This is a genomic window from Marinobacter sp. THAF197a (genome assembly GCF_009363275.1).
Classification (GTDB): Bacteria; Pseudomonadota; Gammaproteobacteria; order Pseudomonadales; family Oleiphilaceae; genus Marinobacter.
Window position 1 is genome coordinate 3,157,688 of sequence record NZ_CP045324.1, and the last position, 57,671, is coordinate 3,215,358.

At 58.8% G+C, this 57,671-nt stretch carries 51 protein-coding genes (1 of these 51 cut by a window edge); 26 read left to right on the plus strand and 25 right to left on the minus strand.

Features of this window, described 5'->3' with window-relative positions; translation table 11 throughout:
• Positions 1-274: 274 nt before the first annotated feature.
• Complete coding sequence (locus FIV08_RS14680) at positions 275-547, plus strand: ComEA family DNA-binding protein (RefSeq protein WP_061332622.1); 273 nt, start codon at positions 275-277, stop codon at positions 545-547.
• 109 nt (positions 548-656) lie between these two features.
• The gene (locus FIV08_RS14685; RefSeq protein ID WP_152438874.1) at positions 657-1,601 is read left to right on the plus strand and encodes a DMT family transporter; all 945 of its coding nucleotides are present in this window, start codon (positions 657-659) and stop codon (positions 1,599-1,601) included.
• Between the two features lie 24 nt (positions 1,602-1,625).
• Here FIV08_RS14685 and gloA read toward each other — a convergent pair whose 3' ends face one another.
• Both gloA and FIV08_RS14695 read right to left on the minus strand, forming a co-directional pair.
• Positions 1,626-2,168 (minus strand): lactoylglutathione lyase, encoded by a 543-nt coding sequence (gene gloA / locus FIV08_RS14690; RefSeq protein ID WP_152438875.1) that lies wholly within the window; start codon positions 2,166-2,168, stop codon positions 1,626-1,628.
• Positions 2,169-2,370: 202 nt separating this feature from the next.
• Positions 2,371-3,510, minus strand: a complete 1,140-nt coding sequence (locus FIV08_RS14695; RefSeq protein ID WP_152438876.1) for an alkane 1-monooxygenase — start codon at positions 3,508-3,510, stop codon at positions 2,371-2,373.
• Positions 3,511-3,767: 257 nt separating this feature from the next.
• On the opposite strand from FIV08_RS14695, the gene FIV08_RS14700 reads away from it, so the two are divergent.
• The 3 genes from FIV08_RS14700 to FIV08_RS14710 all read left to right on the plus strand — a co-directional run bounded on the left by FIV08_RS14700 (position 3,768) and on the right by FIV08_RS14710 (position 6,692).
• Positions 3,768-4,424, plus strand: coding sequence for a GntR family transcriptional regulator (locus FIV08_RS14700; RefSeq protein WP_152439668.1), 657 nt, complete (start codon positions 3,768-3,770; stop codon positions 4,422-4,424).
• Between the two features lie 193 nt (positions 4,425-4,617).
• Positions 4,618-5,637, plus strand: coding sequence for a DUF6160 family protein (locus FIV08_RS14705; RefSeq protein WP_228715429.1), 1,020 nt, complete (start codon positions 4,618-4,620; stop codon positions 5,635-5,637).
• A gap of 107 nt (positions 5,638-5,744) precedes the next feature.
• Positions 5,745-6,692 carry a YbgA family protein gene (locus FIV08_RS14710; RefSeq protein WP_152438877.1) on the plus strand — a complete coding sequence of 316 codons (948 nt, stop codon included), beginning with the start codon at positions 5,745-5,747 and terminating at the stop codon, positions 6,690-6,692.
• A gap of 69 nt (positions 6,693-6,761) precedes the next feature.
• Here FIV08_RS14710 and FIV08_RS14715 read toward each other — a convergent pair whose 3' ends face one another.
• From FIV08_RS14715 to FIV08_RS14725, 3 genes are all read right to left on the minus strand, one after another.
• Positions 6,762-7,493: a DUF481 domain-containing protein gene (locus FIV08_RS14715; RefSeq protein WP_152438878.1), complete on the minus strand. Its 732-nt coding sequence runs from the start codon at positions 7,491-7,493 to the stop codon at positions 6,762-6,764.
• A 25-nt stretch (positions 7,494-7,518) separates the two neighbouring features.
• Positions 7,519-8,538, minus strand: a complete 1,020-nt coding sequence (locus tag FIV08_RS14720; protein ID WP_152438879.1) for a rhodanese-related sulfurtransferase — start codon at positions 8,536-8,538, stop codon at positions 7,519-7,521.
• A gap of 294 nt (positions 8,539-8,832) precedes the next feature.
• On the minus strand, positions 8,833-9,564 hold the full coding sequence (locus FIV08_RS14725; protein ID WP_152438880.1) for a DsbA family protein: 732 nt from the start codon (positions 9,562-9,564) through the stop codon (positions 8,833-8,835).
• Between the two features lie 115 nt (positions 9,565-9,679).
• Here FIV08_RS14725 and FIV08_RS14730 point away from each other — a divergent pair, with 115 nt between their 5' ends.
• Entirely contained in the window at positions 9,680-10,642 is a 963-nt protein-coding gene (locus tag FIV08_RS14730) for an NAD(P)H-dependent flavin oxidoreductase (RefSeq protein WP_152438881.1), read from the plus strand.
• Here FIV08_RS14730 and FIV08_RS14735 read toward each other — a convergent pair.
• The 5 genes from FIV08_RS14735 to FIV08_RS14755 all read right to left on the minus strand — a co-directional run bounded on the left by FIV08_RS14735 (position 10,628) and on the right by FIV08_RS14755 (position 15,538).
• Complete coding sequence (locus FIV08_RS14735) at positions 10,628-11,224, minus strand: ACP phosphodiesterase (RefSeq protein ID WP_106694799.1); 597 nt, start codon at positions 11,222-11,224, stop codon at positions 10,628-10,630. The genes FIV08_RS14730 and FIV08_RS14735 overlap by 15 nt on opposite strands.
• A gap of 9 nt (positions 11,225-11,233) precedes the next feature.
• Positions 11,234-12,742: a DUF5666 domain-containing protein gene (locus tag FIV08_RS14740; protein ID WP_152438882.1), complete on the minus strand. Its 1,509-nt coding sequence runs from the start codon at positions 12,740-12,742 to the stop codon at positions 11,234-11,236.
• 38 nt (positions 12,743-12,780) lie between these two features.
• Complete coding sequence (locus FIV08_RS14745) at positions 12,781-13,176, minus strand: DUF6502 family protein (protein ID WP_152438883.1); 396 nt, start codon at positions 13,174-13,176, stop codon at positions 12,781-12,783.
• Positions 13,173-14,036: a DUF6502 family protein gene (locus FIV08_RS14750; protein WP_152438884.1), complete on the minus strand. Its 864-nt coding sequence runs from the start codon at positions 14,034-14,036 to the stop codon at positions 13,173-13,175. The genes FIV08_RS14745 and FIV08_RS14750 overlap by 4 nt, the downstream gene beginning before the upstream one ends.
• A gap of 77 nt (positions 14,037-14,113) precedes the next feature.
• Positions 14,114-15,538, minus strand: a complete 1,425-nt coding sequence (locus tag FIV08_RS14755) for a DUF5666 domain-containing protein (RefSeq protein ID WP_152438885.1) — start codon at positions 15,536-15,538, stop codon at positions 14,114-14,116.
• A 195-nt stretch (positions 15,539-15,733) separates the two neighbouring features.
• On the opposite strand from FIV08_RS14755, the gene FIV08_RS14760 reads away from it, so the two are divergent.
• Positions 15,734-15,910, plus strand: coding sequence for a DUF6435 family protein (locus FIV08_RS14760; RefSeq protein WP_152438886.1), 177 nt, complete (start codon positions 15,734-15,736; stop codon positions 15,908-15,910).
• Positions 15,911-15,945: 35 nt separating this feature from the next.
• Here FIV08_RS14760 and FIV08_RS14765 read toward each other — a convergent pair whose 3' ends face one another.
• The gene (locus FIV08_RS14765) at positions 15,946-16,290 is read right to left on the minus strand and encodes a chaperone modulator CbpM (RefSeq protein WP_152438887.1); all 345 of its coding nucleotides are present in this window, start codon (positions 16,288-16,290) and stop codon (positions 15,946-15,948) included.
• Positions 16,291-16,301: 11 nt separating this feature from the next.
• Positions 16,302-17,273 (minus strand): DnaJ C-terminal domain-containing protein, encoded by a 972-nt coding sequence (locus tag FIV08_RS14770; RefSeq protein WP_152438888.1) that lies wholly within the window; start codon positions 17,271-17,273, stop codon positions 16,302-16,304.
• A 280-nt stretch (positions 17,274-17,553) separates the two neighbouring features.
• Between FIV08_RS14770 and FIV08_RS14775 the strand changes: the two genes are divergently transcribed.
• From FIV08_RS14775 to FIV08_RS14800, 6 genes are all read left to right on the plus strand, one after another.
• The gene (locus FIV08_RS14775) at positions 17,554-18,333 is read left to right on the plus strand and encodes an SGNH/GDSL hydrolase family protein (RefSeq protein WP_228715430.1); all 780 of its coding nucleotides are present in this window, start codon (positions 17,554-17,556) and stop codon (positions 18,331-18,333) included.
• A 56-nt stretch (positions 18,334-18,389) separates the two neighbouring features.
• Entirely contained in the window at positions 18,390-19,415 is a 1,026-nt protein-coding gene (locus tag FIV08_RS14780; RefSeq protein WP_152438889.1) for a lipase secretion chaperone, read from the plus strand.
• A gap of 102 nt (positions 19,416-19,517) precedes the next feature.
• Positions 19,518-20,207 carry a DUF3348 family protein gene (locus tag FIV08_RS14785; RefSeq protein ID WP_152438890.1) on the plus strand — a complete coding sequence of 230 codons (690 nt, stop codon included), beginning with the start codon at positions 19,518-19,520 and terminating at the stop codon, positions 20,205-20,207.
• Entirely contained in the window at positions 20,204-22,003 is a 1,800-nt protein-coding gene (locus FIV08_RS14790; protein WP_152438891.1) for a DUF802 domain-containing protein, read from the plus strand. The genes FIV08_RS14785 and FIV08_RS14790 overlap by 4 nt, the downstream gene beginning before the upstream one ends.
• A complete protein-coding gene (locus tag FIV08_RS14795) occupies positions 22,003-22,659 on the plus strand; it encodes an OmpA family protein (RefSeq protein ID WP_152438892.1) in 657 nt (218 codons plus the stop codon). The genes FIV08_RS14790 and FIV08_RS14795 overlap by 1 nt, the downstream gene beginning before the upstream one ends.
• Positions 22,656-23,279, plus strand: coding sequence for a DUF2894 domain-containing protein (locus tag FIV08_RS14800; protein ID WP_228715431.1), 624 nt, complete (start codon positions 22,656-22,658; stop codon positions 23,277-23,279). The genes FIV08_RS14795 and FIV08_RS14800 overlap by 4 nt, the downstream gene beginning before the upstream one ends.
• 38 nt (positions 23,280-23,317) lie before the next feature.
• Here FIV08_RS14800 and FIV08_RS14805 read toward each other — a convergent pair whose 3' ends face one another.
• From FIV08_RS14805 to FIV08_RS14830, 6 genes are all read right to left on the minus strand, one after another.
• Positions 23,318-24,271, minus strand: a complete 954-nt coding sequence (locus tag FIV08_RS14805; protein ID WP_152438893.1) for a transglutaminase family protein — start codon at positions 24,269-24,271, stop codon at positions 23,318-23,320.
• A gap of 10 nt (positions 24,272-24,281) precedes the next feature.
• The gene (locus FIV08_RS14810) at positions 24,282-26,786 is read right to left on the minus strand and encodes a circularly permuted type 2 ATP-grasp protein (RefSeq protein ID WP_152438894.1); all 2,505 of its coding nucleotides are present in this window, start codon (positions 26,784-26,786) and stop codon (positions 24,282-24,284) included.
• An 89-nt stretch (positions 26,787-26,875) separates the two neighbouring features.
• Complete coding sequence (locus FIV08_RS14815) at positions 26,876-30,193, minus strand: DUF2126 domain-containing protein (protein ID WP_152438895.1); 3,318 nt, start codon at positions 30,191-30,193, stop codon at positions 26,876-26,878.
• Between the two features lie 35 nt (positions 30,194-30,228).
• Entirely contained in the window at positions 30,229-31,167 is a 939-nt protein-coding gene (locus FIV08_RS14820) for an alpha-E domain-containing protein (protein ID WP_152438896.1), read from the minus strand.
• A 1-nt stretch (position 31,168) separates the two neighbouring features.
• Positions 31,169-32,629 (minus strand): circularly permuted type 2 ATP-grasp protein, encoded by a 1,461-nt coding sequence (locus FIV08_RS14825; RefSeq protein ID WP_152438897.1) that lies wholly within the window; start codon positions 32,627-32,629, stop codon positions 31,169-31,171.
• A gap of 14 nt (positions 32,630-32,643) precedes the next feature.
• Positions 32,644-33,705: a zinc-binding metallopeptidase family protein gene (locus tag FIV08_RS14830; RefSeq protein WP_152438898.1), complete on the minus strand. Its 1,062-nt coding sequence runs from the start codon at positions 33,703-33,705 to the stop codon at positions 32,644-32,646.
• Positions 33,706-33,928: 223 nt separating this feature from the next.
• On the opposite strand from FIV08_RS14830, the gene FIV08_RS14835 reads away from it, so the two are divergent.
• Together FIV08_RS14835 and pntB are read left to right on the plus strand one after the other, a co-directional pair.
• The gene (locus FIV08_RS14835; RefSeq protein WP_152438899.1) at positions 33,929-35,506 is read left to right on the plus strand and encodes a Re/Si-specific NAD(P)(+) transhydrogenase subunit alpha; all 1,578 of its coding nucleotides are present in this window, start codon (positions 33,929-33,931) and stop codon (positions 35,504-35,506) included.
• A 12-nt stretch (positions 35,507-35,518) separates the two neighbouring features.
• Complete coding sequence (gene pntB, locus FIV08_RS14840) at positions 35,519-36,910, plus strand: Re/Si-specific NAD(P)(+) transhydrogenase subunit beta (RefSeq protein WP_152438900.1); 1,392 nt, start codon at positions 35,519-35,521, stop codon at positions 36,908-36,910.
• Between the two features lie 84 nt (positions 36,911-36,994).
• Here the strand turns inward: pntB and fba are convergent, their stop codons facing one another.
• The 4 genes from fba to tkt form a co-directional block, all read right to left on the minus strand.
• A complete protein-coding gene (gene fba / locus FIV08_RS14845; protein ID WP_138435297.1) occupies positions 36,995-38,059 on the minus strand; it encodes a class II fructose-bisphosphate aldolase in 1,065 nt (354 codons plus the stop codon).
• Between the two features lie 302 nt (positions 38,060-38,361).
• Positions 38,362-39,522, minus strand: a complete 1,161-nt coding sequence (locus FIV08_RS14850) for a phosphoglycerate kinase (RefSeq protein ID WP_152438901.1) — start codon at positions 39,520-39,522, stop codon at positions 38,362-38,364.
• Between the two features lie 120 nt (positions 39,523-39,642).
• Complete coding sequence (gap, locus tag FIV08_RS14855; RefSeq protein WP_152438902.1) at positions 39,643-40,674, minus strand: type I glyceraldehyde-3-phosphate dehydrogenase; 1,032 nt, start codon at positions 40,672-40,674, stop codon at positions 39,643-39,645.
• Entirely contained in the window at positions 40,674-42,674 is a 2,001-nt protein-coding gene (gene tkt, locus FIV08_RS14860; protein ID WP_152438903.1) for a transketolase, read from the minus strand. The genes gap and tkt overlap by 1 nt, the downstream gene beginning before the upstream one ends.
• Before the next feature lie 235 nt (positions 42,675-42,909).
• On the opposite strand from tkt, the gene FIV08_RS14865 reads away from it, so the two are divergent.
• The 7 genes from FIV08_RS14865 to FIV08_RS14895 all read left to right on the plus strand — a co-directional run bounded on the left by FIV08_RS14865 (position 42,910) and on the right by FIV08_RS14895 (position 50,423).
• Entirely contained in the window at positions 42,910-43,911 is a 1,002-nt protein-coding gene (locus FIV08_RS14865; RefSeq protein ID WP_152438904.1) for a metalloregulator ArsR/SmtB family transcription factor, read from the plus strand.
• A 96-nt stretch (positions 43,912-44,007) separates the two neighbouring features.
• Positions 44,008-45,198 (plus strand): methionine adenosyltransferase, encoded by a 1,191-nt coding sequence (gene metK, locus FIV08_RS14870; protein WP_152438905.1) that lies wholly within the window; start codon positions 44,008-44,010, stop codon positions 45,196-45,198.
• Positions 45,199-45,667: 469 nt separating this feature from the next.
• Positions 45,668-47,062 carry an adenosylhomocysteinase gene (ahcY, locus tag FIV08_RS14875; protein WP_152438906.1) on the plus strand — a complete coding sequence of 465 codons (1,395 nt, stop codon included), beginning with the start codon at positions 45,668-45,670 and terminating at the stop codon, positions 47,060-47,062.
• A gap of 12 nt (positions 47,063-47,074) precedes the next feature.
• Positions 47,075-47,944, plus strand: coding sequence for a methylenetetrahydrofolate reductase [NAD(P)H] (gene metF, locus FIV08_RS14880; protein ID WP_152438907.1), 870 nt, complete (start codon positions 47,075-47,077; stop codon positions 47,942-47,944).
• A 217-nt stretch (positions 47,945-48,161) separates the two neighbouring features.
• Positions 48,162-48,920 (plus strand): transporter substrate-binding domain-containing protein, encoded by a 759-nt coding sequence (locus tag FIV08_RS14885; RefSeq protein WP_152438908.1) that lies wholly within the window; start codon positions 48,162-48,164, stop codon positions 48,918-48,920.
• A 71-nt stretch (positions 48,921-48,991) separates the two neighbouring features.
• Positions 48,992-49,663, plus strand: coding sequence for an amino acid ABC transporter permease (locus tag FIV08_RS14890; protein ID WP_072676474.1), 672 nt, complete (start codon positions 48,992-48,994; stop codon positions 49,661-49,663).
• A gap of 13 nt (positions 49,664-49,676) precedes the next feature.
• On the plus strand, positions 49,677-50,423 hold the full coding sequence (locus FIV08_RS14895) for an amino acid ABC transporter ATP-binding protein (RefSeq protein WP_152438909.1): 747 nt from the start codon (positions 49,677-49,679) through the stop codon (positions 50,421-50,423).
• 58 nt (positions 50,424-50,481) lie between these two features.
• Here FIV08_RS14895 and FIV08_RS14900 read toward each other — a convergent pair whose 3' ends face one another.
• Together FIV08_RS14900 and FIV08_RS14905 are read right to left on the minus strand one after the other, a co-directional pair.
• Positions 50,482-51,270, minus strand: a complete 789-nt coding sequence (locus FIV08_RS14900; protein ID WP_152438910.1) for an SDR family oxidoreductase — start codon at positions 51,268-51,270, stop codon at positions 50,482-50,484.
• Between the two features lie 113 nt (positions 51,271-51,383).
• Positions 51,384-51,872 (minus strand): DUF2505 domain-containing protein, encoded by a 489-nt coding sequence (locus tag FIV08_RS14905; protein WP_106694771.1) that lies wholly within the window; start codon positions 51,870-51,872, stop codon positions 51,384-51,386.
• A 213-nt stretch (positions 51,873-52,085) separates the two neighbouring features.
• Between FIV08_RS14905 and FIV08_RS14910 the strand changes: the two genes are divergently transcribed.
• The 4 genes from FIV08_RS14910 (at position 52,086) to FIV08_RS14925 (ending at position 56,802) form a co-directional block, all read left to right on the plus strand.
• On the plus strand, positions 52,086-53,435 hold the full coding sequence (locus FIV08_RS14910; RefSeq protein WP_152438911.1) for an adenosylmethionine--8-amino-7-oxononanoate transaminase: 1,350 nt from the start codon (positions 52,086-52,088) through the stop codon (positions 53,433-53,435).
• A gap of 9 nt (positions 53,436-53,444) precedes the next feature.
• Positions 53,445-54,179, plus strand: a complete 735-nt coding sequence (locus tag FIV08_RS14915; RefSeq protein ID WP_152438912.1) for a 16S rRNA (uracil(1498)-N(3))-methyltransferase — start codon at positions 53,445-53,447, stop codon at positions 54,177-54,179.
• A gap of 255 nt (positions 54,180-54,434) precedes the next feature.
• Complete coding sequence (locus FIV08_RS14920) at positions 54,435-55,664, plus strand: DUF445 domain-containing protein (protein WP_152438913.1); 1,230 nt, start codon at positions 54,435-54,437, stop codon at positions 55,662-55,664.
• Between the two features lie 91 nt (positions 55,665-55,755).
• Positions 55,756-56,802, plus strand: coding sequence for an HDOD domain-containing protein (locus tag FIV08_RS14925; protein WP_152438914.1), 1,047 nt, complete (start codon positions 55,756-55,758; stop codon positions 56,800-56,802).
• On the opposite strand, the gene FIV08_RS14930 is transcribed toward FIV08_RS14925, so the two are convergent.
• Positions 56,785-57,671 carry the 3' portion of a YihY/virulence factor BrkB family protein gene (locus tag FIV08_RS14930; RefSeq protein WP_152438915.1) on the minus strand. 472 nt of this gene lie beyond the right edge of the window, so only the last 887 of its 1,359 coding nucleotides appear in the window; its start codon lies beyond the right edge, outside the window — the gene reads right to left on this strand; the stop codon is at positions 56,785-56,787. The genes FIV08_RS14925 and FIV08_RS14930 overlap by 18 nt on opposite strands.

The window sequence follows — 57,671 nt, forward strand, 5'->3', positions numbered from 1 at the left end:
GATGGAAACTCCACGGAACCGGAGTTGCCCGATGGAACAGGGCTTACAGGGACGAACGCAAGGACGAAGTGCTCAGGATGATGCGCGCCTGATGGATCAGGCAGGGGTCAGCCACGGAATTTGGGGACTACACGGACTGTGGTCCCGTTCCGTGCACTTACACAGCCTACCGTTTTACCGTTTCTCTCATCGCTCCAACCCATTACCCACACCCCACACTGCGGTTTGTTACTCCTGACGTCTCATAACAACGTCTTTAAAAAGGAGTTCTCCGATGAAACACACAGGCATTCTGGCTACCCTCGTTCTGCTGTTCTCCCTGGCCACAGGCTTCGCCCACGCTGAACAGCCAGCCACCATCAATATCAATCAGGCGGACGTTGCCACGCTGGCCACCCTGAATGGCATTGGCGAGAGCAAGGCCGAGGCCATTGTGGCTTACCGCAGTGAAAATGGCCCCTTCCAGTCTGTGGAAGACCTGGCCAATGTGAAAGGCATCGGCGCACGGACCGTTGAGCGCAATGCTGATCGGCTGTCTGCCGAGTAAGCGTTAAAGCCTTCCGGGCAGCCCTGGCTGCCCGTTCTTTCCCCTATAGCGCCAACTGCCAGCCACTGTTACCCTTTTTGGCTTTACATTCATTGCGTTGGCCACTTTCATGATTCATGGCGCTTTACTCATCGCGTTTGCGGCCCTGCTGTGGGGCACCACTGGCATAGTTGCCAAATTCCTGTTTACCGGCACCGAGTTGACCGGCATTACGCTTGCGCTATTGCGCCTGGTGGTTGCGTTGCCGTTTTTCTACCTGCTGATGCGGCGGGAACAGCAACAGCTGGAATTACAGCATCCCGGCCAGAAGGTCGCCGGTAGCTCATTGCGCGGGCTCAGCGCCAAGGCCCTATTGCCATTAGCGGCAATGGGGTTGTTCCAGGCGTTTTATCAGGGCAGTTATCTGGTGGCAGTGGATTTGACCGGAGCCGGTATTGCTACGCTCATCTCACTGTGCCTGCCGCCGGTTCTGGTGGCCATTCTGGCGGCACCCATGTTAGGCGAGAAGCCCGGCCCGCTGACACTGGCGGCGGCGTTTGCGGCCATCCTCGGCACTGGCATGCTGGTGGCCAGTGATATGGACACGGCCGGTACCTTGCGGCTTGCGGGTATTCTGATGGCGTTGCTTGCCGCCGCCGTATACACCGGCTTTACCCTCACCAGCCGCTACAATTCCGCCGGCACCCCGGTGTTCACCACCGCCTTTATCTGTTTTCTGACCGCTGCCCTCCTGCTAGTGCCGATAGTGGCGCTTACCGGTGGCTTTGCCGGGCTGGCCAGCCTGGGGCTGTCGCACTGGTTGATGGTGCTGTACATCGGCGTGGTGCCAACCTGTATTGGCTACCTGTGTTTCTTCGCGGGTATGAAGACCACTCCGGCCACGCTTTCCAGCATTATTGTCACGCTGGAACCGTTGTTTGTGGCACTTCTGGCCTGGTTGATTCTGGGGGAGGTGCTGGGGCCCATCGGCATCACCGGGGCGCTGATACTGACCATTGCGGTTATTGTGGCTTCCCGCTATGGCAATGCTCCCGGCAACAGTCGTTCAGACTGACGCCGGGGCTGTGTCAGGTCAGCCTTACTTGCGCTGTTTCTCCAGCATGTTGGGCTGCAGGATTTCAATCCAGTAGCCATCCGGGTCTTTGATAAAGGCCAGGCCTTTCATCTTGCCGTCGTCCGGCTTCTTCACAAACTCCACGCCCAGTTTCTCAAAGCGCTCGCAGGCAGCGTACACATCTGGCACGGCCACACCAATGTGACCAAAGCCCTGGGGCTGGGCGTTGCCGTTGTGGTAGGCAAAATCCGCGTCGTCTTCCGTACCCCAGTTGTGGGTCAGTTCCAGCATCGCTTCCCGGCCAAAGGTGAAGGTGGTGCGGTGCGCGTCGTCGTTGGGCACGAACTGGGCCTGTTTGTCGTCCAGGTAGCCCAGGAAATACAGGGTGAACTTCATTTCCGGGAAGTCCAGCTTGCGCACCAGGCGCATGCCCATCACGCGGGTGTAGAAGTCCATGGAGCGCTCGGGCTCTTTGATACGCATCATGGTCTGGTTGAAAACGTAACCTTCGGTCTCGGGAATCGGGGCGTCGTAAAGCCCTGGCGCCTGTTCGAAATGCTTGGGCATGTCGAGTGTCCTTATCGGATTGAGGGTTCAGCCTGTATACCTGTGTGCCCTCGCCCCGGATTTCAAGGGCACAAAAAAAGACCCCGTGAACCAGAGACGCATTCACGGGGCTTCAAGGCCGGGTTTTACCCCGGCATTCTCCAGAGACACTCTGAAGGCGGTAACGCCCCGGCCGTGCAGACCGGGGCCAATGGCTGGGCTGTCAGGAAGTCAGCTGGTGCTCTTCACCCTGGTAGTAGGCTTCTACCCGTGGGTTCATGACCTTGCGCCAGAGGGGCGGGATGCAGGCCAGCACCACCATGGTGGCGTATCCGGCGGGCAACTGCGGCGCGATGTCGTGGTGGCGCAGCACCTGGTAACGGCGCTTGGCAAAGGCATGGTGATCACTGTGGCGCTGCAGTTGGAACAGGAATACGTTGGTCAGGAAGTAATTGCTGTTCCAGCTGTGTTCCGGAGTGGTTCGCTCGTAGCGGCCGTTGTCCAGCTTGCGACGGTGCAGGCCGTAGTGTTCCAGGTAGTTGACGATTTCCAGCAGGGTAAAGGCGATGAAGCTCTGGCCCAGGAAGAAGGCCGCGCCCAACCAGCCGAACGCAACCGTGAAAGCCACCAGAGCCAGCAGGCTGATGCCGTACCACCAGATCAACTCGTTACGCCAGCTTAAAGGCGCCTGACCCTTGCGCTTCAGGCGCTCGGCTTCCAGCTTCCAGGCGTTGGAGAAGTTACGCACGTAGGCCTGGGGCAGGAAGTTGTACAGGGACTGGTTGTAGCGAGAGGAAGAGGCATCCTCTGGCGTGGACACATGCACGTGATGGCCCCGCAGGTGCTCCACCTTGAAGCCGGCATAGCACACCAGCGACAACAGAAAGCCGCCCGCCCAGGGTTCCAACTTGCCATCTTTGTGAATCAACTCGTGGGCTACGTTGATGCCCAAACCGCCCACAATACCGATGGACACCACCCAGCCAATGGCGCCGGCCACACTGAACACGCCGGATGCCAGGGTGATCATGCTCCAGATCAGCAAGGCGGCGTAGGCAGCCACCCAGCCCAGCGTAATCACCTTATAGAACTTTTCCTGATTCAGTCGGGGCACGTCGTCCTGCTCATCCGGGTTCAGGGCGTCTTTGCCGAGCATCATGTCCAGCAACGGAATGATGCCAAACACCACCACCGGCACACCCCAGGCAAACAGATTGATCAGGCCGGTGCTTTCCCCGGCCGCCAGCAGCAACGGCGGCAGCACCAGGGGAATCATGGCAATCAGGTAGCTGTATTTTTTCAGGGTAATCAGAACCCGACGGCGGCCAGCCTCGGTATTCCAGGTAATCAGACGTGAGCTCATGGTAGCCCCCTTTTGTTGTCGAACCTTGTATCGGGATGGAAATAATGGCCTTACTTTTTCTGCATTATTGTCCTACAATATATCAGTCGTCAAGCATTGTTCTGGTTATTTTTTGACAATTGTCACGAAACACACGCCCAGCGCGGGCCTGAATCCATCCATCAAGAGGCTGTGATAAACTCATGCGCGTTCAACCATCTGCCGGCGTACTGCCCTCTTTGGCCAGCCGGATTGTTCAACCTGTTCAGAGAGCCCTTATGGATTTTCAGGTGCCCAACACCCTGGCGGAGCAGATAGCCAACTACCTGGCGGAACGCATCATGACCGGGCAGATCCGCCCCGGTGAACGTATTCAGGAAGCCACCCTGGCGAACGAACTCAAGGTCAGCCGGGCGTCAGTGAAAGAGGCGTTGTATACACTCGAACGCTGGCACTTGGTGGAAATCACCCCGCGCAAAGGCGCCTCTGCCACCAAACTGAACGCCGATTACGCTTCAGAGCTGTATGACGTGTACATGCACCTGCTGATGATGCTGGCCGCCCGCCTGTGTGAGCGTTGGCAGGAATCCGACAAGCCGATGATGCTGGACGCGGTGGCCCAGGTGGTGGACCAGGTAAAGCAACCGGCCACCGACATTACCGCGGTGGTGGAGGCCAGTTTCGGGGTGATGGAGGCCTGCTGTAAGGTGGTGGACAATCCCTACCTGACGGAAGCCCTTTCCAACTTCAAACCCGCGGTCAGCCGCGCGTACTATCTCAGCGCGGAGCGGTATCGCCAGGGGCTGGCGCAGACCAGTCAGTTTTTCTCGGAACTTCCCCAGGCGGTCCTGGCCAGGGACGCCGACAAGGCCCAGGCGCTGATTCGCGGCTTTGCCGAGCACCAGAAGCAACTGATTCGACAGGCCCTGAGCTGAGGCACTACTTGTCTGCTGTTCAGGGTGTGATCAGTCTCACAGATCCTTCCAGGGCACCGGCATAAAGTAACAGTGTGTAACTATTAACCACCGCAGCCTTGGTCCTGCTGTCCCTGCGGCCCGTCAGAGTGCCCGTAGCCAAGCCTTCAGGCCTCTGAATAACAACAAGAATGTCTGAACGGAATCCGGGGCCATGATGTCTTTTCACAGGGTTTTTCGTCATCCATCACGCCTGGCAGGTGCCTGCCTGTCTGCTACTTTCCTGTCGCTTCCGGCACTGGCGGATTTCCGCCCGCTGGATGATGCCTCCATGGCCGCCGTTACCGGCCAGGCTGGCGTGTCCATCGAGCTGGAAACCAAACTGAGCATCGACCGGCTGACCTGGACCGATGAAGGCTCGCTCGGTGTTAACGGCCTGCGGCTGTCCGGCCACAACGACACGGTACTCGACAACCTGAAGCTGACCATCGACATCGCCGGTGAGGGCGAGGTGCTGGAACACGGCTTTTCGGAGATTGCCCGCCGGGCCAATGCGGGCCTGCTGGACACCAGTAATCCGGATGTAGCAGATGCCCTGGCGAAGTATTCCGTAGCCGGCAGTTTTGGTAAGCAGTTCAATAGTGGCGATTTGGTGATTCACCTGGGCGCCACCGATTACGGCGACCCGACCAGCCTGGACGACTACCTGAAAGCGGTGGATTTTGAGCTGGCCATCGACAGCATTACCACCTCCGGCACGGATGGCAGCACCAACCTGTTCTCCGACATCAATCTTCAGGGCTACATCGGCCCCACCGATCTGGTTATCCGTAACGGCGGCAGCTCCACCCGCACCCTGGCCAATGGCAATACCGTCTCCGGCTCGGAACTGCAGCTCGACACCCATTTTGAGGTGACCGACGGCAGCCTGAACTGGGATGCAGCAGACGTCATCCTTATTTTCAACTTCGCCGCTGTGGGCATTGAGGGCCTGCAGATTCATAACCGAAGGGGTAACGATACCCTCGGCCATTTCGGCATGGCCCACGCCACCGCCAAATTGTCTCGCGGCACCGGGGCCACTTCTGGCAAGGAAGGCCTGTCGATCCATGAGGTGGAATTCCGGGCCGATATCGATATGCCGGTGTTCAAGGTGGGGGGCACCAGCATTGGCTCGGTTCAGTTCACGGATTTTGTCATCAGTGATACCACCATGATGGTGTACGGCCACTGACGGCTCCGCAATTACCCGGATGAACACTCTGCCTTGGCTTGATCGGGCTATACTCACAGCACGTATAGTGGTGTAGTACCCGATCATCCAACGGCTGGAGAGTTTTAGTGACCGGTATTCCTGTTGGTATTAGCACTTGCCTGCTTGGTAAGGAAGTCCGCCACGACGGTGGCCACAAGCATTCCCGATACTGCACCCAGGTGTTGGCGAAGCATTTTGAGTTCCGCTCTATCTGCCCGGAGCTGGAAGCCGGCCTGGGTGTTCCCCGCCCGGCCATTCACCTGCGCGAGCACGAAGACGGCCTGCACCTGGTGGAAAGCAAAGGCACGAAAGATCACACCGAAGGCATGCAGAACTTCATTGCCGAGGTGATGCCCTCCCTGGCGAACCTGCGTGGTTACATCCTGATGGCCAAATCCCCCAGTTGCGGCATGGAGCGCATCAAGATTCACAACGCGGAAGGTAATTTCATGCACCGGGATGGCCGTGGCATGTTTGCCGAGGCGCTGATGAAGGCCTACCCGTTAATGCCGGTGGAGGAAGAAGGCCGCCTGCACGATGACATGTTGCGGGAGAACTTCATTGAGCGCGTGTTCTCCTACGACGACTGGATGCAAAACGTGGCCGGCGACAAGCTCACCAAGCAATCCTTGCTGGAGTTTCATCAGCGCCACAAGTTCACGTTGCTGGCCCACTCTGAAAAAATCTACCGGCAGCTTGGCCCGATGCTCGCCGACCTAAAAGCCGAGCCGCTGGCGCAGATTGCGGAGCGCTATATTCATGGGTTTATGGAAGCCATGACCCAGCGCGTAAGCCGGGGTTCTCACGTGAATGCCATGCAGCATCTGCTGGGCTACCTGAAAGACGGGATGTCAGCGGAAGAAAAAGCGGTGCTGCTGGAGCAGATTGAAGCCTACCGGCGCGGCGAGATTCCGCTGGTGGTGCCGATGACGCTGCTGCGACTGGCCCAGCGCAAGGAGCCGGTGGATTATCTGCACACCCAGAAGTACCTGACTCCCTACCCGGATGAGCTCGGGCTTCGGAACAACGTCTGAGGTTCACGATATGAAAAAGGGGCAGATGACCAACCATCTACCCCTTTTTTTGGCTCCGGGAATCCGGAATCAGAAACCGTACAGCAGCGAGAGCGAAGTCTCGGTGTCGGTTTTGTCTGAACCGGCGGGCGCATCAGACACGTGCTTTACCCGAAACGCCGCTTTCATGGAGAGGCTGCCGACGATGTTGCTTTGCAACGCGGTCTCTGACTGGCTGATGGTGTTGTTATCATCCAGGCCAATCTCGGTGCTCAGTTTCTGGCGGAACAGGGCGGTTTCAGACAACGCGTAATCAAACTGGCCAGCCAGCCGGGCGATGGCCTCTTCTTCCACATCCCGGCCATCGGGGTTTTCCTGCCGCAGCTTGTTGTAGCGATAACCGCCTCCCACTGAGAGGTCCAGGAAGGAGCGGTCCCCAGCCTGCCAAACGCGGTTTCCATAACCGGTAGTGAGAGTGGATTCGAAGTCATACCCGGAGAACCGGTCGTCTTCATAGGAGCCGCGTACAAACCAGTACTGTTTGTCGTCGAATTTGTAATCAGCTTCCAGGGCCGCATTGTACTCTTCGGCGGTAGTCTGATCTTCTGTCTCTGTGTAACGGGAGCTGAACTCACCGGTGTTGCGCCAGGTTTGGGTCTCATGCTGCAATCCCAGGCGACCGTTTACCTTGGTTTCTTCGGTGTTGCCTGAGGTCACCAGCACACCGAGTTCTGCCTCCCCTGTCAAGTTGCCACTGTCCTGGGCCTGGGCCAGCGGGGCCAGTGCCATGCATGCGACTGCCAGTGGTTTTCTGATACTCATGTTATCTCCTTGGTTGGGTTAGTCTTCATTTGTTAACAACCTTACGAACTTTCTCCCCCTCCAGACTTTTACGGGCCTGTTCTTCCCTCTCGGCCTTCTTGCGGGCCTTCCGCTCAGCAATAACACGGGCGGCTTCACCACCCACGTGCGCTTCCCCGCGTTCCCGGGCCAGTTGCATCTGGCGCTCACGCTCCTTGAACCGGGCTTTTTGTTCTTCTGTCAGTGACTCAATGCACTGATGGCAGCTCACGCCCTGTTCGTATTCCGGGCGCTGTTTGTCTTCTTCGGTGATTGGCCGGCGGCAGGCGTGGCACTGGTCGTAATCGCCGCGCTCGAGGCTGTGGTTGACGGTTACCCGGTCGTCAAACACAAAGCACTCGCCCTGCCACAGGCTCTGTTCCTGGGGCACCTCTTCCAGATATTTCAGGATGCCGCCTTTGAGGTGGTATACCTCATCGAATCCTTGTTCTTTCAGGTACGCCGTGGATTTTTCACAGCGGATGCCGCCGGTGCAGAACATGGCGACTTTCTTGTGTTTGCTGGGGTCCAGATTCTGTTTCACATACTCTGGAAATTCCCGGAAGGTGTCAGTGGCCGGATTGACGGCATTTTTGAAGGTGCCAATCTCAACTTCGTACTGGTTTCGGGTGTCTACCAGCAGTACTTCGGGGTCTGAGATGAGGTCGTTCCATTCTTTGGGATCGACGTAGGTGCCAACCACTCGCTTGGGGTCGATGCCTTCAACGCCCATGGTGACGATTTCTTTTTTGAGTTTGACCTTGGTGCGCTTGAAGGGCTGGATGTCTACGAAGGATTCTTTGTAGTCCACGCCGTCGAAGCGGTCGTCGCTGGCGATCCAGTCTTTGATGGCGTCGATGCCCTGGCGGCTGCCGGCGATGGTGCCGTTGATGCCTTCCCGTGCCAGCAGCAGGGTGCCGTGGACGTCTTTTTCCAGCATGAGGTTCAGCAGGGGTTGGCGTAGGTCTTTGTAATCATTCAATACTGCGAACTTGTAGAGTGCGCAGACGACTATTTCGTTGCTCATGGTTTCTCCTGCGGGCCGGATCGTAAATCCGGAGCATGGTTTGATGTTTGTTACGGGGGTGGCCGTTAGGGGGCAAAGTTTAACCAACTGACGGTTGGGTGCAAGTTGGGGATATGCGCAGATTGGTGCTCCGGGGCTCCGCCCTGTGTGGGGAGGCCCCTGCCAAAATACGCTGTGGATACATCCCTGTACGCTCGGCTCCGCCATCCATGGCTACGCACGATTTTGGCAGGGGCCTCCCCACCCAGAGCTAACCTTTTTCTATGCCGTCAGCGTCTTCCATCACTTTCTATATCAGTTGTTTGCGCTTTGCAATTCCCGCTCCACCACTGCGGAGAGCTGTCCCCAACCCGGTCGGGTTAGTTGGATGTTGTCTACCATCACTGTTGGGGTGCTCATTACGCGCATCTGGGTGGCCACTTGCAGGCTTTGTTCTACCGCTTCTTTGTGGAGTTCTGTGGTCAGGCAGCGGCGGAAGCGGCGTTCTTCGAGGCCAAGGCCGTTGGCGTAGCGGGTGAAGGTGGCTACCGGGTCGTTGGAGCCGCTCCATTCGCTTTGGGCGTCGTAGAGTTTGTCGTGCATCTGCCAGTATTGGCCCTGATCACCGGCGCAGCGGGCGGCCTGGGCGGCGGGGACGGCGTTTTGGTGTTGGCGTAGGGGCAGGTCGAAGTAGACGAAGCGGACTTTGCCGGTGTCTACGTATTCCTGTTTCAGGCGTTTGCTGGCTGAGGCGAAGCTGGCGCAGGCGGGGCATTGGTAGTCGGCGAATTCGCGAACAACCACCGGAGCATCCTCAGAGCCGGCGGAGATGCCGTATTGGTCGAGGAAGGCCGGGAAGTCTGATGCGTTGGGGGCGGCTACCGGTAGTGCCTCGGAGGTTGGCTTGGGTGGTTGGGTCAGGAAGTAGACGGCCACTGCGACAACGGCGATGGCGGCCACTGAGATGCCGATGATGGCCGGTTTTTTGTTTCGGTGCTTACGCGGTGCGGGGGCGCCGGTTTGTTTGCGTCTTTTTGCTTCACCCATGGTGGGCTCCTTTTGTTTTGTCCTGTCACCCGTTGGAACGATTGTCCACTGCTCGTCGGGCAGGCTAAGATCCCCTATATCCTGAGAAAGTTCCAATAAAAATCAAGGACCAATCATGCCAATGCCCGTTCAGCTCAAAGATTCTCTGTCATTACCCCTGATTGCTGCACCGATGTTTCTGATTTCTTCACCCCGGCTGGCGCTGGCCTGCTGTAAGGCGGGTGTGGTGGGAAGTTTCCCGGCTCTGAATCAGCGCAGCAGTGAGGGGTTTGAGGATTGGCTGGTTCAGATGAACACGGAGCTGGCGCAATGGAAACAGGCCCATCCAGACGAGATTACCGCGCCCTACGCAGTGAATCTGGTGGTGCATCGCACCAATCCCCGCTGGCAGGCAGATCTAGAGCTTTGTGTGAAGCACAAAGTGCCGATGGTAATCACCTCACTGGGCGCGGCTAGCCAGGTGGTGGAGGCGGTACACAGTTATGGTGGGCTGGTATTCCATGATGTGACCAATCAGAAGCATGCCCGTAAGGCGGCGGAAGCCGGGGTGGATGGCATTATCGCGGTGAGTGCCGGGGCCGGCGGCCATGCCGGCACGGTGAATCCGTTTGTGCTGGTACACGAGATTCGTGAGGTGTTTGACGGCACGATTCTGTTGGCGGGTGGGCTGTCTCATGGGGAAGACCTCCTGGCGGCGCAGGCCCTGGGGGCGGATCTGGCCTATATGGGTACTCGGTTTATCAATACCGAGGAATCCGAGGCGGAGGATGCCTATCGGAACATGATTATTGAGGCAGTGTCCGCTGATATTATTCACACCCCGGCGGTTTCCGGGGTTCCAGCCAGTTTCATGCGCCAGAGCCTGGAGGCGGCCGGTTTTGATATGGCGAAGCTGAATCAGGCCGGCGATGTGAATTACGGCGAGAAGCTCAAGCCCATGGACGACGAAGCCAAGGCCTGGAAAACCGTCTGGTCCGCCGGCCAGGGGGTGAGCCTGATTCACGACGTTCCGAGTGTTCAGGCGCTGGTGGACCGGCTGAAAGAGGAATACCAGCAGGCGCGTTCAAGATTGGGCTGACAGGCTGGCGGCTTCCGCTTCGGCGAATTTAAGAAGTTCCGGGAAGAACTGGAGAAACCGGGCTTCGAGCTGTTCATCGTTAGCCCGGATTTCTTCGATGATACCGGCGAACTGGTTGGCGAAGCGGATTCGGCTGGCCACGCGATCAAGGGCATAGCCGATGTTCTCGAAGTCTTCGTAGGCACCGAACCAGTCATACTGAACCATCCGGCGGGTCACTTTGACCATAGAGGCGGGCATGATGTCTTCGTGGCTTGCCAGTTCTCGGTAAACTCCGCGGACAAACCGGTGGTGGTCGGTATGGCTGAATCGGTGCCAGTGCCGCAGCAGGTAGTGATCATAGAGAAGATCCAGCGCCACACCGGCAAAGCGCCGGCGCTGGCTGGAGAACAGCTGTTTGCTGGCCAGCACGTCCGGATGCTGGTCGGTGAAGGCATCCACCGCCCGGTGGTGGCGCACGCCCAGCAACACCGGCTCCGGCAACTCCGCCAGCCTCACACCGCGGCAGAAGTCACCCAGGATGCTGCCCACGCGGGCCTCCGGGGAGTCCGGGGCGAGGAAGGTGTGGGCCAGGTGGTTCATTGCACTGCCTTAGTCGTCTTCGAGTTCAATTTCTTCGGCCCAGAAGGTGCCGTCGTTTCGTTTTATGTACTCTACTTCCAATAACGGGCGCAGCCCCCTGTCGCGGAAGTCACTCTCCAGCTGGGAACAGTTCTCATCGTCAAACGACGTGGCGCTGATTATGTCCATTCTAACCCCGAGTACGGTGATCGAAACGGAGCAGTTGATCTCCCCGAGCCGGCCGGTCATCTGATACTCGTTATCAGTATCATCGTCATCACGCTCGATCTTGACCGCTTCGAGGAAAACACTGCCATCGAGGCGTGACCGTTCGATGCCCTCGACTTCCAACTCATAGCGCCCGTTCAGATCATTCAATGTGAGCCGTTGATCGTCATCGTCGTCAGTAATAATGGTTTGCGGCGTCACCTGCACCAGCACGCCCCCCAACCGGAAAGTGCGGGCACTGAAGTCGATAACTCCGGGTTCAATCGCACCTTCCACTTCTGAGTCTGCCTCCCGAAGCTCGATCTCCTCTGCCACTACCACGCCATCGGACCGGAAGGCCCCCTCAACCTGGACCAACAGGCCCGAAACAAGATCACCGCTGGTCAGGCCGTCCTCGAATACGTCGTCATTGGGCACCAACACCGTCAGGCCGTTAATCGTGAAGGTCCGATCGGTGTTGTTAAAGGCGGACGAAACCGGGCCGGTGAATTCGATATCGTCGGCATCACCACGCCGATAGCGGCGGGTATCGTCCCTTCCTATGGTGTGCGCCTGAATGGCTGGGCGGCCACTGATCTCAACAAGCTCACCCTCCACTTCCACGCTCAATCCAGCGGTTTGCAAGTCGTTCTCAACCACGCCATCCCGGAATTCCGTGTTGTCATCGTCGTACTCGATGAGGAAACCGTTGATCTCAAAACGGTTCAGCCCGAGATCCGTGGAGCTGTCGGTTATCCGGCCTTCAATTTCCACATCCGTTTCATCCGGCGTAATAAGGCCGATATAACTGGCCCGGTAGCTGCCACTTTCAAGCTGCCAGGCACTGACACGCACGAAATCCCCGTTCGCCAGCGTTTCAAGCGAGCGGCCTTTGAGAACCGTGAGCTTGTCGGCGCTGATTTCCTGGCCATAGATCCGGAAACTTACCCTAACGATCCGCCCCTCGGCGTCCGTGGTCTTCTGAACACTCGAGACACGCCCACGGAAGGTGTCGTCATACTCAATCGCATTGGCCGTGCCTTGCCCGTTTGTCCGCCACTCGCCATCTATCCGAAGGATCATGCCCTTATCGAGCTGTGCCTCAGAACCAATGCCATCGTTGCTGATCACGTCGCCGTCAGTCTCAAACCGCACCCCATTCACAAACACACTGCCAAACCCGGAAACCGGCCCGACGCTCGAGCCTGTGCCCCTGATACCACCCTCTGCGATATCTACACCACCTCCGCCGCCACCGCAGGCGCTGAGCATGCCGAAAGCAACAGGAGCGAACAGGAGGGACAACCGTTTGGGAGTAACTTGAGGCGTCATGGCAATCTCCAACCGGCCTTCCGGGCCGGCGAATGGTGTCAGATATCGTTAAAACGACGGCGAGGAGAGTAAGCCGCCAGGCAATCGTCAGACGCGACCGTGGACTGCTGGGCGGCCTCTGTGGCGGGCGCATAGGCGCTTCGTCTGAGCAGTACGTGCCCGCTATCCAGGGTCTCAACAATGCCTTTTCTGAGTAATTCGTTGAGCACGACCGCCGGTGCCAGGTTCGAGTTGGCGGTACGAACCAGATCCCCGAAGGTGCCGGGGTCATTGATCATGGCGAGCAGCATTCGAGGGTGCTGCTGCTCATCCAGAAACCCGAAAGGCCCGAGCCAGCACCGAATGACTTGCCTGGCTCCGGGAGACAGCAGTGTGGTTACCAAGCCCGTTGGCTGCCACTTTGAGGGGTGGCTTTGCGAGTGGTTGGGGCTCATGGTTGGTCATCTCCGTTTTTGCCTTGCTGAATCGGCTCTTCAAAATAGAAAATACTGACACCGGTTCGCACTGCATCTTTCGCGCTATCGTTACCCTGGCTTCCGGTGACATCCCGGTCGTAGGGGCCCAGCCAACTGTCGAGGTCTTCCAACAATGCCTGTGACCGCCCTGCCGCGTGTTTGCGCCAGCGCTCGATAACGTCCGACGGTATGTTGTCGTAGGTCAGCGTGCGCTGAAACAGCGGCTGCCTGCCCTGTTCGCTGCTGACCAGGTTGTGATCAACGGTTGCTATAAGATCTGATACGTCTTCGCCAAAGATCTGGAGCATATCGTCACTGTCACCTGCAGGAACGTAAGCCCTTTTGCGGAGGTGCAGACTGCCGGTACCTTCCTCCACCACCACAACACCCACCCGCAGAAGCTCATCCAGCACTGCTCTTGGCGGCATGTCACCACTGTACTTGCGGACCAGACCGGCAAAACTGGGTTCACCCTCGAAGGCCAGAACAGCAGGCTGACCGTCGGCTGACTGAAAGGTTGCATCGTGCACCCAGCCAGAGACCACCCGGGACGCCCGGTTGGCATTAGACGTGGTCTCCCGTGCCGGATTTCCGCCTGACAGTATTTCCCGCTGGCGTTTTACTTCCTTTCGGGTCAGGCCTGTCATAACGGCCGCCCGTGAGTCTGTGGGTTTGCGCCGACCATCGGTAAAATCCTCAAGAGCCGATTCCACATAGGCCCGCTTCACCAGTTCAGAGAACTCGCCATAGGGCACACCGTTGCGCAACAACAATCTGGCCAAAGGACGCAGAATGCGAAACAGCGCTTTGTGAAGGGGAGTGATGTTGGAATCAGTCATATTTGGGATTGTATTCCCATAGCAACCGTGAAGCCAGCGCCGGGGGCCCTGAGGCACCCCAAGCGCTGCCCGGTCGGTTAATCGTCGATATCGTCGGTCAGTACATACTGACCACCGCTGGTGCGACGATATTCCACTTCAACTTCGTCACCCACGCGGGCGCCGTCGGTGCTGTACCCGTTCAGCAGGATTTCCAGGTTCATAAAAGTAACCGACGTGCTGCTGAGTGCATCGATCCGCGCTTCCAGCTCGTAGTCATCATCATCGTCGTCATCTTCCCGTTCAATGGTGAAGGCTTCCAGGTAGCCGCCATTCTCACTGCGCTGGCGGCCCTCGATCTCCAGATAATCGCCAACACGGAAACCGTTGATGTCCTCTACGCGGCTTCGACGGTCGTCGTCATCGTCGTCATCGATTAAGGTTCCCGGCGTCAGCTGAACCCGGATGCCGCTGACGATCAGCACTTCGTTGCTGAGATCGATCTGCTCCAGCCGGCCATCGAGTTCAACATCGCCATCGCGGCCTTCGATTTCTTCCGCGATCAATACGCCATTGCGGAAGTCGCCTTCGACTTTCACAAACAGGCCGTTCTGCAAACTGCTTTCGCGGATGTCGTCGAACTCGGTGCCACGGTTGTACTGAACTTGTACGCCGTTGATCCTGAAGCTTCGGCCGGAGGCATCGAAGTCGTAGATTTCACCCGAAATTTCTACGTCATCGTCGTCATCAAACAGATCGTCTTCATCCTCAATCTCCCTGGCGATCAGAATGCCGTTTTCCAGGTAGCCTTCCACTTCCACAGCCAACCCATTGCGGAGATCGTCCAGATCAAAATCATCATCCCCGGTTGCCGAGTTATAATCGATCTGCAACCCGTTGATCTCAAAGGTTCTGGCACTGGTATCCAGATTTGCCACAAGGCCCTCAATTTCAACGTCGTTGAAGTCGTCGAAGCGCGAGCCTGCGCTGCGGGCGCCTACGTAGCTCGCGCGAAAATCACCGTTCTCCATACGCCATCCGCTGATGCGCACGTTGTATGCCCCGGGATTGCCCGCCAGTTCCAACGGTGTCGCGCCGCGGAAGACAGTTTGACGATCCAACCGCACGGTCTGGTTCAGCAACTGCAGCTGGCCAGTTTTCTCTATGTCATCCCAGTTCATGCTGGTCAGTGGGCCACGCAGGGTGTCATCGTAGGAGACGTCATCAGCCCGGCCTGCTCCGCGGCCGTCCCAGCTGCCTTTGACCTTCAAAATCATACCTTTGTGGAGTTGATCCTCCCTTTCGATCCCGTCGTCACTACTCACGCTGCCACTGGTCTGAAAGCGCGTGCCATTCACGTACACACTGCCAAACCCGGTAACCGCACCAACGCTGGTGCCCTGGCTGCTGGCGTTCACGGCGCTGCCGTCACCGGAGCCTCCTCCGCCACATGCTGCCAAAGTTCCGGCCAGAGCGCCGGCAATCACCATTCTCACTGCTGTAGTCAGCCCATTGCGTTTCATGATTCTTCTCCAGGCATGTCGTCAATCCGTTGCTGGCCAATTCCGGCCACCTAAATTGGGATATTTTTCCCAATTATTAATTGGGAATTTAATCCCATATTTTAGTTTTGTCCAGAAGCGTTGATGAAATATTTGTGAACTCTGTAAGAATGGGACCGTATACCCAGAGACAAACAGGGCAACCGGAAAAACCTTATGTTGGGATTTTTGAAAGGCGATCCAAAGAAGAAACTACAAAAGGCGTATGAGGACAAACTGGCCAAGGCGCTGCACGCCCAACGCAACGGCGACTTACGCAGCCATGGCACGCTGATGGAAGAAGCGGAAAAACTGTACGCGGAAATCCAGAACCTTGAGCAAGGCAAGCATTGAGGGGCGGGCAGCGCCAGACTGCGCTGCCCTTTGGCTCATTCTCCCAGCAACTGCCTGATCTGCTGATTGAGGCGAGCCACTTCCCTGCGCATGTCGTTGACCTCATCGATCAGATCAAGGGAGACCGCCAGGCCGGGCAGGTTGAGTTTCAGATCTCGTTGCAACCTCAGGGCTTTCTGCAAACGGGCCAGGGCCTCCACATCAAACTGCCACTCGCGAGCCTCGGTAATGTCCTCTACCGGGCTTATGATGCCGTAGTTGACCAGTTTGATGACAAACTCAGCGTGGCAGTCTCCCCGTTCACACACTTCCCGCAAGGTGAAGGTATTGCCGTTTTCGTCGGCCACTTCTACAGTCAGGATCTGGTCTTTGCGTGTCATACCCACCCCGCTCACACGTGCAACTTGCTGCGTGGATTAAAGTTCTTCTCTAGCTCCGCCAGCTTTTCATAAAGCGATTCAGCCTCGGCCGAGTGCTGCTCTGGCATGGCGACCTGCAGGACAACGATCTGGTCACCCGGATGCTTGCCCGGGAAGCCTTTGCCTTTGAGCCGGAGCTTACGGCCACTGGTGGAACCCTTCGGCACCTTCACCTTCACCTTGCCGCCGACCGTGGGCGCGGTGACCGTGGCGCCCAACGCGGCTTCCCAGGGCGACACCGGCAGTGTTACCAGTATATCCGCGCCTTCCACAACAAAGTGGGGATGCGGGGCAAGCTCCACTTCAATAAACAGGTCTCCGTTCGCGCCCCCACCCAGGCCCGGTGCCCCCTGCCCTTTCAGGCGGATATGCTGACCCTCGCGCATGCCGGCCGGTATCTTGACGTTCAGGGTCTTGCGGCGCGCGATCATCCGGCCGTGGTCATCCGGCTCATGTACGGTAAACGACACCTGTTTTTCACAGCCATTAAACGCTTCCTCAAGGAACAGCGCCAGGCGGGCATGCACATCCTCACCACGCATGGAACGGGCCTGCCGGAAACCACCGCTGTACCCTGCGCCAGAAAACCCGCCAGCACGGCCACCGCCGAAGATTTCTTCAAAAAAGTCACTGAACTGCCGGGCATCGGCTTCGGTATAGCCGCCACCACCAAAGCCGGATGAGCTCTGCCAACCCGGAGGCGGCTGGAACGAGCCGTCGGCACGGGCGCCGTACTTGCGCAGTTGATCGTACTCGGCGCGTTTTTCGGGGTCTTTCAGAGCTTCGTAGGCTTCCCCGACTTCCTTGAATTTGTCGCTGGCGTCCTCTTCCTTGCTGACATCCGGGTGGTACTTTCGCGCCAGCTTTCGATAGGCCTTTTTGATGTCCTCGGGTGAGGCAGACTCACTCACCCCCAGGGCGGCGTAATAGTCTTTGAAGTCCATGGAACTCCTCACGTCTGATCAAAGGTAATGCTCTGATACTTAATAGTTGACGCTGGCGCGGAAAATACAAGGCGGGCGTGTTCAGGAATTGCGTTGGGTCAAAGCCGATATTGTCGCGCTCCGGCCAGCTTTCGTGACACCGCTCACAACTACCGGACGCTGGCCGATTAGGACAATTTTTAACCAGCTATAGCATTTCAAAACCCCAGGCTTTCAGACCACTATTCATGCTGCAGTCCCAGTATTTGGAGTTTCTATCCCTTACAAACGGAGTTGCACTATGAACAACAATCACAAAAAACCGATATACCTGCCGGCTGCTGTTAAGGCCAGCCTGACCAAAGCCCTGGCCGCCCTGTTAATGGCAGCCCTGTTCACCGGATGTAGCGAACTGGGGTACCTGTTGAGTAACGACAAGGTGACCGATGCCGACAACAATCAGGTTGTCTTTGTTGGTGATTCCATCTTTGCGTTGTCTGGCGAGATCCAGAACCAGTTGGAAACCAAGGCCGGTGAAACCTTCCGGCGCTATACCGTGTCTGGCGCCCAGTTGTCCGGCGAGCTGATTGCCCCGTCTATCCCAAATCAGTTCCGGGAGGCGGTATCTGACAACCCGGATATCAAGACCATGGTGGGCGATGCTGGTGGTAACGATATCCTGATTCCAGCCATCTTCCTGAATTCCAACAACTGCAAAACGCCCTGGTGGCGTTTCGGCCGGCTGAGCCAGCAATGTCGGGATTTTATTGATGACATCTATGTTGAAGGCGTGGACTTTCTTAATGAAGTAGCCGAAGCCGGGGTACAAAACGGCGTTCTTCTGGGTTACTACTACACCAAGAACGGGCTGTTTCGCCTGAAAGATATGAAGGAAGCGGTCGACTACGGCAACGCCACGCTGGCGCGGGCCTGCCGAAACTCAGTACTTGACTGCACCTTTGTTGATCCGCGAAGCGTGATCAACGACAGCGACATCATCTTTGATGGTATTCACCCGGCTGACAGCGGCTCGAAGAAAATCGCCGATCTGATCTGGCCGAAACTGCAGCCGCTACTCTAAGCCCGCAACCACTGGGCGGCCTCTTACCGGGGCCGCCCGACACCCTGAGGAACACCATGAGAGCTCAAAGCTGGATCGTACTCGCGGCATTCACAGGGCTGACCATGGCCGGCGGGATCTACATAGCCCAGGAGGCTGGTAACTCCGACGTTCAAAAGCGAGACCAGGCCATCGAAGCAAGACAGCCGCAGGCTATCTCGCCGCATGGCGACTCCACCCGGCAGGCCCGGGACAGGGTCCTGGAACTGGCGGTAAAGTACCTGGAGACCTACGGCGAAACCATCCATAACCCGTCAACCCAGGCCCAACTGTATAACGAGAGACGGGCATTGATTGACGCAGACCCCGGCAACGGTGCCCAGCTGTTCCGCGATGCTGTTGAGACCGCCTTTCCCGATACCGCCGCACAGATTCTGACGCTGATGGCGAACCTGGACCGTTATCACGAATGGCTGGATGACAACGAGCTTCGGTTACAGGCACTGCAGCCGCTGCAGCGCGAAACTGAACTCTGGCAGCAACGCGAGGCCTTGTTTGGTGCGCTGGCGAGCCAGATCTGGGGAGAAGAAGCCTCGTTTCTGGAAGAAAAATCCCAGCGGTTCCAGCAGGCTGTCTCCAATCTGGAGGAATCCGGGGAACTCCAGTTAACCGAGCTGGCCCACCAGCTCCACACCAGTGCCGAGGAAATCTACGGCAGCGACATGACCCGGCAATTCGCCGGCTCCGGCGCCCTGGGCCACGCACTGTTCAGCCTGGACAGCGTGCAAAGCCATTTACAACAGTTACCACCCAATCAGCGGCAGCAAACCATTACCGATCTGCGCCGGCAATTCGGCTATCCGGAGGATGCGCTGGAGCGCATGGCAAAACAGGACCAGATTCGGGAGGAGAAATGGCAGAACGGGAACGCTTACATGGAGAAGCGACAAGATCTTTCCCGGCGCCTGGCCGGTGAAGAGCTGGAATCGGAACTCAACCGCTTGCGGGAAGAGCACTTCGGCATCGCAGCACCCACCATTGCACGCGAGGAAGAGGAGGGCTTCTATCGGTTTGAGCGGCCCCGGCGTTATGGCCTGAACTGAGTTTTTCTCACCACACAGTCATTATCATTCACTCCCCTTAGCCAGTAGAATAACGCGCTTTGACGTTAGTCCGATCTGAACACGGAGTGAGACACCGAACGGATGCCGAACCAGCCTCAGGCGCAAACAGGCCACCCATCCAAACTGCTCGCACAGCTCGCCCATCTGGGCGCAGCTGCGACTACTGACGCCCTGCCCTGTTTTGCAGAGCGCCTGAGCCGGCTGTTTGGCCTGGGCGACACCATGACCCTGGATGCCGCCACCGCCTACCGCGCCCGGCAGCCGGGCGAGGTGCAAGGTGCGGTGGTCGATAAGCTGACCGACGAACTGACCACCACCCGCCGGGCACTGGTCCGCCGCGTTCACACCTGGGCGGATGAACTTGAGTTTGAAGGCGAGCCGGAATGTGAACCGGTGTTAAGTTCCTGGCTGGCATTACAGCGCAAGATCGCGGCCAATAGCCGCCAGTTTAGGGATAAAGTACGCAAATCCATGAAAGATCAGGGCCAGACCCTGGCCCGCCTGGCTGAGCTGGACGCGGTGTTCGATCACACCATGGCCGGCTACACCGGCCAGTGTTTTTCCACGGTATCCCAGGTGCTGGAGCAACGATTCCGGGCCTTACAGACATCCGATGAACACCCCCAAACATCAGGCCAGGCATCTCACGACTGGTTCCACCGTTACTGCGAGGAAGCGCAGGCCTTGTTACTCGCTGAACTGGACGTTCGGCTGGAACCGGTGCTGGGTTTGCTTGAAGCCTGCCACGATGAGGTTAATAACACCCCATGAGTAAACTGTTCTTTACCCTGGCGTTCGCCATCGGCGTTGCTGTCGTGAGCTGGATTGGTGCCGGCTTTATTGGTTCTGACCTGCTGGCGCTGGCGTTCACCGGTCTGATTGGTGCGGTGTATTGCCTGGGGTTTGGCGAGCTGGTGAACTTTCGCCGGCAAACCCGGCAGTTGGCCGGGCAAGTTAGCCAGTTGCCGGAAAGCCAGGACCAGGTTTCCCGTTGGCTGAACACGTTGCCCCAGCCGCTTCAATACCCAGCGCAACGTCGCATCGAAGGCCACGCCGCTGCCCTGCCCGGACCGCAGATCACCCCCTACCTGACCGGCCTGCTGGTGATGCTGGGCCTTCTGGGCACCTTTGCCGGCATGATCGTGACCCTGGGCGGTGCCGCCTCGGCCCTGGATAACAGCACCGAACTCAGCGCCATCCGCAGTGCGCTGGCCGCCCCCATCGCCGGGTTGAGCCTGGCATTTGGCACCTCCATTGCCGGTGTAGCCGCCTCCGCCATGCTGGGATTGGCCTCTACCCTGAGTCGCCGGGACCGTGCACAGGCATCCCGCACACTGGATACGGCCTTACGGGAAAAACTGCACCACCTGTCTGCCGACCACCAGCGCCAGCAGGCGTTCCAGGCTCTGGAAACCCAGGCGCAAGCCTTGCCGCAGATGGCCTCCGCCATGGAACGTATGACCGCGCGCATGGAGCAGCTCGGCCAGCAACTGGAACAGTCTCTGACCCGTAACCAGCAGGAGTTCCACAACACGGTCGGCAGCCACTACCAGACCCTGGCTGATTCCGTTGCCAATTCCCTGAAAACCGCATTGGATGACAGCACGAAGCAGGCAGCAGAGCGGGTTGAGCCTATCGTCATCCATGCCATGGAGCAGCTACAAAGCAATGCCCAGTCCCTGCAGAAGAGCTGGACGGATGATGCCCGCCAGCAACTGGCCGAACTGGCCGCCGGTTTTCAGAAAACCACCACCGACGCGGGCGAGCACTGGCAGCAGAACCTGGAAAAATACCAGGAGCACTTCAGCAACAACACTGCGGAGCTGGTCGACAACCAGAAAGCCGGCATCGAGCAGTTGGTCGCCACCATTAGCCAACAGCTCTCTGAACTCAGGGAGCAGGAAGCCGGTCGCGCTGACGCCTCTGCGGCACGTATGGAGAGCCTTGAAGCGACGGTGACCAAACATCTGTCAGAGCTGGGAACCGCGCTGGAAGCCCCCATGACCCGCCTGATTGAAACCGCCTCGGAAACCCCGAAGGCGGCGGCCGAAGTCATTCGGCAATTACAGTCGGAGATCGCCCGCAACAGTGAACGGGAAAATGAGCTTCTGGAAGAACGTCAGCGGTTGGTCCAACAACTCGACAGCCTGCTGGAAAACCAACGCAGCACAGCCGACAGCCAGCGGGATGCGGTAGCTTCGCTGATCAGTGGCGCCGGCGACACGCTGACCGGCATCAGCGAACGCTTCAACACCCTGATCCAGGAACAGAGCCAACAACTGGGCAAGCTGGGCGACGACATTACCGGCAGCAGCCAGGAAGTCGGTGCCCTGAGCGATGCTTTCGCACAAGCCATCGAGCTGTTCAGCCAGTCCAACCAGCAGGTAGTCGCCAGCCTGGCGGATATCCAGAAAGCGCTGGATAACGCCGGCACCCGGCACGATGAGCAGCTGGCCTATTATGTAGCGCAGGCACGGGAAGTGATCGACCTGAGCGTTAGCGCCCAGAAAGATGTGATTGATGCCGCTGCGGCCCTGCGCCGGGCTGAGCCCAGCGAGGCCGGCTAATGGAACAGCTGGAAGGCGGCGAACAGCAATCGGCACCGGTCTGGGCCATTTTCTCAGACCTCATGGCGGCGCTGGTGGGTATTCTGGCGCTGATCCTGGTGTGGGTGATCGGCATTCAACTGGAACTCAGCCAGTCCCTAGCCCAGGAAATCGAGAAGCGGGAAGCGGAAGAGCAGCGTCGAATTGCCCTGGAGCAGGCCCTGGAAGACCCGCTCACCAAGGGCCTGGTCACCTTTCGGGATGGCCGCATCGGCATCAGCGGCAACGTGCTGTTTGAGCTGAACTCGGACCAACTGCAGGCCGAAGGTGAAGAGATTCTGGAATCGCTGATTCGGCCCCTGCAAACCTACCTGGAGCAGCATGATGAGCTGCTGATGGTGAGCGGTTTCACCGACGACCTGCCCATGCATCCCGGCAACCGTTACCAGGATAACTGGGGCCTGTCGGCCCAGCGGGCACTCACCGTCACCCGCTCACTTACGGAACTGGGCCTGCCCAACGACCGGGTATTCGCCGCCGCCTTCGGGCCTCACCACCCGGCGGTGCCCAACACGGATGCCGAATCAAGAGCCCAGAACCGCCGAGTGGAAATCAGTACCGTCCCCCGGGCACCTTCGGCGGCCACGGAACCCGAAACCGGGGCAAACAACGGATGATGAACCAAGCCTCCAGCCCTTCATTGCTTGATAACCTGAGACGGCAAGGCGCAGACCGCTTTGACCCTGTCCGCTTTCGTTATCTGGAGTCCTTTGAACGGCGGCTGCGCGCGAACGGACTCCAGCAGGGAGGACACTGGCGGAAGCTCGAACAGGCCATCTCCGATTATCAGGCCAGGTTAGAAGGTGCCGAGCAGCCCAGGCAGGCACCAGCTGCCCCTGAGCCATCCCCCATTTCATTCCTGCTGGACAGGCTGAATCAAACCACGGAGACACCGGCCGAAGCGCCGAGATCAACGCTGGAACAAAGGGTGTTCGGGGAGACTTCAGAGCTGGAGCAAACGCGCACGACATCAAGCTCCAACAGCCCACAACCCCTGAGGGCGATGATCAGAGCAAGGGCGGATCAGGGCACTCAGGCCCTGCAGGAGCGCATCCGCCACGGGATCGAGAGCACCCCGAAAGAGGCGGGGCCGATGAATGCACACCGGCTGGTTAGCCGCGCGCTAAAAGAAATGCAGACGCTGTCCCCGGAGTATCTGGACCGGTTTGCCCGTTATACCGATACGCTGCTGGCGTTGGAGCGGCTGGCCAAAAGAGGGTTGGAGAAGAACCTCTGATGTAGCGAGACTCAAGTAGGGATGAAACCGCCATCCGCTCAAGGGGAGATTTCTTCCAGATAAGTTTCGCCATCCGAGTATAGCGACGCAAATTCCTCCTCTGGGACAACGGTCACCGCAATCTCCGGCTCATGGTCGCCACCGCCCAGCAGCACGCCCCGCATCGGTGTGGTATCGGAGAAGTCCCGGCCCCAGCCGAGGGTGATATGCTCCAGATCTGGCCTCAATGCATTGGTTGGGTCCAGCTCCAGCCAGCCGAAATCCGGCACGAACACGGCCACCCAGGCATGGGTCGCATCCGCGCCAACCAGCCGCTCTTTGCCTTCTGGCGGATGTGTCAGGATATAGCCGCTCATGTAACGGGCGGCCAGACCCACCGATCGCAGGCAGGCAATCATGATGTGGGAGAAATCCTGGCAGACTCCGCGACGGGCCTTGAATGCCTGCTCTACCGGTGTAGAGGTTTCCGTGGCCGTTGCATCGAAGTGGAAGTCGCGATGAATCATCCGCATCAGCGCGTCCGCTGCCTCCACCAGAGGTCTGCCTGGAAGAAACGCCTCGCGGGCATAGGCGGCGTACTGGGAGTCGATGGGCACATTGGTGGAGACAAACCGGAAGGCCGTGGCCTGGAGGTGGTCTGACGAGAATTTCCTGTCCGCACTGTACCGCAGGCTGTCACGCACGGTTTCCCAGGAGATTTTTGCAGCAGCTGCTGAAGGTTTCGGCCGTTTGCGCAGTTCCACCCAGAATTCGCTGATGATCTCCAGGTACTCGTGATCGGCGGTGAAATGAATCTTGGTAATCTGGTTTCCGAAGCAATCGAGGAAAGAACGCCTTGCAGACGGCTCCGGCGAGATAGCCAGATGGTGCTCAAGGTTCTTCTGCCAGGGCAGCGCCCGCGGCGTAAGCCTCAGCAAATGGTGGGACTCCCCCACCACCTGATCGTACTGGTACAGGGTCTCATGACGCACATGGTAACGGACAAATGTCACGATAGAGGCCTCAATCCGGTTTCATACGGCGGTCGGAATACCGGGTGTGAATGAAATACTGCCGCTGGATCTCATCCGATACACGATAGGCCTCAGACCGGATGTCACACAAGAGCTCTGCCAGGGCTTCGCACGCTTTGTCTGGACGTTTGCGTTCAAACGGATGCAAATCAAGCCCCTGCAGCCGCTGCAGCGATTCGTTCAGGTCCGGGGGAAACAGTTGCCCGGTTTTCCGGCCCATTTCCGGCAGGTCCTTGTGCAGCTGTCGCAGCTGGAACATCACCGAATGGGGATTACTCGCGTCGACCACGAGGGTATGAAGTACACCCAGAAGCTCCGGTGTGCGGCGGTATCGGGTGCGGTAGGTGACCTCCGAATTGGCCACTTCCAGCAGCCACTCCAGCATGGCGTGGCGGCTGAACCGGTCGCTGAACAATGGCACGCAGATCAGGGTACAGAGATTAGCCAGCCGCTCAAGACGCCGACCAATCACCAGGAACACCCAGCTGGCGTCCCGGGTGATATCATCCATGGCAAAGCCGGCCAGGGAGATACAGTCCAGCAACACCAGATTCAACGCCCGGATCGACTGGTCCGGCGTGGTTGGCGCCGGGCTCAGGGGTTTGCCTACCCGATTGAGCGTATGCCAGTTGTCGGAAGACAGGCGGTCACGGACCTGACTGGCGTTGAACAACAGGGCCTGAAGAATGGAGGCAATAGACCCCGGTGACGTGGGATCGCTGACCGCCCTGAGCAATAGGTCCGGCAGCGGCGTCGGCACTGCGTCCTCCTCGGGTTCCGGCAGCGTCCCGAACTGTTCGGCCGCCTGTTGCAGCCCGAGCAGCGCTTCCTCACTGGCCTGGTCGTGGCCCGACAGCCTGTTGAACGCCGCCCGCAATAAACGGGCGGTACCCTCGGCCCGCTCCGAATGGCGGCCCATCCAGAACAGGTTTTCTCCAACCCGAGAGGGCGTGTCCCGCTCGCCGTCCAGCAGGTCAGATACCTGCAACCGTTTTTTGATCAATGATTTGGAAGGTGCGGTGTAACGCGCCTGTACCCAGGTATCCTTCGACAGACCACCGCGCTGCATGGAGATAACCTCCACCCCTTCGTCCATGGCTACGCGAGTCAGCCCGCCGGGCATAACACGCCATCCGGAGGGTGTGGCCGCCGCGAACAGCCGAAGACCGATGGAGCGGGTTACCAGCGGTTGTTCCCGTTCGCCCTTCCAGACCGGCGCCTGGGAAAGGTGGACCAGTTCCTGCCCTACGAAGGCATGGGGATGGGCATGCATCTTCTTGATCAGGGCATCACGCTCCGCGCCCTTCACCTGATAGCCAAACACAGGTTCCATTCGCATGCTCGCGAACGCCGGTTTGATCACCAGTTCGTCCAGGTGCTCGATCACATAGTCCAGGGCCGGTTTCTCACCACACCACCAGGATGCCACCGACGGCATCTGCAATGACGCGCCCAGCAGTTTCTTCGAGATCTCCGGCAGGAAACCGAACAGCGCGGCACTCTCCAGTACACCGGAGCCCAACGCATTCGCCATCAGCACCTTGCCTGCACGCACCGCACCCAGCAGGCCGGGAATGCCAAGTACGGAATCAGCCCGTAGTTCCAGGGGATCACAGAAGCCATCGTCCAGCCGGCGATAAATGGCGTGTACCCGCCGCAGGCCCTGGAGCGTTTTCAGGTAGACCGTGTCATCACGGACGGTCAGATCCTGGCCTTCAACCAGGGGCAAGCCCAGGTAACGGGCCAGGAACACGTGTTCGAAATAGGTTTCGTTGAACCGGCCGGGGGTCAACAGCACGCAAAGCGGCGATTCGGTGCCGGCCGGCGACATGTTTGCCAGACTGTTTTGGAAACCCTGGAAGAACTCCGCAAGATTGGTTACCGGCAGGTTGTGGAAGGGCGCCGGGAAAGACCGGGAAATCACCAGCCGATTCTGCAGGGCGTAGCCCGCTCCCGAGGGCGCCTGGGTTCGGTCCGCCATCACCCACCAACCGCCATCCGGCGCCCGGGCCAGATCCACGGCGTATAAATGCAGGAAACGACCTCCGGCGGGTTGAATGCCCTGACAGGGCCACTGGAAACCCGCTTGGCCATAGACCAGGGCCGGCGGTAAGAGACCTTCCTTCAACAGCGATTGCTCGCCGTAAAGGTCAGCCAGAACGCTGTCCAGGAGCTCCGCACGCTGGGCTACAGCTTTCGAGAGCCATTGCCACTCATCGGCGCCCAGGACCAGCGGCAGCAGATCCACTTCCCAGGGCCGGGTATCACCACGGGGATCTTCGTAGACGTTATAGGTTACGCCATCTTCGGCAATGGCATTGGAAACCGCCTGGGCCCTGATGTTGAGACTGTCGACTGACTCTAGGTTGAGCTGCTGTAACAATGGCCGCCAATGAGACTGCGGCCCGGAACCGATGGCACCAAGCTCATCAAACCGATCCGGCACCGGATGGTACTGGCGGAGGATGTCCGTTACTGCGCGCTGTTTCGCCACCTTGAATTCAGGCTCCGTTAATCATTGAGCTGGAAGCATAGCCGCTTTATGCGCTCCGGAGCCAGCCTCAAACCACGCGTCCAGGCATCTTATTTGTGATATCGCAGATCCAGGGTAAACGGGAACTCCCGATGCTCCGGGACCGGCCGGAGGGGTTGTTGGCCCGAGCTGTGTCCAATCCTGAAGAAGCGTGCCATACGCCGGCCTTCGGCCTCGAACGAGTTCACCGGCAGAGTCTCGAAATTCCGGCCACCGGGATGGGTCACGTGATATTCACACCCGCCCAAGCTGCGTTCGTTCCAGGTATCGACGATATCAAACACCAGCGGCCCATCCACCCCAATGGTCGGGTGCATGCACTGCGACGGCTGCCAGGCCCGGTAACGGACACCAGCGACCGATTCACCCACCATGCCGGTAGGCTGAAGTGGCAGAGGCACCTGATTGCAGGTGATCTGGTAACGATCCGGGGCAGCGCCACGGACCTTCACCTGCAAACGCTCGAGGGAAGAATCCACGTAGCGAGCCGTGCCGCCAATGGCACCATGCTCCCCGGTTACGTGCCAGGGCTCCAGGGCCGAACGCAGCTCAAGGGTGATCCCTTTGACCTTGTAATCGCCGATCCGGGGGAACCGGAACTCAAAATGGGGCGCGAACCACTCGCTCTCAAGCGGGTAGCCCTGCGACTTCATGTCATTGATGACGTCCTCGAAGTCCTGCCAGACATAATGCGGCAGCAGGAACCGGTCGTGCAGCTCGGTACCCCAGCGCACCAGCCCGCTGGGCTTGTAGGGCTGCTCCCAGAATCGGGCCACCAGCGCCCGCAAGAGCAATTGCTGGGTCAGGCTCATGCGTGCATGGGGCGGCATCTCGAAGGCCCGCAATTCCAGCAACCCATGGCGCCCACCGGGGCCGTCCGGGGAATAGAGCTTGTCGATACAGAACTCGGCCCTGTGGGTATTGCCGGTCACATCCGTGAGCAGGTCCCGGAGCAATCGGTCCACCACCCAGGGCGCGACTTTTTTGCCCATTGGGCAAAGCCGGTCCATCTCCTTGAACGCCAGCTCCATTTCGAACACATGGTCGTTGCGGGCTTCATCAATCCGCGGCGCCTGGGAACTGGGGCCGATAAACAGGCCGGAAAACAGGTAGGACAGGCTGGGATGGTTATGCCAGTAGCTGATCAGGCTGCGCAGCAGATCCGGACGCCGCAGGAACGGGGAATCCTCGGCCTTCTGCGACCCCAGCACAAAATGGTTGCCGCCACCGGTGCCGGTATGACGGCCGTCCATCATGAATTTCTCGGAGGTGAGCCGGCACTCGTAGGCGTCCGCGTAAAGTGTCTCGGTCTGTTCAACCAGCTCATCCCAGGTGCGAACCGGCTGCACATTCACTTCGATTACACCCGGGTCCGGAGTGATGCGAAAATGACTCAATCGGTGATCCGAAGGCGGCTCGTAACCCTCAAGCAGGACCGGCTGCTGCAGCTCTTTGGCGGTTTTTTCAATGGCTGATACCAGGGCCAGGTAGGGCTCCAGCTTTTCCAGCGGCGGCATAAAAATACGAAGAATGCCCTCCCGGGGCTCCACACACAGGGCTGTGCGGACCACCTCCGGGGAGGACTTCCCTTTCTCAGGCGTTTTATATTCAGTGGCCTCCGGCTCCAACCCGGGCTCTACACGCTGTCCCCGGCTGTTCCATTGCCGGATCTCCTCGCTGGCCGGCAAAGCCCCACGGGGCGCAAAGGGATCCTGCTCGTGGATCCAGGGGTAGTCGGCTTCCTCCACCCAGGGCTGGCTGTCCAGGGGCAGCCGGTGGCCCATGGGGGAGCCGCCCGGAATCAGGTAACAACGCTCACTGCGCAGGAACCAGGGGCCGGTTTCCCAGGCCTGCTCCTTTTCGGAAACACGCAGAGGCAGCACGTAGCCGACGGGCTCATCCAGCCCCCGGCTGAAAATCTGCTGAAGCTGCTTCCGCTCCAGGGCATTCTCTAGTTTGGCATCGAAAGGATCCACATTGACCGGCAGCCGTCGTTCCCGCCACAGGTAATAGAAGGCATCTTCGAAGCCCGGGAACAGCTGCTTTTCATCAACACCCAGCTCCTTGGCCAGGGCCGCCAAAAACCGGTGGGCATCTTCCGGGTTTGCCTTGCCTTCCGTGCGCTCGTCCGCCAGCCAGCGCTCGTCTCGCCAGATCGGCTCGCCGTCCTTGCGCCAGAAGCAGTTCAGGGACCAGCGGGGCAGCGGCTCGCCGGGATACCACTTACCCTGCCCGAAGTGCACCAGCCCGCCGGCACCGTAGCGGTCTCGCATCCGGTGGTAGAGCTCGATGGCCTTCTTGCGCTTGGTGGGGCCCATGGCCTCGGTGTTCCACTCCGGTTCGTCCCGGTCGTGGTTCGCCACGAACGTGGGTTCACCGCCCTGGGTCAGGCGCACATCGAGCTCGGTCAGACGCTGGTCCACGTCATGACCCAGCCCCACGATGCGTTGCCACTGGGCCTCGGTGTAGGGTTTGGTCACCCGCGGCGCTTCCCAGATGCGCTGGACGCTCATCTGGTGCTCGAATTCGACCTCGCAATCTTCCACCATGCCGGTAATGGGCGCCGCCGAGGATGGATCCGGGCTGCAGGCCAGGGGAATATGCCCTTCGCCGGCAAACAGGCCAGACGTGGGATCCAGCCCCACCCAACCGGCGCCCGGCAGAAAGACTTCGCACCAGGCGTGCAGATCGGTGAAGTCTTCCTCGGCGCCCGAAGGGCCATCCAGGGCTTTCTGGTCGGCCTTGAGCTGAATCAGGTAACCGGACACGAACCGCGCCGCCAGCCCCAGATGCCGAAGCGTCTGAACCAGCAACCAGGTGGAATCCCGGCAGGATCCGGAGCCTTTTTTCAGGGTCTCTTCCGGGGTCTGGACGCCCGGCTCCATGCGGATCAGGTAGTCGATCCGATCGGCAACACGCTGATTCACACCCACCAGGAAATCTACGCTCGGAGTTTCCTTCCGATCTATGGTGGTCATCCACTTACGGAATTCCGGTGTTTCCGGCAGTTTCTGCAGATACGGTGCAAGCTCCGCCGTCTGCCATTCCTCATAGTCGAACGGAATGGTCTCTGCCCGGGGCTCCAGGAAGAAATCGAACGGGTTGATCACAGCCATCTCGGCAACCAGGTCCACCGTGATTTTCAGCTCGTTGGTTTTTTCCGGGAACACCAGACGGGCCAGATAATTGGCCTGTGGGTCCTGTTGCCAGTTCAGGAAGTAACCTTCCGGCTCAACCTTCAGTGAGTAACTCAGAATGCGGGTTCGCGCGTGCGGGCAGGGTCGCAGACGGACAATCTGAGGCCCCAGGGTGATGGGGCGCTCGTAGCGATAGTGGGTGGTATGACTCAGGGCAACGTGAATCGACATGAAACCTATCTCGCAGGCGAATTATATTAGGAGTTTCAGGCTGTCTCGTAGACAGGAAACCAGGTCTCTGCAATGTCTTCGTGTAGCTCGCCGATCTCCAACTGCAGGTTTTCCAGGAACAGGATTCCTTCATCCTTACGGATCAGAGCATCCACATCGGCTTCCCGAGTGTGGCGTACCGCCTGCAGTGCCGTGCGTAACGGAATCTCATTCCTTGGCAAACGACCGAGAGCACTGGCCACCTCGCTGAGACTGTGCAGCACCGATCGCGGGAACGGCTCGTTCTGCAGCAGAAAACGAATAACGTGGGGCCCGTTCACCTTGCGCCGGACGTTATGACGGTACATTTGGAAGGCACTCTGATAACGCAGCACGCTGGTCCACAGCAGCCCTCCATAGGTGTCAGTACCGTCCCAACCATCCAGGAACTGCAGAGCGCCCACTTCAATCTGCCGGGTCGCCATGTCCGCCCGCTCCAGATTGCGACCGACCCGGATAAAATCATATCCGGAATCGTGACTCATACAGCCGGCCAGCAGGCCATTGAGCATCTGGCAGCGCCCCACAATCTCATTCAGGAATTCGTACCTCGCACGTTTACCGACACCTTGGTCTATATGCTCCTGGACATACCGGTAAAGCTCGTTGATCACCTCCCAGGCATCGGTCGGCACCTGATCCCGAGTCGTTCGGACATTCTCCCGGGCGGCCTTGATGCAGGACGCTATGGAGCTGGGGTTATAACCATCCGCCATCAGAAACTTCACGCAGTTTCGTTCATCAGCTTTCTGATGGTGCTGATCAAACAACGCGCCCATGCCCGTCACCGCCACCAGCCCTTTCCAGGACAGTTGGGTTTCCCGAGGCATATCCAGCGCCAGGGAATTGAAGGCCATGATCATCCGGGCGTTGTTCTCGGCCCGCTCAAGGTATCTGGCCATCCAGTACAGTCGTTCCGCTACACGTGACAGCACATCAGTTCTCCTCGTCCACGATCCAGGTATCCTTGCTTCCTCCGCCCTGGGAAGAATTCACCACCAGGGAGCCTTTGCGCATCGCCACCCGTGTAAGCCCTCCGGCCGTTACGTATGTTCTTACGCCCTGCAGTACAAAGGGCCGTAGGTCCAGGTGCCGGGGCGCCAGGCCCTCATCACACAGGGTTGGGGCCACAGACAGGCTCAGTGTGGGTTGCGCGATGTAGTTGCGTGGGTTCTTCTTGATCAAGCGGGCAAACTCGGCGCGCTGTTTCTTGGTGGAGTGCGGCCCCACCAGCATGCCGTAGCCGCCGGACTCGTTCGCCGGTTTCACCACCAGCTCGTCGAGGTGTTCGAGCACATACTCCTGGTCCTGCTTATTCACACACATATAGGTGGGCACGTTCGGGATGATCGGCTCCTCATCCAGGTAGTAGCGGATCATGTCCGGCACAAAGGCGTAAATGACCTTGTCGTCGGCCACACCGGCACCGGGCGCATTGGCCAGGCCAACCTTGCCATTGCGCCAGGCCCGCATCAGGCCTGGCACTCCGAGCGTGGAATCCGCCCGGAACTCCTCCGGGTCCAGGAAATCGTCATCAATGCGCCGGTAGATCACATCCACACGTTCCAGCCCCTCGACCGTTCGCATATAAACACAGTCGTCTTCGCCAACCACCAGGTCAGCCCCCTCCACCAGCTCCGCGCCCATGCGCTGGGCCAGGAAGGAGTGCTCGAAATAGGCGGAGTTGAAAATGCCCGGCGTGAGCACCGCAATCTTCGGGTGATCCTGGGGCCGGGGCGAGATTGAAGCCAGCATGTCGAAAAGCTGGTTGGTGTAGTCATCCACCGGCAGGATGCTGGTGTTGTCGAACAGCTCCGGGAACACCCGTTTGGTCAACTGCCGGTTCTCCAGCATGTAGGAGACGCCCGAGGGAACCCGCAGGTTATCCTCAAGAACATACACTTTGCCGTCTTTATCCCGCACCAGGTCAGATCCGCAGATATGGGCCCATACCCCCAATGGCGGCGTAAAACCCCGGCATTGCTCGCGGAAGTTCTTGGAGTTGGCGAACACGTACTTGGGGATCACCTTGTCCTTGACGATGTTCTGGTCGTTGTAGATGTCGTTGATGAACATGTTGAGGGCCGTCAGGCGCTGCGCAAGACCCTGCTCGATGGTTTCCCACTCGCGGAGCGAGATCACCCGGGGAATGATGTCAAAAGGCCAGGCCCGGTCAATATTCTCGCCCTCACTGTAGATGGTGAAGCTGATCCCCGTCTCCAGTATCGCCAGTTCGGCCGCCTGCTGGCGCGCCTGAATCTCCTCGGAGTCAAGATTGCCCAGGTAGTCGGTAATCGCCGTGGCTGCGCGCCTGGGCTTCCCTTTGGCGGCGATCAGCTCATCATAGAAGTCGTTTGGGTCGTAGTTTTTCCAGTCAATCGATTTATTCTTCTTCATTTGATGTCCTTTCATTAACCACCGTGAACTATTCGGTGTACCAGGCGAAGTTTTTCCACCACCGGAGCTGCGAGCACGAAGGGGTAGGCATCGTCATGCCCCATGCTTCGGTTAAGGCTGTTGAGCGCAAGCGTCAGGGGCAACCAGTGCCTGATCAGTGCATCGAAATCGCCGGCCTGGTAGGGATCAAACTCGGGAGCCGGTTCGCTGCTCACCATGGGGCTCTGTGGAGCGTTCACCCGCATCCCGAACTGCCAGGCGGTTTCCAGTGTATCCACCATATGCAGGTAGTGTGCCCAGGTCTCCGCCCAGTCTTCCCAGGCATGACTGCTGGCATAGGCGCTGATGTACCGGCTTTGCCAGTCAATTGGCGGGCCGTACTGGTAATGCTCGTCCATCGCCTGCCTGTAGTCCCTGGTGTCATCACCAAACATTTCCCGAACTGGCCCAAGCCATGGCCCGGACCGAACCAGCAAATCCCAGTAATAATGACCGGATTCGTGACGAAAATGCCCTAAAACAGTGCGATAGGGCTCGGCCATCTGGTTACGCATCCGCTCCCGCTCCACCGGGTCTGCTTCGGCAATGTTTATGGTGATCACGCCATTTGCATGCCCGGTTGCCACCTTGGAGCGCTCGTCAAACATCGCCGGCTGATCGGCGAGAAAATCAAACGCCAGCCCGAACTGATCTTCATTCCGGGGTTCGCAGGGCAACTGGAGACGTAACACTGAATACACGAGGCGCCGCTTCTCTTTTTCCAGACGCCGCCAGAGGTCGCTGTTTTTCTGGACACTCAGGTCAGGGATGGTGCGATTCAGCCGGCAGGCAACGCAGTAGGTGTGGGGGTCGTTTTTGGGGATCAGCCAATTACAGGCCCGCTGATTCTGATAGTTGCCACACAGCCGATAGAGGTCACCACTGGCGACACTCGCCCAAGTGGCATTACCTGCTGGCTCGATTGCCAGCAAGTCCATAACATCCGGAGCGAAGCCCAGGTCCGCCTCGCATCTGGTACAACGACTGTTTTCGAAATAGAGCAGATTGGCGCATCGGCCGCAGTGAAACAGCTTCATTGGTAGGCATCCTTGGCCAACATCGGCAAGACCATGCCTTCAAGTATTGGCCATCCAGGCCAAAACGCAACTAATCCCCGGTACAGCTACGAACCCGCTCCGGATCATCAGGAAAGCCCGAGCCCTTGTTCGGGAGTAGCCAGGCGAGCGAATCTGACAACCTGCACTAGTATGTAGGTATCCAGACATCTGATTGATCGGGAAATCCGGAGGCAAACCAATAATGAAAATCGGTATCCCCAAGGAAATCTTTGAGGACGAGCGGCGGGTGGCCGCGACGCCACCCTCGGTTCACAAACTGATCGGCCTGGGTTACGACGTGGTCGTCGAAGGTGGCGCCGGCGAGGCGGCGAACTACTCCGACGCCGCCTATGAAAAAGTGGGCGCTGCCATCGCCGCTGACACCAGCATGCTGTGGAAAGAGTCTGATTTTATCCTGAAAGTCCGGGCGCCCATGGAAAACGCGGCACTGGGCAAGCACGAAGCAGACTTGATGAAAGAAGGCGCGTTTCTGGTCAGCTACCTCTGGCCGGCCCAGAATCCGGCACTGCTCGAGAAGCTGGCCGCCAGAAAAATTACATCTTTTGCCATCGATAGCCTGCCCCGCATCAGTCGCGCCCAGAAGATGGACGCGCTCAGCGCCATGGCCAACATCGCCGGCTATCGGGCGGTGATTGAGGCGGCGAACCACTTCGGGCGCTTCTTTACCGGCCAGGTCACTGCCGCGGGCAAGGTGCCACCGGCGAAAATCATGGTAATCGGTGCCGGGGTGGCGGGTCTCGCCGCGATCGGCGCCGCCAACAGCATGGGTGCAATCGTGCGGGCTTTCGACACCCGTCTGGAAGTGAAGGAACAGGTCGAGAGCATGGGGGCCGAGTTCCTGGTGCTGGACTTTGAAAACGAGGATGGCAGCGGCAGCGGCGGTTACGCCAAGCAGATGAGCGACGAGTTCATCAAGGCGGAGATGGCGCTATTTGCAGAGCAGGCGGAAGAGGTGGATATCATCATCACCACCGCCCTGATTCCCGGCAAACCGGCACCGAAGCTGATCACCGCCGACATGGTGAAATCCATGAAACCCGGCAGCGTGATCGTGGATCTGGCCTCCGAGCGGGGTGGTAACTGCGAACTCACTGAGCCCGGCAAGGTAGCCCATCATCATGGCGTCACCCTGATCGGCTACACCGACCTGCCAAGCCGGATGGCCAAGGTGGCCAGTGACCTGTATGCCACCAACCTGGTGCACCTGCTCACCGAGCTGACACCGGAAAAGAACGGCCAGCCGGTGGTGAACATGGAAGACGAAGTCATCCGTGGCCTGACGGTAGTGCACGAGGACGACATCACCTGGCCACCGCCAAAACCGGAATCGCCGGTCAGCCCCAAACCGGCACCGGGCACCGAAGAGCCTTCAGCCGAAGCAAAAGCCGCCGCCAAAAAGAAGGCCGACCGCCGCAGCGTGATCGGTAAGAGTGTGCTGTTCGTGGTCACCGCACTGGCACTCTACGGAGTCGGTGCCCACGCGCCGGAAAGCTTCCTGCAACACTTCACCGTGTTTGTGCTGGCCTGCTTCATTGGCTGGCAGGTGATATGGAACGTTACGCCTTCCCTGCATACACCCCTGATGAGCGTCACCAATGCCATCAGCGGCATCATCGTGATCGGCGCCATTCTGCATCTGGCCCAGGCGGAGAATATTGCCGTCGGGATCATGGCGTTTGTCGCGGTGCTGATTGCCAGCATCAACGTGGGCGGCGGCTTCCGGGTCACCCATCGCATGCTCAAAATGTTCCGCAAGTAGGAGACGCCCGATATGAGTACCGGACTGGTGAGCGTGGCCTACGTGGTCGCAAGTATCTGTTTCATCCTCAGCCTGGGTGGTCTCAGCCACCAGGAATCGGCACGGCGCGGTAACCTGTACGGCGTTGCCGGCATCATCATCGCGGTCGGGGCGACCCTGGCCAGCGTGGACGGCGGTATCAACGCCATTGTTATTGCGGTGCTGCTTGGTGTTGGCATTGGTATTCCCATCGCCAACAAGGTGGAAATGACCCAGATGCCGCAGCTGGTGGCTCTGCTCCACAGCTTCGTGGGTTTGGCCGCGGTGCTGGTGGGCTTTTCAGGCTACATCGAGCCGTTGATTGCCACCTCCGATACCGAGCACACCATCAAGCTGGTGGAGATATATGTGGGCATTTTCATCGGTGCCATCACCTTCACCGGCTCACTGGTGGCCTGCGGGAAACTGGACGGCCGGATCGACAGCAAGGCGCTGACCCTGCCCGGCCGGCACCTGATGAACCTGGCAGCGATCATTGTCTGCGTGTTCCTCGGGGCATGGTTCCTCGGTACCGAGAGCATGGCCCTCGGCATCGTCGCCCTCATTCTGATGACCGCCATTGCCTCAGTCCTCGGCATCCACCTGATCATGGCCATCGGCGGCGCCGACATGCCGGTGGTGGTGTCCATGCTCAACAGCTACTCCGGGTGGGCAGCCGCTTCCATCGGTTTCATGCTGGGCAACGACCTGCTGATTGTTGTGGGTGCCCTGGTGGGCAGTAGCGGTGCCATTCTCAGCTACATCATGTGCAAGGCCATGAACCGCTCGTTCATCAGCGTGATTCTTGGTGGCTTCGGCCAGACCAGCAGCAGTTCGGCGACCGCGGATGGTGACCAGACCGTGCATGAATCCAGTGTCGATGACGTCTGTGAGGAACTGCGCAACGCCCAGTCGGTGATCATCGTGCCCGGTTATGGCATGGCGGTGGCCCAGGCCCAGAATGGCGTCAGCGAAATGACCAAGATCCTTCGGGACCGGGGCGTGAACGTGCGCTTCGGCATCCACCCGGTAGCCGGCCGCCTGCCGGGGCATATGAACGTGTTACTGGCCGAGGCCCACGTGCCCTATGACATCGTGCTGGAAATGGACGAGATCAACGACGACTTCCCGGATACCGACGTGGTACTGGTGATCGGCGCCAACGACACGGTGAACCCGGCCGCCGCCGAAGACCCGGGCAGCCCGATTGCCGGCATGCCGGTGCTGGAGGTCTGGAAAGCCCACCAGGTGGTTATTCTCAAGCGGGGCATGGCCACTGGTTATTCCGGGGTGGAGAACCCGCTGTTCTTCAAGGACAACGCCCGTATGTTGTTCGGGGATGCCAAGGACAGCATCGACAAGCTGGTGGGAGGCTTGCGGGGCTGAATTGGCACAACCTGAACCATCATCGGGTGGTTTTCACCAACCCCAGAAAAAAGCCCCCGACTCGCGGGGGCTTTCTTGTGCAGCTTACTTAACCTTAGGGTCCAGCTCGCCAGCCTCATACCGCTCGAACATTTGCTCGAGGTTCAGAGGCTTGATCTTACTGGCCTGGCCGGCACAGCCGAACGCTTCGTAGCGGGCTACGCAGATATCGGTCATGGCGACCATGGTGGCCTTGAGGAATTTACGCGGGTCGAATTCGGCCGGGTTCTGGGCCATGAAACGACGAACAGCACCGGTACTGGCGAGACGCAGGTCGGTGTCGATGTTGACCTTGCGAACACCGTGCTTGATGCCTTCGACGATTTCTTCCACCGGTACACCGTAGGTTTCCGGGATCTCACCACCGAATTCGTTGATCACCTTCAGCCACTCCTGGGGTACGGAGCTTGAGCCGTGCATGACCAGGTGGGTATCTGGAATGCGCTTGTGGATGGCTTTGATTTGCTCGATGGCCAGGATGTCACCGGTCGGCGGACGGGTGAACTTGTAGGCACCGTGGCTGGTGCCGATGGCGATGGCCAGTGCATCCACGTGAGTCTTCTTGACGAAATCTGCAGCTTCTTCCGGGTCGGTCAGCATCTGGTCGTGGTCCAGGGTACCTTCTGCGCCAATGCCGTCTTCTTCACCGGCCTGGCCGGTTTCGAGGGAGCCCAGGCAGCCCAGTTCGCCTTCTACGGACACGCCACAGGCGTGGGCCATTTCGACGGTGCGGCGGGTGACGTCTACGTTGTATTCGTAGCTGGTCGGGGTTTTGCCGTCTTCACCCAGGGAGCCGTCCATCATGACGGAGCTGAAGCCGAGCTGGATGGAGCGCTGGCACACGGAGGGGCTGGTGCCGTGGTCCTGGTGCATAACCACCGGGATGTGCGGCCATTCTTCGATGGCGGCCAGGATGAGGTGGCGCAGGAACGGGGCACCGGCGTATTTGCGGGCACCGGCGGAGGCCTGGACAATCACCGGGGAGTCGGTTTTGTCGGCGGCTTCCATGATGGCGCGCATTTGTTCGAGGTTGTTTACGTTAAAGGCTGGCACACCGTAACCATGCTCGGCGGCGTGGTCCAGAAGTTGCCGCAGCGATATCAGGGCCATGGGTTGTCTCCTTCGTTGACTTTTTGAGGTTTGAATTCTGTTCGTTTCAGACTTTTGAGTCTGCTGCGGAGGGTGGGGTAGGTCTTTCGCGGAACCGCTACGAGCACCCGCGGGCGGGTCCGGCCAGCAATCATAGATTGCTGTCGTTCGGCTGCGCATGAAGCTCCGCTTCATAAACGCTTGCCTCACCCATGTGCGCTTCTCTCAGGCCATCCCTGGCCTTCGAAATTCCGCGAAAGACCTACCCCACCCTCCTTGCGATTCTGGCCCTGTGCGGGTTTCTCTCAGAATCGCTTTGTTGATTACGCTCCGCGCTCTTCCAACACGGCAACCGCCGGCAGGGTTTTGCCTTCCACGAATTCCAGGAACGCGCCGCCGCCGGTTGAGATGTAGGAGATCTTGTCAGCTATGCCGTATTTGTCAACGGCTGCGACGGTGTCGCCGCCGCCTGCCAGGGAGAAGGCGTCGCTTTCGGCGATGGCTTCAGCCAATGCTTTGGTGCCGTTGCCGAACTGGTCGAATTCGAACACGCCAACCGGGCCGTTCCACAGGATGGTTTTGGCGCTCTTGAGCAGGTTGGCGAACTGGCCAGCGGTTTCCGGGCCTACGTCGAGGATCATGTCGTCGTCGCTGACGTCGGAGATGTTCTTGACGGTTGCGGTGGCGGTTTCGGCGAATTCGCTGGCGACCACTACATCAACCGGCAGCGGGATTTCCACGCGGCTGGCGATGTCTTTGGCGGTGTCGACCAGGTCGTGTTCGCACAGGGATTTGCCGACCGGGTGGCCAGCGGCGGCCAGGAAGGTGTTGGCGATGCCGCCGCCGACGATGATCTGGTCACACACTTTTTCCAGGGCGTTGAGAACGTCCAGTTTGGTGGAAACTTTGGAGCCACCCACGATGGCAACCACTGGCTTGGCCGGGTTGTCGAGGGCTTTGCCGAGGGCTTCCAGTTCGGCCGCCAGCAGCGGGCCGGCGCAAGCTTCGTGGGCGAATTTGGCAACGCCGTGGGTAGAAGCCTGGGCGCGGTGGGCGGTGCCGAAGGCGTCCATCACGTAGACGTCGCACAGGGCGGCGTATTGTTTGGCCAGGTCTTCGTTGTCTTTCTTTTCGCCTTTGTTGAAGCGAACGTTTTCGAACAGCACCACTTCGCCGTCGGCGACTTCAACGCCGTCGAGGTAGTCTTTGATCAGGCGCACTTCCTGGCCCAGCAGTGTGCTCAGGTGCTCAGCAACCGGCTTCATGGAGGAGGCTTCGTCGTATACGCCTTCTTCCGGGCGGCCCAGGTGGGACATCAGCATGACTTTGGCGCCGGCGTCTTTGGCGGCTTGGATGGTCGGCAGCGAGGCGCGGATGCGGGCGTCGCTGGAGACTTTGCCGTTTTTGACCGGGACGTTGAGGTCTTCACGAATCAGAACCCGCTTGCCGGCGAGGTTCAGGTCAGTCATTTTTTTGATGGCCATAGTTACAGTTCCATTTCTACAGGTTAGAACGTTATTGCCACGGACGACACAGACTTGCACGGACGAGAAGATAAAAGAGCTTTGTATTTGTCCGTGTTCGTCCGCGTGGTCCGTGGCTCATCAATCAGTTTTCTCAAGCCAGACCTTGCTGACATCCAGCATCCGGTTGGCGAAGCCCCATTCGTTGTCGAACCAGCAGAGTACTTTCACCATGGTGCCGCCGGTGACTCGGGTCTGGCCGCCGTCTACCACGCCGGAATGGGCGTCGTGGTTGAAGTCGGAACTGGCCAGCAGTTCGTCGGTGTAACCGAGTATGCCTTTCAGGCCACCCTTTGCGGCGTTCTGCAATAGCTGGTTGACCGCTGTTACATCGGTGGCCTCGCGTACATTCACCACCATGTCTATAGCAGAGACATTGAGTGTTGGCACGCGCATGGCAACCGAGCTGAAGCGACCCTCCATATGGGGTAACAAACGCTCTATGCCACGGGCCAGGCCTGTATCTACCGGGACGATATTATGAAGCGCGCTGCGGGTGCGGCGCAGGTCCTGGTGGTGGTAGGCATCGATCACCGGCTGGTCGTTCATGGCGGCGTGGATAGTAGTGGTACTGCCCTGCTCTACGCCGAAGGCGTCGTCCAGTACCTTGATCACCGGTACCAGACAGTTGGTGGTGCAGGAACCCGCCGCCACAATCACATCCTCAACATTCAGCTGGTCGTCGTTGATCCCGAACACCACGGTGCGGTCGACATCGGATTCGCCAGGCTGGGAAAACAGCAGGCGTTGGGCGCCCGCCTCAATGTGTTTCTCCGCTGTGGCGCGGTCGGAGTAGGCGCCGGAGCATTCCAGCACCAGGTCTACGTCCAGCAAACGCCAGGGCAGGTCACTCGGGTCCGGGTGGCGCAGCACCCGGATGCGATCGCCATTGACCACCAGATTATCGCCATCCACCGCCACCTCACCGTGAAACCGCCCGTGGGTGGAGTCGTATTTGGTGAGATGAGCAATGGTGTCGATATCCGACAACTCGTTGATCGCGACCACCTGCAGATGGTCGCGATAGCCGTTTTCATAGAGTGCCCGCAACACGCACTGGCCTATGCGGCCGTACCCGTTGATGGCGATGCGAAACGGCGTTGAGTTGGTCATCAGGCGTCCAGGAGCTCGTCAGCCACTTCCAGGATGTTGTCGACGGTAAAGCCGAATTCCTTGAACAACTCGCCGGCCGGTGCAGACTCACCGAAGGTGGTCATGCCCACAACCCGGCCGTCCAGGCCCACATACTTGTACCAGTAGTCGGCAATGCCGGCTTCGATGGCGATGCGGTTGGTGACTTCCAGCGGCAGCACCTGTTGCTTGTACTCGGCGCTCTGGGCATCAAACACATCGGTAGACGGCATGGACACCACGCGCACGGCCTTGCCCTGCTCGCGCAGCTTGGCGGCAACGTCCTGGGCCAGGGCCACTTCAGAACCGGTGGCAATCAGGATCAGCTCCGGGGTGCCTTCGCTGTCAGACAGCACATAGCCACCCTTGGCAACGTTGGCCAGCTGCTCCGCGTCACGCTGCTGGTGCGGCAGGTTCTGACGGGAGAACACCATGGCGGTGGGGCCGTCATTGCGCTCGAGGGCGGCTTTCCAGGCTACCGCAGATTCCACGGTGTCGGCCGGGCGCCACATGCTCATGTTCGGGGTGGTGCGCAGGCTGGCCATCTGCTCGATGGGCTGGTGCGTGGGGCCGTCTTCGCCCAGACCGATGGAGTCATGGGTGAAGACAAAGATGGAGCGCTGCTTCATCAGAGCCGCCATGCGTACCGCGTTGCGGCAGTATTCCATGAAGATCAGGAAGGTGGCGCCGTAGGGGACAAAACCGCCGTGCAGGGCGATGCCGTTCATAATGGCGGCCATTCCGAACTCACGTACACCGTAATAGATGTAGTTACCGGAGGCGTCGTCTTTGGTCACGCCTTTGCAGCCAGACCAGATGGTCAGGTTGGAACCGGCCAGGTCGGCGGAGCCGCCCATCAGTTCCGGCAGCAGCGGGCCATAGGCGTTCAGGGTGTTCTGGGATGCCTTACGGGAAGCGATGGTGTCGCCCTTGTCCTGGCATTCCTGAATGTAGGCCTGAGCTTTCTCAGAGAAGTCTGCCGGCAGCTCGCCGGCCATGCGGCGCTTGAACTCAGCGGCCAGTTCCGACTCGGCTTTTTCGTAGGCGGCGAATTTCTCTTCCCACGCTTTCTGGGCAGCCGCGCCTTTTTCTTTGGCATCCCAGGCTGCGTAAATTTCAGACGGAACGTCGAACGGACCGTGCTGCCAGCCCAGCGCTTCCCGGGTCAGGGCGATTTCATCGTCACCCAGCGGGGCGCCGTGGCAATCTTCCTTGCCCTGTTTATTGGGGGAACCAAAGCCGATGATGGTTTTGCAGCAGATGATGGTGGGCTGATCGGTATTCGCGCGGGCCGCGTCGATGGCCGCACGAATGGCATCGGCATCGTGGCCATCCACATTCGGGATAACCTGCCAGCCGTAGGATTCGAAACGCTTGGGCGTGTCGTCGGTGAACCAGCCCTCTACTTCACCATCAATGGAAATGCCGTTGTCGTCGTAGAAGAACACCAGTTTACCCAGGCCCAAAGTACCGGCCAGGGAGGCGACTTCGTGGGAGATGCCTTCCATCAGGCAGCCATCGCCCAGGAAGGCGTAGGTGTAGTGATCAACAATCTCGTGGCCCGGGCGGTTGAACTGCGCCGCCAGGGATTTCTCGGCCAGCGCGAAACCAACGGCATTGGCAATGCCCTGCCCCAGCGGGCCAGTGGTGGTCTCGATGCCCGGCGTATAGCCGTATTCCGGGTGGCCCGGGGTTTTGGAGTGCAGCTGGCGGAAGTTCTTGATGTCGTCAATGGAAACGTCGTACCCACTCAGGTGCAGCAGCGAATACTGCAGCATGGAACCATGGCCGTTAGACAGCACAAAACGGTCACGGTTGGCCCACTGAGGGTTGGCCGGGTTGTGGCTGAGGTAATCGTTCCACAGTACCTCGGCGATATCCGCCATACCCATGGGCGCACCCGGGTGGCCGGACTTGGCTTTCTGAACCGCATCCATGCTCAGCGCGCGAATGGCGTTGGCGAGATCTTTACGGGACGACATTGACTATTCTCCAGTGTTTTTCAGGAAAAGAATTCAAGCTGCAAAAACTGCTTAAAAAGAAGGCGCGTATTTTCGCCGATTACGGTATGCGGGGGCAAATCCATATGTAGTGGTTTTCCGATGACGGCGGCACAAACTCACCAAAGCAACTGATTTCACAAAGCCATAAATCTATATCAAAAATTTTTGATATGGCTATTGATCGACCAACCATTCCCCCCTACACTTGCCAACCATGACCTCACTCAATGCACATGCTAACGAATTGTCCTCCGTGGACACCCTGGCACCAATCTTCAAGGCGAGCGGAGACCCCCTGCGCCTGGAGATCCTGCGGGTGCTGCGCCGTGACACCTTCGGCGTGCTTGAGCTGAGCCAACTGTTTGATATGCGCCAGTCCGGCATGAGCCATCACCTGAAGGTGATGAACAAGGCCGGGTTGCTGGAACCCCAGCGCGAAGGTAACGCCATTTTCTATCGCCGTCCTCTGCATCTGGACAGCGACAAACTGGCGGACCAGGCGATCCGGCAGATATTCGAGACGGTAGACCGTGTGCCCTTGCCGCCGCAGCTGGAAGAAAAGATTGAGGCAATACGTGAGCAGCGGGCGGAGCAGTCCCAGGCGTTTTTCTCCCGGCACTCGGAGCAGTTCCGGGAACAACAGGAATTGATTGCAGCCTTTGACCTTTATGCCGAGCCCACAGCAGAGCTGATCCGCAAGCGCACGGCCCGGCAAGAATGGCGCAGTGCGCTGGAAATCGGCCCAGGTGAGGGGGCGTTCCTGCCGGTGCTGTCAGGCCTGTTTGAACACGTGGTAGCGCTGGACAACAGCAAGGACATGCTGGCCAAGGCCACCCGCACCTGTATTGATGAGCGTTTGAATAATGTGGATTTGATTGAAGGCGTCACCGACACCCTGCTGGCCCGGGGTGATGCCTTTGACCTGATCGTCGCCAACATGGTGCTGCACCATGTGCCCAGCCCGGCGGACATTTTCCTGGATGCCGCGGCACTGATGAACAGCGGTGGCTGTTTTATTGTCAGCGATTTATGCAGCCACGATCAGGACTGGGCTAAAGAGAATTGCGGCGACCTCTGGCTTGGCTTTGAGCCGGAAGAGCTGACCGCCTGGGCCGCTGATGCCGGCTTAAGCGCCGGAGAACAACTGTTTATTGGCCTGCGCAACGGTTTTCAGGTGCAGGTACGGGAATTCTGGAAAACGTCCGCAACGGCCTGAGGCCCGCACGGATACTGGAACATCAAAAAACTTTGATATTGTCGTACGTAGAAATACGTACACTGACTTTGAAAACGCTCACAAAGGAGCACCGCTATGTCTGACTACAACATCTTCACCTCCGAATCGGTCTCTGAAGGCCACCCGGACAAACTGGCCGACCAGATTTCCGATGCGGTACTGGATGCCATCCTGGCCGACGACCCGCACGCCCGTGTGGCCTGCGAAACTATGGTCAAGACCGGTGTGGCCATCGTTGGCGGTGAAATCACCACCAGCGCCTGGGTAGACCTGGAAGACCTGGTGCGTGGCGTGATCAAAGACATCGGCTACACCTCCTCAGACGTGGGCTACGACGGCGACACCTGCGGCGTGATCAACATCATCGGCAAGCAGTCTGTCGACATCGCCCAGGGCGTTGACCGCCAGAAGCCGGAAGACCAGGGCGCGGGCGACCAGGGCCTGATGTTTGGCTATGCCAGTAACGAAACCGACGTGCTGATGCCGGCCCCGATCACCTTCTCTCACCGACTTGTGCAGCGCCAGGCCGAAGCCCGCAAGAGCGGCCTGCTGCCGTGGCTGCGCCCGGACGCCAAGAGTCAGGTCACCTGCCGCTATGAGAACGGCCAGGTGGTTGGTATTGATGCCGTGGTTCTGTCCACCCAGCACGACCCGGACGTGACCCAGGAAGACCTGAAAGAAGCGGTGATGGAGCTGATCGTCAAGCACACCCTGCCGGCTGAACTGCTGCACAAAGACACCCAGTTCCATATCAACCCGACCGGCAAGTTCGTGATCGGTGGCCCGGTGGGCGACTGTGGCCTGACTGGCCGTAAGATCATCGTAGATACCTATGGCGGCATGGCCCGTCACGGTGGCGGTGCCTTCTCCGGCAAAGACCCCTCAAAGGTCGACCGTTCCGCCGCCTACGCCGGTCGTTACGTGGCCAAGAACATCGTCGCCGCCGGCCTGGCCGAGAAGTGCGAGATTCAGGTGTCCTACGCCATCGGTGTAGCCCAGCCGACTTCCATTTCTTTGAACACCTTCGGCACCGGCAAGATCAGCGACGACAAGATCATCGACCTGGTACGCGCACACTTCGACCTGCGCCCGTATGCGATCACCAACATGCTGGACCTGCTGCACCCGATGTACCGGGCCACGGCAGCCTACGGCCACTTCGGTCGTGATCCGTACGAGATGACCGTTGGCGGCAAGACCTTCACCGCGTTCCCGTGGGAGAAGACCGACCGCGCTGCGGCTCTGAAGGACGCTGCGGGCATCTGACGATTTTGGGTCTGACTCTTTGAGTTGGGCTCTATTTTGGCCCAGCCCGCCACCGTCTGGGGGTGGCGGCGCTGAGGTAAGTCCTTCGGGGACACGCTACAAGCACATCCATGTGCGCTTGTTTCGGGCCGTCCATGGCCCTCAACAGTCCCCGAAGGACTTACCTCACCACCGCTTTGCACTATCGGTGAGGGCTTATCCAGAAAAAAGGCCTTAAAAATAGCTGAACCTGAGGCCTGAATTAGATTGAGCGGCGTAGAAAAGACCGCATACGCCGAATGTTAGAACGAGGGAGTGGGGTTTTGCTTTCGCGGAATTTCGAAGGCCAAGGATGGCCTGAGAGAAGCGCACATGGATGTGCTCGTAGCGGTTCCGCGAAAGCAAAACCCCACTCCCGCGGCACCCAAATCATGCGGCCAGAGGATCACGAACTCCGAAGGCCAAAGCAGACTGACAGGAGAACACCCAAATGAGCACTCCGGCAGAAAAACTGACCACGTTTGAAGACTACAAAGTCCGCGACATCACCCTCGCCGACTGGGGCCGCAAGGAAATCAAAATCGCCGAAGGCGAAATGCCCGCCCTGATGAAATTGCGCGAGAACTACAAAGCCGAGCAGCCGCTGAAAGGCGCCAACATCATGGGCTGTATCCACATGACCATCCAGACCGCCGTGTTGATCGAAACATTGGTCGAGCTGGGCGCCAACGTGCGCTGGTCCTCGTGCAACATCTTCTCCACCCAGGACCAGGCCGCAGCTGCCATTGCAGCGCAAGGCATTCCCGTGTTCGCGTGGAAAGGTGAAACTGACGAAGAATACGAATGGTGCCTGCACCGCACCGTAGGTGCGGACGTGGACGGCTGGAAGCCGAACATGATCCTGGACGACGGCGGTGACCTGACCGAGCTGTTGCATAACGAATACCCGGAAATCATCAACAACGTGCACGGTGTGACCGAAGAAACCACCACCGGCGTTCACCGACTGCAGGAAATGCTGCGTGACGGCACCCTGAAGATCCCGGCGATCAACGTGAACGACTCGGTAACCAAGTCCAAGAATGACAACAAGTACGGCTGTCGCCACAGCCTGAACGATGCCATCAAGCGCGCTACCGACCACCTGCTGTCTGGCAAGAAAGCGCTGGTGATTGGTTATGGCGACGTGGGTAAGGGTTCTGCCCTGTCCCTGCGCCAGGAAGGCATGATCGTGAAGGTCACCGAAGCCGACCCGATCTGCGCCATGCAGGCCTGCATGGACGGCTTCGAAGTGGTGTCTCCCTACATCGACGGCATCAATACCGGCACCGAGCAGGGTATCAACACCGAGCTGCTGGGCACCACCGACCTGCTGGTGACCACCACCGGAAACGTCAACGTGTGCGACGCCAACATGCTGAAGGCTCTGAAGAACGGCGCTGTGGTGTGCAATATCGGCCACTTCGATAATGAAATCGACACCGCCTATATGCGCAAGAACTGGGAGTGGGATGAGGTCAAGCCTCAGGTTCACGTGATCTACCGCGACAAAGCCAGCAACGACCACCTGATCCTGCTGTCCGAAGGCCGCCTGGTGAACCTGGGCAACGCCACCGGTCATCCGTCCCGGATCATGGACGGCTCCTTCGCCAACCAGGTGCTGGCCCAGATGTACCTGTTCGAGCGCAAGTTTGCTGACCTGCCGGAAGAGTCCAAGGCCAAGGGCGTTTACGTTCAGGTTCTGCCCAAGCAGCTGGACGAGGAAGTGGCCCGCGCGATGGTGGAAGGTTTTGGTGGCGTGATCACCAAGATGACGCCGGACCAGGCAAAATACATTGGTGTGCCGGTCGAAGGCCCGTACAAGCCGGAAAGCTACAGGTACTAAGCGGAAACGATCATGGAATCCCAGAAGCAATTCAAGCGCCGTTTCAGCTTTGAGTTTTTCCCGCCCAAGACCGATCAGGGTAAAGAAAAACTCCAGGCGGTGCGCAACCAGCTGGCCGAGGTGAACCCGGATTTTTTCTCGGTCACCTTCGGCGCCGGCGGCTCCACCCGGGACCGCACCATTGAAACGGTACTGAACCTGCACAAGCAGGGCATTTCCACAGCACCACACCTGTCCTGCGTGGGTGGTACCCGCGCAGAGATCGGCGAGCTGCTGGATTTGTATAAAGAAAACGGCATCAACCGGATCGTCGCCCTGCGCGGCGACCTGCCCTCGGGCATGGGCGCATCCGGTGAGCTGCGTTACGCCAACGAGCTGGTGGAGTTCATCCGGGAGCACAGCGGTGATCACTTCAACCTGGAAGTGGCCGCCTACCCTGAGTTCCACCCCCAGGCCCGTAACGCCGAGGAAGACCTGAAGAACTTCGCACGGAAGGTACAGGCCGGTGCCAATAGCGCCATCACCCAGTATTTCTTCAATGCCGACAGTTACTTCTACTTCATCGACCGCCTGGAGAAGATGGGCGTCACCATTCCGGTGGTGCCGGGCATCATGCCCATCGTCAACTTCTCCAGCCTGGTGCGGTTCTCGGATATGTGCGGTGCGGAAATCCCCCGCTGGATCCGCAAGCAGCTCGAAGCCTACGGCGACGACACCGACAGCATCCGCAAGTTCGGCGAAGACGTGGTCACCGAGATGTGTGAGAAGCTGCTGAAAGCCGGGGCGCCCGGGCTGCACTTCTACACCCTGAACCAGGCTGAACCCAGTATCTCCATCTGGAAGAATCTGGGCATCAGCGACCGGGAGAAGATCGCTTTCTGATCTGCTCCCCGAAGCCCTCTGCCGGCCGGCAGAGGGCTTTCTCTTTCCCCTCCCCAGCGTCATAACCAACTGATTTTCTGCAAATCCTGCTTTTCTGGTCTAGGCTGTATCTGATGTATCCCCATCAACGCTCCTCGCAAGGCAAGCGTTAAAAGCGGTTACCTGTGCGAATTGCCTTACCGGGCAAATGGAGCATAAAAAACAGAAAGGAGATCACATGAGCACGAAATGGCTGAAAACACTGGGCGCTGGTCTGGCATTGTCGGTTGCAGCGTCAACCGTTAGCGCAGAAACCCTCCGAGTGGTGACCGACCCCAGTTTTGTCCCCTTTGAAATGATGGACCAGGAAACCGGCGAGATGATCGGTTTCGACATGGATATCATCTCTGAGGTGGCCGAGCGCGCGGGCTTTGAGTACAACCTGCAGACCATGGATTTCAACGGCATTATCCCGGCCCTGCAAACCGGCAACGTGGATATCGCCATTGCCGGCATTACCATCACCGACGAACGCAAGCAGATTGTCGATTTCTCTGATCCCTACTACGACTCCGGCCTGCGGATTCTGGTGCGGGCAAACAACAGCGATGTCGACGAGCTTTCGGATCTCGAGGGCAAGAAAGTTGGCACCAAGATCGGCAGCACCAGTTACGACTTCCTGATGCAGAACCTGGATAGCAATGGCGGTGTCACACCGTACCCGGGCAGCTCCGATATGTATATGGCGCTGATGTCCCGTGCCATTGATGCGGTGTTCTACGATGCTCCCAATGTAGGCTACTTTGCCAGCACCCGTGGCGAAGGTCGGGTTAAAACCGTCGGCCAGCTTTATGAAGGCCAGCAGTACGGTATCGCCCTGAAGAAGGGCAGCCAATGGGTGGGCCCGGTCAACGAAGCTCTGGCCTCTATTAAGGAAGACGGCACCTACAAGACCATTTACGAAAAATGGTTTGGCCCCATGCCTGAAGACAAGTAACCCGCCATCCATTCTGGTCAGGGCGCACAACGCCCTGACCGGTTCCTCCCAACTCAACGGAGACTCACACTGTGGAATTCCAGTTTCAGTTTGACTGGCAGGCAGCAATCCATGCCATTCCATTTCTGGCCAAAGGCATCCCCTACACTCTGATGATTTCCTTTGGCGGCCTGGCCATCGGCTTTGTGCTGGGCATCCTGTTCGGTTTGCTGAGCATCAACAAGAGCTGGTTCCTGCGCTGGCCCGCCATTGCCTACATCGAGATTTTTCGTGGCACGCCGATTCTGGTTCAGGTCCTGTTTATTTTCTACGGCCTGCCAGACCTGATCGGTGGGCCCATCGACCCGCTCACCGCTGGCATTGCAGCCATCGCACTCAATTCCGGCGCTTATATTTCCGAAGTGGTGCGCGGTGGCGTGCAGTCCATCGACAAGGGCCAGACCGAAGCGGGCCTGTCTCTTGGGCTGTCCCGTACCCAAACCTTCTGGTCCATTATCTGGCCCCAGGCGTTCCGGCGCATGATTCCGCCACTGGGCAACCAGGGCATTGTCAGCATCAAAGACACGTCCCTGTTTTCTGTCATCGGCGTAGGTGAACTGGTCCGTCAGGGGCAGGTGTACATTGCCAACACGTTTACCGCGTTCGAGGTGTATTTCGTGGTGGCACTCATGTACCTGGCCATCACCTTAACTCTGTCCCTGCTCCTGCGTTTGCTTGAGCGCCGTGGCGTAGCGTCTGTCTGAAGGAGCCCGACAAATGACTCAGATTGTGAAAATGAAGGGCATGAACAAGTACTTCGGCAAACTGCATGTCCTCAAGGATATTGACCTGACCGTCGAGCAGGGAGAAGTGGTGGTGATTATCGGCGCCAGCGGCTCCGGCAAGTCCACTTTGATCCGCTGCGTGAACGGCCTTGAAGAGTATGAATCCGGCGTTTTGGAAGTAGATAACCAGAAGCTCGCGCCCAAAGGTGGCAATCAGCAGGCATTGTCGGAAATACGCAAGGAAGTGGGCATGGTGTTCCAGCAGTTCAATCTGTTCCCGCACCTGACTGTACGGAAGAACATCATGCTGGCCCCCATGAAAGTCAAAAAGGCGTCGCAGGTAGTGGCCAACGCCACCGCTGAGCGCTTGCTGGACCGGGTGGGCATCGGCAACCAGGCCGACAAATACCCCAGCCAGCTATCCGGCGGCCAGCAGCAACGGGTGGCCATCGCCCGGGCGCTGGCCATGGAACCCCGACTGATGCTGTTCGACGAACCTACCTCGGCGCTGGACCCGGAAATGATCGGAGAAGTGCTGGACGTTATGCGGGAGCTGGCCAGGGAGGGGATGACCATGATGGTGGTTACCCACGAGATGGGCTTTGCCCGGGAGGTGGCTGACCGGGTGATCTACATTCATGAGGGCCAGATTGTTGAGGAAGGCAGGCCCGATGATGTCTTCGACAATCCCCAGAATGAACGTACTCAAGCGTTTTTGTCACGGGTGTTGGCGCACTGACCCTCGCACCGGGTTTATCTGGCCTCGGTAACCGTCACAAAGTTACCGAGGCCAGAACTCACGCCCTGGCCAGACGGAACAACAACTCCGGCGACAGCCGCTTGACCCAGAGCGCCGCCATTTCCTTGCCCTTGCCTACGGGAATCTCTCGTTTCTTCGCCTGAAGGCCCTTGAAAATCACTTCGGCGCATTCGTTCACGTCCATGCCACCGGCAATGTCGGCATCTTCCTCACCAAAGGCAGAACCATCACCCGAAAGGGCATTGCGGGAAATATCCGTGCGAATAAAACCGGGCGTAATGGTGGAAACCTGAACACCCTCGCCTTCCACTTCCGCACGAAGGGCATCAAAAAAGCCCATCACCGCATGCTTGGCGGCGCAATATCCGGTTCTCATGGGGGCACCGACTTTGCCGGCCACACTGGAGGTGACCGCCAAGTGCCCGGAACCGCGCTCCAGCATGTGGGGCAGTATCGCCTTGGTGAGTGCAATCTGGCCCATCACATCCACGTCCATCAGTTTCTGATAGACCGACATGTCGGTGTCTTTGCATAGAGAGCGTTGAGACACGCCGGCGTTGTTAACCAGCAGATCGATGGTACCGAATGCATCCAGCACCGCCTGCACAGCACCGGGTAAAGAGGCCCAGTCAGTAACGTCCAGGGGCAAAACCAGAACATGGTCATCCGCCAGGCCAGCCTCGCGACAGCGGCTCGCCACGCGCTCCAGTTCACTTTTGCGTCGGGCAGATAACACCAGACGCGCACTATCTTTTGCGTATCGCAGGGCCAGTGCCTCACCAATGCCGGAGGAGGCTCCGGTAATCCAGACAGTTTGTGCAGGCATAGAGAATCAGTCCTTCCGTTGCCGGGTTCTTGTTTTGGAACGTTTGACCAAGAGACTACACCAGCTGGTACCGGCCCGCCATGACCATCGCAGGTATGGCAGTTAGCTCCGCATCACAACAACTGCCGGGTAACCTCATACTCCCGCTCAATCTTTGCGTGGGAGTCTTCGGCCAGGAATTTGGCCACTTTTTTGCCGAGGAAAGGCACGTCACAATGAACGGACAAATTCACGTAGTTGATGCAGCGATTACCATTGCCCAACAAACGCATAATGCCCTTGATTCGGGCCGGCACCCCATCAATCCTTACCCGGAACTCGCAGTGCCACTCGCCATCGTCTTTCTTGAACCAGTGCTCTTCCTGGCGCACCCGGTTCCACTCCCGATGAAAGCTCGCCAGCATGCCCGGCACCGGGGCTGAGGCCATCATTTCCCGCTCAATGACCAGCTTGGCCGCAGCATCATCCCGTTGCAGCTCAGCGACACGAAGGTTCCGGGAACCGAGCTTCTCGTTCTTTTCAATAATGTGATGCTCACTGAAGAACCGTTCGATGATGTGATCCAGCCCTACCTCATAGGGATGCTCCAGAGTCAGCTCCATAGTCGCCTCCTGTTGTGTTGAATTCATTGTTGCTTTAGCCGGCCATCCTCACATTGGCCGCCCGAGCGAGCGTTTCTGGCATGGAAGCCATCCGACTGGTTCACACGCCACCGCTGTTCTGGGTCACACCCCGGCGCTGTTAACCGAGCGTTCCGGGAAGTATCATGGGCGGTCTCAAACAAAATGCCCCAGCCGGGACGACAGGAGAACACGATGCGCAATGCTGATCTGGTCGCACGGGACCTCAAATCCGTGTGGCACCCCTGCACCCAGATGAAAGACCACGAAAGCCTGCCGTTGATTCCCATCAAGCGCGGCGAAGGCGTGTGGTTGGAAGACTTCGAGAGCAACCGGTATATCGATGCGGTCAGTTCGTGGTGGGTGAACCTGTTCGGCCATGCCAACCCGCGCATCAACTCCGCTATCCAGGAACAGATTGGCCAGCTGGAACACGTGATTCTGGCCGGTTTTACCCATGAACCGGTGGTCAACCTGTCTGAACGCCTGATCGAAGTCACTCCTGAAGGGCTCAGCAAGTGCTTCTACGCGGATAACGGTTCATCCGCCATCGAAGCTGCCCTGAAGATGAGCTACCACTACTGGAAAAACCTGGGCCAGCCCGGCAAGAAAAACTTCGTCAATCTCAGCAACAGCTACCACGGCGAAACCCTGGGCGCACTGGCACTCGGTGATGTGGCGCTCTATAAAGACACCTATCAGCCGCTGCTGATGGAGGTTCTTACCGCCCCATCCCCCGATGCCTACAACAAAGAACCGGGTGAAACCGACGAAGACTACGCCCTGCGCCAGTTCGAGGCCATGGAGAAACTGCTAGCAGATCGGCACGACGAAATCTGTGCTGTGGTGGTCGAGCCCCTGATTCAGTGCGCCGGCGGCATGCGCATGCACCACCCGATATACCACACCAAGCTCCGGGAAGCCTGCGACCGCTACAACGTGCACCTGATTGCCGACGAGATCGCCGTGGGCTTTGGTCGCACCGGCACCCTGTTCGCCTGTGAACAATCCGGCATTACCCCGGATTTCATGTGCCTGTCCAAGGGCCTTACCGCCGGCTACCTGCCGTTGTCCGCCGTACTGACCACCGAAACCGTGTACAACGCCTTTTACGACGACTACGAAACCTTGCGCGCCTTCCTGCACAGCCACAGCTACACCGGCAACCCCATCGGCTGTGCCGTCGCCCTGGCCACCCTGGACATCTTCCGGGACGAAAACGTCATCGAAAACAACCGCCAGCTGTCCCGCTGCATGGCCGAATCCGTCGCCCACCTGGCCGACCACCCCAACGTCGGTGACATCCGCCAGCACGGCATGACCCTGGCCATCGAAATGGTCAAAGACAAAGCCAGTAAAACCCCGTTCCCCTGGCAGGAACGCCGGGGTCTGAAAGTCTACCAACACGCCCTCACCCGCCAGGCACTGCTACGGCCCCTGGGCAACGTGGTTTACTTCATGCCCCCGTATGTCATCACCGAAGACCAGATACGCCACCTGGCACAGGTAGCGACCGAAGGCATCGGCATCGCGGTAAAAGGCTGAGGGCGGCCCATGCGCATACCCAGGATTTTCACCGACAGCCCACTCCAGGCGGGCAGCCTCTGCGAGCTTGACGAAAACGCCGCCAACCACGTGGGCCGGGTACTGCGCATGCAGCCAGGCCAGGAGTTGCGCCTGTTCAACGGCGACGGTCAGGACTACACCGCCACCATCACCCAGGCGGGCAAGAAAAACGTCCAGGTAGAAATAACCGGGGCAGAAACCAACAACACCGAATCTCCCCTGAACATCATCCTGGGCCAGACATTGTCCAAAGGCGACCGGATGGATTACGCGGTGCAGAAAGCGGTCGAAATGGGCGCCACCACCATCGTGCCCCTGACCACCGAACGCTCCGATGTAAAACTCAAAGGTGACCGGGAAGAAAAACGCCTGCGCCACTGGCAGCAAGTCGCCATCAGCGCCGCCGAACAATGCGGCCGGGCGAGGGTACCGAACATACTGCCTGTAATGACCGTTGCCGAATGGCTGCAATACAGCCAGACCGCCGACCTGCGACTGGTACTCCACCACCGCACGGAGCAGTCGTTGAACACCCTCACCAAGCCGGGCAGCATTGCCCTGATGATCGGCCCGGAGGGAGGTTTGACCGCCGATGAAATCCACCTTGCAGAGCAAAACGGCTTCCTGCCCGTGGCCCTTGGCCCCCGGGTATTGCGCACCGAAACCGCCCCGGTCGCTGCCATTGCGCTGTGCCAATGGCTGTGGGGAGACATCGGCAGCTGAGGTTTGTGGCCCTGATTGGCAAACCTGCGGGCATCGCAGTCATTGACAGATCTGGCGACGACTAACATTATCCGTGTCAGACAAAACTTGGCTGACCGCCCCGAACCTGGGGTGGTCGGTTGGGGGACAGGTTTCCAAAACCTTGCGGAGCCATGGATGGCGGAGCAGAGCATACAGGGAAGTATTCACAGCGTGTTTTGGAAACCTGTCCCCCAACCGGCCGCTTGCACCCAAGAAAACAAATAAGAGCCCAGGATGACAGACCTACTTACCAACCCAGAGTTTTGGCAATACCTCAGCATCCCCGTGATAGCGGCCCTGATCGGCTGGAGCACCAACTGGCTCGCCATCAAAATGACCTTCTACCCCCTGGAATTCATTGGTAAACCACCACTCCTGGGCTGGCAAGGCATCATCCCCTCCAAAGCACGGAAAATGGCCGCCATCAGCGTCGATGCCACCATTTCCAAAATCGGCACCGTCCAGGAAATCTTCGACCAGATCGACCCCAAAGTCCTGGCCGCCCACATCATCTACACCGTCGACCCACGCATCGAAGAATACGTAGACGAACTCATGCTCCGGGAATACCCCACATTCTGGGAAAACCTGCCAGCATCCGCCCGCAAAATGGTCTACGACAGGGTTCGAAAGTCCACACCCCAACTGGTCGACAACCTGGTTGACGACATCTCAGACAACATCGAAGACCTGCTGGACATCAAAGGCATGGTCATCGAGCGCCTGGCTCGCGACAAAAAACTGCTCAACCGCATTTTCCTGGAATGCGGCGACGTAGAGTTCCGCTTCATCATCAACTCCGGCCTCTACTTCGGTTTCCTGTTCGGCTTGATCCAGATGGCCGTCTGGTACTTCTACCCCGCCATCTGGGTACTGCCCCTGTTCGGCCTTCTGGTGGGCTGGGCCACCAACTGGATTGCCCTGAACGTGATCTTCCGACCGCTTCATGAACACAAAGTGGGCCCACTTCGGCTCCAGGGCCTGTTTCTCAAGCGTCAGCCGGAAGTTGCCGAGTCTTTCTGTCACATCGTGACCCATGAAATCCTCACCGTGGGCAACATCATCAACTCCATCCTTGAAGGCCCCAAGGGCGACCGTGCCCGTAATATGGTCAAGAAACACATCAAACCCCTGGTGGATGAAACCGCTGGCATGGGCAAAGCCCTGACCCAGATGGCCTTCGGCCCGACCGGCTTTGCCACCCTGAAAAATCAGGTGGGCGAGAAAGCCATCCAGATCTCCCAAAGCTCCTTCAACAACCCGGTGTTCGAGCAGGACCGCGCCCGCGCCGTGGAATCGATCATGGTTGAGCGGATGATTGCGCTGTCATCGGAAGAGTTTCAGGATCTGCTGCGACCCTGTTTCCAGGAAGACGAAATCAAACTGATTCTGGTTGGGGCTTTTCTGGGCTTCGTCGCCGGTGTGTGCCAACTGGTATTCGTGTTTGGAGAAGCCTTCTTCTGAAGCCACACAAGGCTGTGCAGGGTTGCATAACGCCACTATACTGATCCGGTGAACGGTCACTTTTAAATACACGTTAAACCGGAGGCAATGGATGCCGGGCTTTTTTTCCTGGATATCAGGCTTGTTTGCGACGCCGCCGCCTGCCGCGGCGGCCACCGAGACACGCCTGTTTAACCCGGCGCAAAGTCACAGCCCCGAACAACACGCGTCAGACGCCGAGGTTGTAAAACAACTGGAGGATCACCTGTTTTGCTGGCTGCTTGACGCTTCTCCGGCCATGCTCCGGTCTGAACCCGCCGGGGCAGAACGAGTATTGAGCGAACTGGAGCGCCGCCTGCGCACCAGTGAAATGGAAGAGCTACCCCGCAGGCCTGGCAGCCTGCCCATGCTGATGCGGGCGTTGTCTAACGAAACGACCGACCGCAAGCAGATTACTGACATCATCCTGAGTGACCCGTCGCTCACAGACCAACTCCTTCAGGTAGCCAATAGCCCCTACTTCCGGCCGGGTGACAACACCATAGAGTCGGTTGATCAAGCCGTGTTCGTGCTAGGACTGGATGGTATCCGAAATGTCATTTCGGCGGCGGTCATGCGCCCTATGATGGCCGCGAGAAACAGCCGTGAAGCACTGTTTGCGCAACGGGCCTGGCGCTGGGGGCTTACCTGCGCCCGATCCGCAGAATTGATTGCCCGCATTCACCGCGACGACACCAGTGCCCATTTCATGGTGGGGCTGCTACCGGCACTTGCCTATATCACCATTCGTCGGGAACTGGGGCGCATCTGCCGTACACAGAATACGGGCAGCGAGCCCGAACCAGCAGTTTTGAGGACAGCGCTGATCCGCCACCAATGGACCGCCTGCCAACTGCTGGCCAATGTCTGGAACCTGCCGCCGAAGTATCATGCCTGGCTGCTCTCGGCCGAGCGCCCGGCGCCTAGGCAGGCACACTCGGCGCTCACCGATGGCTTGTTGTTGGGCACCCGTGAAGTACTGCGCCATGCCCGCCAACGCAACCTGCCGGAAGACAAGCTGGCTCAGATCGTGCACCTGACACCGGAGCAGGTTACCCCTGTGCGCAAGGCCGTTGTCAGAATGCTGCAGGAAGGCAAAAGCTCAAAAGCCGACGCCTGACACCTTCGAGGCATCCTTGGCGCTGTCTTGGGAGTCTTCCCCGGCAGCCAGCAACTCCGCGAAACTGACATCTTCCCGGTGGCCCACCAGATCTTTCAGCTGCACCGGCATGGCACTGCTTGGAAGGCGGTCAACAACCCGGTCCTCATCCCGGCGGATAGTCTGGAGCACGCCCCCGACTGTGATCAGGTGCAATGCCTTGCCGGGTACCAACTGATCACCGTTGCGCCCCGCCAGGCTCAACAGGCCGGCGCGAATCAGCTTATCGCTGATGCTCCGTGTGACCTCCCCGGGTACACGCAGATCGTACTCCAGCGCCTCTTGCTGCGGTGCTGGCTGCCCCAGACTGAACGGCTTGGCCACCATCCACATCAGCGCCAGGCCCACCCGCTCCTGTAGCTCCGGCGCCAGCTGCACATTCTGGCGCTTGGCCACCGACCCCGGGTTCTGCATGTAAAAAGCCAGGCTGGCGCCGAGTAGCAGGATCATCCAGTTCAGGTAGGTCCATATCAGCAGGATTATGCCCACCGCGAAGCCCGAATATATCGCCGCGTACTTGGTCGAGTTGGCTACGAAGGACGCAAACAGCATGCCCGCCGCCTGCCAGGAAACCCCCGCCACCAGTCCAGCAATGAACGCATAACGCAGCTTCACGCGGGTATTGGGGATGAACACATAGACAAACGTGAAGGCCCCCACCACCAGGAAAAACGGGGTAAAGCGGCTTACCATCACAATCAAAGAACCGAACGGCTCAATCTCCATGAACCGCTGCACAACGTTGGATGAAAAAATGGTGGCGGTCACACCAATGGCCGACACCATCAGCAGTGGGCCAACCATGATCACGCTCAGATAGTTGCTGAAGC

What these genes read in the sequence shown, in the direction of transcription:
- FIV08_RS14680 (WP_061332622.1), top strand. Translation starts at nt 275, where the DNA reads ATGAAACACACAGGCATTCTGGCTACCCTCGTTCTGCTGTTCTCCCTG.
- FIV08_RS14685 (WP_152438874.1), top strand. Translation starts at nt 657, where the DNA reads ATGATTCATGGCGCTTTACTCATCGCGTTTGCGGCCCTGCTGTGGGGC.
- gloA (WP_152438875.1), bottom strand. Translation starts at nt 2,168, where the DNA reads ATGCCCAAGCATTTCGAACAGGCGCCAGGGCTTTACGACGCCCCGATT.
- FIV08_RS14695 (WP_152438876.1), bottom strand. Translation starts at nt 3,510, where the DNA reads ATGAGCTCACGTCTGATTACCTGGAATACCGAGGCTGGCCGCCGTCGG.
- FIV08_RS14700 (WP_152439668.1), top strand. Translation starts at nt 3,768, where the DNA reads ATGGATTTTCAGGTGCCCAACACCCTGGCGGAGCAGATAGCCAACTAC.
- FIV08_RS14705 (WP_228715429.1), top strand. Translation starts at nt 4,618, where the DNA reads ATGATGTCTTTTCACAGGGTTTTTCGTCATCCATCACGCCTGGCAGGT.
- FIV08_RS14715 (WP_152438878.1), bottom strand. Translation starts at nt 7,493, where the DNA reads ATGAGTATCAGAAAACCACTGGCAGTCGCATGCATGGCACTGGCCCCG.
- FIV08_RS14720 (WP_152438879.1), bottom strand. Translation starts at nt 8,538, where the DNA reads ATGAGCAACGAAATAGTCGTCTGCGCACTCTACAAGTTCGCAGTATTG.
- FIV08_RS14725 (WP_152438880.1), bottom strand. Translation starts at nt 9,564, where the DNA reads ATGGGTGAAGCAAAAAGACGCAAACAAACCGGCGCCCCCGCACCGCGT.
- FIV08_RS14730 (WP_152438881.1), top strand. Translation starts at nt 9,680, where the DNA reads ATGCCAATGCCCGTTCAGCTCAAAGATTCTCTGTCATTACCCCTGATT.
- FIV08_RS14735 (WP_106694799.1), bottom strand. Translation starts at nt 11,224, where the DNA reads ATGAACCACCTGGCCCACACCTTCCTCGCCCCGGACTCCCCGGAGGCC.
- FIV08_RS14740 (WP_152438882.1), bottom strand. Translation starts at nt 12,742, where the DNA reads ATGACGCCTCAAGTTACTCCCAAACGGTTGTCCCTCCTGTTCGCTCCT.
- FIV08_RS14745 (WP_152438883.1), bottom strand. Translation starts at nt 13,176, where the DNA reads ATGAGCCCCAACCACTCGCAAAGCCACCCCTCAAAGTGGCAGCCAACG.
- FIV08_RS14750 (WP_152438884.1), bottom strand. Translation starts at nt 14,036, where the DNA reads ATGACTGATTCCAACATCACTCCCCTTCACAAAGCGCTGTTTCGCATT.
- FIV08_RS14755 (WP_152438885.1), bottom strand. Translation starts at nt 15,538, where the DNA reads ATGAAACGCAATGGGCTGACTACAGCAGTGAGAATGGTGATTGCCGGC.
- FIV08_RS14760 (WP_152438886.1), top strand. Translation starts at nt 15,734, where the DNA reads ATGTTGGGATTTTTGAAAGGCGATCCAAAGAAGAAACTACAAAAGGCG.
- FIV08_RS14765 (WP_152438887.1), bottom strand. Translation starts at nt 16,290, where the DNA reads ATGACACGCAAAGACCAGATCCTGACTGTAGAAGTGGCCGACGAAAAC.
- FIV08_RS14770 (WP_152438888.1), bottom strand. Translation starts at nt 17,273, where the DNA reads ATGGACTTCAAAGACTATTACGCCGCCCTGGGGGTGAGTGAGTCTGCC.
- FIV08_RS14775 (WP_228715430.1), top strand. Translation starts at nt 17,554, where the DNA reads ATGAACAACAATCACAAAAAACCGATATACCTGCCGGCTGCTGTTAAG.
- FIV08_RS14780 (WP_152438889.1), top strand. Translation starts at nt 18,390, where the DNA reads ATGAGAGCTCAAAGCTGGATCGTACTCGCGGCATTCACAGGGCTGACC.
- FIV08_RS14785 (WP_152438890.1), top strand. Translation starts at nt 19,518, where the DNA reads ATGCCGAACCAGCCTCAGGCGCAAACAGGCCACCCATCCAAACTGCTC.
- FIV08_RS14790 (WP_152438891.1), top strand. Translation starts at nt 20,204, where the DNA reads ATGAGTAAACTGTTCTTTACCCTGGCGTTCGCCATCGGCGTTGCTGTC.
- FIV08_RS14795 (WP_152438892.1), top strand. Translation starts at nt 22,003, where the DNA reads ATGGAACAGCTGGAAGGCGGCGAACAGCAATCGGCACCGGTCTGGGCC.
- FIV08_RS14800 (WP_228715431.1), top strand. Translation starts at nt 22,656, where the DNA reads ATGATGAACCAAGCCTCCAGCCCTTCATTGCTTGATAACCTGAGACGG.
- FIV08_RS14815 (WP_152438895.1), bottom strand. Translation starts at nt 30,193, where the DNA reads ATGTCGATTCACGTTGCCCTGAGTCATACCACCCACTATCGCTACGAG.
- FIV08_RS14825 (WP_152438897.1), bottom strand. Translation starts at nt 32,629, where the DNA reads ATGAAGAAGAATAAATCGATTGACTGGAAAAACTACGACCCAAACGAC.
- FIV08_RS14830 (WP_152438898.1), bottom strand. Translation starts at nt 33,705, where the DNA reads ATGAAGCTGTTTCACTGCGGCCGATGCGCCAATCTGCTCTATTTCGAA.
- FIV08_RS14835 (WP_152438899.1), top strand. Translation starts at nt 33,929, where the DNA reads ATGAAAATCGGTATCCCCAAGGAAATCTTTGAGGACGAGCGGCGGGTG.
- pntB (WP_152438900.1), top strand. Translation starts at nt 35,519, where the DNA reads ATGAGTACCGGACTGGTGAGCGTGGCCTACGTGGTCGCAAGTATCTGT.
- fba (WP_138435297.1), bottom strand. Translation starts at nt 38,059, where the DNA reads ATGGCCCTGATATCGCTGCGGCAACTTCTGGACCACGCCGCCGAGCAT.
- FIV08_RS14850 (WP_152438901.1), bottom strand. Translation starts at nt 39,522, where the DNA reads ATGGCCATCAAAAAAATGACTGACCTGAACCTCGCCGGCAAGCGGGTT.
- gap (WP_152438902.1), bottom strand. Translation starts at nt 40,674, where the DNA reads ATGACCAACTCAACGCCGTTTCGCATCGCCATCAACGGGTACGGCCGC.
- tkt (WP_152438903.1), bottom strand. Translation starts at nt 42,674, where the DNA reads ATGTCGTCCCGTAAAGATCTCGCCAACGCCATTCGCGCGCTGAGCATG.
- FIV08_RS14865 (WP_152438904.1), top strand. Translation starts at nt 42,910, where the DNA reads ATGACCTCACTCAATGCACATGCTAACGAATTGTCCTCCGTGGACACC.
- metK (WP_152438905.1), top strand. Translation starts at nt 44,008, where the DNA reads ATGTCTGACTACAACATCTTCACCTCCGAATCGGTCTCTGAAGGCCAC.
- ahcY (WP_152438906.1), top strand. Translation starts at nt 45,668, where the DNA reads ATGAGCACTCCGGCAGAAAAACTGACCACGTTTGAAGACTACAAAGTC.
- metF (WP_152438907.1), top strand. Translation starts at nt 47,075, where the DNA reads ATGGAATCCCAGAAGCAATTCAAGCGCCGTTTCAGCTTTGAGTTTTTC.
- FIV08_RS14885 (WP_152438908.1), top strand. Translation starts at nt 48,162, where the DNA reads ATGAGCACGAAATGGCTGAAAACACTGGGCGCTGGTCTGGCATTGTCG.
- FIV08_RS14895 (WP_152438909.1), top strand. Translation starts at nt 49,677, where the DNA reads ATGACTCAGATTGTGAAAATGAAGGGCATGAACAAGTACTTCGGCAAA.
- FIV08_RS14900 (WP_152438910.1), bottom strand. Translation starts at nt 51,270, where the DNA reads ATGCCTGCACAAACTGTCTGGATTACCGGAGCCTCCTCCGGCATTGGT.
- FIV08_RS14905 (WP_106694771.1), bottom strand. Translation starts at nt 51,872, where the DNA reads ATGGAGCTGACTCTGGAGCATCCCTATGAGGTAGGGCTGGATCACATC.
- FIV08_RS14910 (WP_152438911.1), top strand. Translation starts at nt 52,086, where the DNA reads ATGCGCAATGCTGATCTGGTCGCACGGGACCTCAAATCCGTGTGGCAC.
- FIV08_RS14915 (WP_152438912.1), top strand. Translation starts at nt 53,445, where the DNA reads ATGCGCATACCCAGGATTTTCACCGACAGCCCACTCCAGGCGGGCAGC.
- FIV08_RS14920 (WP_152438913.1), top strand. Translation starts at nt 54,435, where the DNA reads ATGACAGACCTACTTACCAACCCAGAGTTTTGGCAATACCTCAGCATC.
- FIV08_RS14925 (WP_152438914.1), top strand. Translation starts at nt 55,756, where the DNA reads ATGCCGGGCTTTTTTTCCTGGATATCAGGCTTGTTTGCGACGCCGCCG.